Annotated in this window: 36 protein-coding genes; 19 read left to right on the top strand and 17 right to left on the bottom strand. The window is 62.2% G+C overall.

The window, feature by feature from the left end:
• Positions 1-154: 154 nt before the first annotated feature.
• From hsp20-GI to AC5P99_RS19780, 8 genes are all read right to left on the bottom strand, one after another.
• Positions 155-613, bottom strand: a complete 459-nt coding sequence (gene hsp20-GI / locus AC5P99_RS19815) for a small heat shock protein sHSP20-GI (protein ID WP_099527865.1) — start codon at positions 611-613, stop codon at positions 155-157.
• Positions 614-828: 215 nt separating this feature from the next.
• Positions 829-2,523, bottom strand: a complete 1,695-nt coding sequence (gene ftsH, locus AC5P99_RS19810) for an ATP-dependent zinc metalloprotease FtsH (protein ID WP_495213472.1) — start codon at positions 2,521-2,523, stop codon at positions 829-831.
• 187 nt (positions 2,524-2,710) lie between these two features.
• A complete protein-coding gene (gene cls / locus AC5P99_RS19805) occupies positions 2,711-4,141 on the bottom strand; it encodes a cardiolipin synthase (RefSeq protein ID WP_049441491.1) in 1,431 nt (476 codons plus the stop codon).
• 16 nt (positions 4,142-4,157) lie between these two features.
• Positions 4,158-7,007 (bottom strand): heat shock survival AAA family ATPase ClpK, encoded by a 2,850-nt coding sequence (gene clpK / locus AC5P99_RS19800; RefSeq protein ID WP_049420582.1) that lies wholly within the window; start codon positions 7,005-7,007, stop codon positions 4,158-4,160.
• A gap of 95 nt (positions 7,008-7,102) precedes the next feature.
• The gene (locus AC5P99_RS19795) at positions 7,103-7,672 is read right to left on the bottom strand and encodes an Hsp20/alpha crystallin family protein (RefSeq protein WP_049420580.1); all 570 of its coding nucleotides are present in this window, start codon (positions 7,670-7,672) and stop codon (positions 7,103-7,105) included.
• A 35-nt stretch (positions 7,673-7,707) separates the two neighbouring features.
• Positions 7,708-7,989 (bottom strand): helix-turn-helix domain-containing protein, encoded by a 282-nt coding sequence (locus AC5P99_RS19790; protein ID WP_049420578.1) that lies wholly within the window; start codon positions 7,987-7,989, stop codon positions 7,708-7,710.
• 132 nt (positions 7,990-8,121) lie between these two features.
• Entirely contained in the window at positions 8,122-8,580 is a 459-nt protein-coding gene (locus AC5P99_RS19785; RefSeq protein ID WP_229297630.1) for a hypothetical protein, read from the bottom strand.
• A complete protein-coding gene (locus AC5P99_RS19780) occupies positions 8,577-9,194 on the bottom strand; it encodes a cation efflux transmembrane domain-containing protein (protein ID WP_099527538.1) in 618 nt (205 codons plus the stop codon). Before AC5P99_RS19780 ends, AC5P99_RS19785 begins: the two co-directional genes overlap by 4 nt.
• Before the next feature lie 105 nt (positions 9,195-9,299).
• Between AC5P99_RS19780 and AC5P99_RS19775 the strand changes: the two genes are divergently transcribed.
• Genes AC5P99_RS19775 through AC5P99_RS19765 form a run of 3 tightly spaced genes read left to right on the top strand, consistent with a single transcriptional unit; the run spans position 9,300 to position 13,998 of the window.
• Entirely contained in the window at positions 9,300-9,713 is a 414-nt protein-coding gene (locus AC5P99_RS19775) for a MerR family transcriptional regulator (RefSeq protein ID WP_014159604.1), read from the top strand.
• On the top strand, positions 9,710-10,981 hold the full coding sequence (locus tag AC5P99_RS19770) for a site-specific integrase (protein ID WP_017355000.1): 1,272 nt from the start codon (positions 9,710-9,712) through the stop codon (positions 10,979-10,981). Before AC5P99_RS19775 ends, AC5P99_RS19770 begins: the two co-directional genes overlap by 4 nt.
• 23 nt (positions 10,982-11,004) lie before the next feature.
• The gene (locus AC5P99_RS19765; RefSeq protein WP_099539826.1) at positions 11,005-13,998 is read left to right on the top strand and encodes a Tn3 family transposase; all 2,994 of its coding nucleotides are present in this window, start codon (positions 11,005-11,007) and stop codon (positions 13,996-13,998) included.
• Positions 13,999-14,041: 43 nt separating this feature from the next.
• On the opposite strand, the gene AC5P99_RS19760 is transcribed toward AC5P99_RS19765, so the two are convergent.
• Genes AC5P99_RS19760 through AC5P99_RS19750 form a run of 3 tightly spaced genes read right to left on the bottom strand, consistent with a single transcriptional unit; the run spans position 14,042 to position 19,105 of the window.
• Entirely contained in the window at positions 14,042-16,408 is a 2,367-nt protein-coding gene (locus tag AC5P99_RS19760) for a PAS domain-containing protein (protein ID WP_495213471.1), read from the bottom strand.
• Positions 16,401-16,871, bottom strand: coding sequence for a response regulator (locus AC5P99_RS19755; protein WP_005409633.1), 471 nt, complete (start codon positions 16,869-16,871; stop codon positions 16,401-16,403). Before AC5P99_RS19755 ends, AC5P99_RS19760 begins: the two co-directional genes overlap by 8 nt.
• On the bottom strand, positions 16,868-19,105 hold the full coding sequence (locus AC5P99_RS19750; RefSeq protein WP_495213470.1) for an ATP-binding protein: 2,238 nt from the start codon (positions 19,103-19,105) through the stop codon (positions 16,868-16,870). The genes AC5P99_RS19755 and AC5P99_RS19750 overlap by 4 nt, the downstream gene beginning before the upstream one ends.
• 250 nt (positions 19,106-19,355) lie before the next feature.
• Between AC5P99_RS19750 and AC5P99_RS19745 the strand changes: the two genes are divergently transcribed.
• Positions 19,356-19,649 carry a hypothetical protein gene (locus tag AC5P99_RS19745; protein WP_033835164.1) on the top strand — a complete coding sequence of 98 codons (294 nt, stop codon included), beginning with the start codon at positions 19,356-19,358 and terminating at the stop codon, positions 19,647-19,649.
• Between the two features lie 10 nt (positions 19,650-19,659).
• Here AC5P99_RS19745 and AC5P99_RS19740 read toward each other — a convergent pair whose 3' ends face one another.
• Both AC5P99_RS19740 and AC5P99_RS19735 read right to left on the bottom strand, forming a co-directional pair.
• Positions 19,660-20,145 (bottom strand): TspO/MBR family protein, encoded by a 486-nt coding sequence (locus AC5P99_RS19740; protein WP_099605745.1) that lies wholly within the window; start codon positions 20,143-20,145, stop codon positions 19,660-19,662.
• A gap of 72 nt (positions 20,146-20,217) precedes the next feature.
• A complete protein-coding gene (locus AC5P99_RS19735; RefSeq protein ID WP_495213469.1) occupies positions 20,218-22,413 on the bottom strand; it encodes an AsmA family protein in 2,196 nt (731 codons plus the stop codon).
• A gap of 133 nt (positions 22,414-22,546) precedes the next feature.
• Here AC5P99_RS19735 and AC5P99_RS19730 point away from each other — a divergent pair, with 133 nt between their 5' ends.
• Positions 22,547-23,026, top strand: a complete 480-nt coding sequence (locus tag AC5P99_RS19730; RefSeq protein WP_495213468.1) for a GNAT family N-acetyltransferase — start codon at positions 22,547-22,549, stop codon at positions 23,024-23,026.
• A gap of 22 nt (positions 23,027-23,048) precedes the next feature.
• Here the strand turns inward: AC5P99_RS19730 and AC5P99_RS19725 are convergent, their stop codons facing one another.
• Positions 23,049-24,167 (bottom strand): ATP-binding protein, encoded by a 1,119-nt coding sequence (locus AC5P99_RS19725; RefSeq protein ID WP_495213467.1) that lies wholly within the window; start codon positions 24,165-24,167, stop codon positions 23,049-23,051.
• Between the two features lie 1,230 nt (positions 24,168-25,397).
• Here AC5P99_RS19725 and AC5P99_RS19720 point away from each other — a divergent pair.
• Both AC5P99_RS19720 and AC5P99_RS19715 read left to right on the top strand, forming a co-directional pair.
• Positions 25,398-25,727 carry a YegP family protein gene (locus AC5P99_RS19720; RefSeq protein WP_080376385.1) on the top strand — a complete coding sequence of 110 codons (330 nt, stop codon included), beginning with the start codon at positions 25,398-25,400 and terminating at the stop codon, positions 25,725-25,727.
• A gap of 202 nt (positions 25,728-25,929) precedes the next feature.
• Positions 25,930-26,391 (top strand): hypothetical protein, encoded by a 462-nt coding sequence (locus tag AC5P99_RS19715; RefSeq protein ID WP_241873926.1) that lies wholly within the window; start codon positions 25,930-25,932, stop codon positions 26,389-26,391.
• Positions 26,392-26,729: 338 nt separating this feature from the next.
• Here AC5P99_RS19715 and AC5P99_RS19710 read toward each other — a convergent pair whose 3' ends face one another.
• The gene (locus tag AC5P99_RS19710) at positions 26,730-27,647 is read right to left on the bottom strand and encodes a DNA-binding protein (RefSeq protein WP_241873927.1); all 918 of its coding nucleotides are present in this window, start codon (positions 27,645-27,647) and stop codon (positions 26,730-26,732) included.
• Positions 27,648-27,750: 103 nt separating this feature from the next.
• Between AC5P99_RS19710 and AC5P99_RS19705 the strand changes: the two genes are divergently transcribed.
• The 8 genes from AC5P99_RS19705 (at position 27,751) to AC5P99_RS19670 (ending at position 44,601) form a co-directional block, all read left to right on the top strand.
• Positions 27,751-28,833, top strand: coding sequence for a site-specific integrase (locus AC5P99_RS19705; RefSeq protein ID WP_241873928.1), 1,083 nt, complete (start codon positions 27,751-27,753; stop codon positions 28,831-28,833).
• A 28-nt stretch (positions 28,834-28,861) separates the two neighbouring features.
• Positions 28,862-31,261 carry an EcoAI/FtnUII family type I restriction enzme subunit R gene (hsdR, locus tag AC5P99_RS19700; protein WP_241873929.1) on the top strand — a complete coding sequence of 800 codons (2,400 nt, stop codon included), beginning with the start codon at positions 28,862-28,864 and terminating at the stop codon, positions 31,259-31,261.
• A gap of 14 nt (positions 31,262-31,275) precedes the next feature.
• On the top strand, positions 31,276-33,075 hold the full coding sequence (locus tag AC5P99_RS19695) for a class I SAM-dependent DNA methyltransferase (RefSeq protein WP_495213466.1): 1,800 nt from the start codon (positions 31,276-31,278) through the stop codon (positions 33,073-33,075).
• Positions 33,072-34,226 carry a restriction endonuclease subunit S gene (locus tag AC5P99_RS19690; protein WP_241873931.1) on the top strand — a complete coding sequence of 385 codons (1,155 nt, stop codon included), beginning with the start codon at positions 33,072-33,074 and terminating at the stop codon, positions 34,224-34,226. Before AC5P99_RS19695 ends, AC5P99_RS19690 begins: the two co-directional genes overlap by 4 nt.
• Complete coding sequence (dsr1, locus tag AC5P99_RS19685; protein ID WP_495213465.1) at positions 34,227-37,988, top strand: anti-phage defense-associated sirtuin Dsr1; 3,762 nt, start codon at positions 34,227-34,229, stop codon at positions 37,986-37,988.
• Positions 37,989-38,357: 369 nt separating this feature from the next.
• On the top strand, positions 38,358-39,680 hold the full coding sequence (locus AC5P99_RS19680) for a DUF6361 family protein (protein WP_241873933.1): 1,323 nt from the start codon (positions 38,358-38,360) through the stop codon (positions 39,678-39,680).
• Positions 39,680-41,473, top strand: a complete 1,794-nt coding sequence (locus tag AC5P99_RS19675; RefSeq protein WP_241873934.1) for a phospholipase D-like domain-containing protein — start codon at positions 39,680-39,682, stop codon at positions 41,471-41,473. The genes AC5P99_RS19680 and AC5P99_RS19675 overlap by 1 nt, the downstream gene beginning before the upstream one ends.
• A complete protein-coding gene (locus AC5P99_RS19670) occupies positions 41,470-44,601 on the top strand; it encodes a helicase-related protein (RefSeq protein WP_241873935.1) in 3,132 nt (1,043 codons plus the stop codon). Before AC5P99_RS19675 ends, AC5P99_RS19670 begins: the two co-directional genes overlap by 4 nt.
• Positions 44,602-44,999: 398 nt before the next feature.
• On the opposite strand, the gene AC5P99_RS19665 is transcribed toward AC5P99_RS19670, so the two are convergent.
• Complete coding sequence (locus AC5P99_RS19665) at positions 45,000-45,692, bottom strand: hypothetical protein (RefSeq protein ID WP_053495964.1); 693 nt, start codon at positions 45,690-45,692, stop codon at positions 45,000-45,002.
• 1,487 nt (positions 45,693-47,179) lie between these two features.
• Here AC5P99_RS19665 and AC5P99_RS19660 point away from each other — a divergent pair.
• The 3 genes from AC5P99_RS19660 to AC5P99_RS19650 are packed head-to-tail and all read left to right on the top strand — an operon-like array spanning position 47,180 to position 50,644.
• The gene (locus AC5P99_RS19660; protein ID WP_495213464.1) at positions 47,180-47,749 is read left to right on the top strand and encodes a hypothetical protein; all 570 of its coding nucleotides are present in this window, start codon (positions 47,180-47,182) and stop codon (positions 47,747-47,749) included.
• On the top strand, positions 47,742-49,592 hold the full coding sequence (locus AC5P99_RS19655) for a hypothetical protein (protein ID WP_053495962.1): 1,851 nt from the start codon (positions 47,742-47,744) through the stop codon (positions 49,590-49,592). The genes AC5P99_RS19660 and AC5P99_RS19655 overlap by 8 nt, the downstream gene beginning before the upstream one ends.
• Positions 49,593-49,648: 56 nt before the next feature.
• On the top strand, positions 49,649-50,644 hold the full coding sequence (locus AC5P99_RS19650) for an ATP-binding protein (RefSeq protein ID WP_495213463.1): 996 nt from the start codon (positions 49,649-49,651) through the stop codon (positions 50,642-50,644).
• 1,744 nt (positions 50,645-52,388) lie between these two features.
• Here the strand turns inward: AC5P99_RS19650 and AC5P99_RS19645 are convergent.
• The gene (locus AC5P99_RS19645; protein WP_206620941.1) at positions 52,389-54,434 is read right to left on the bottom strand and encodes a sigma factor-like helix-turn-helix DNA-binding protein; all 2,046 of its coding nucleotides are present in this window, start codon (positions 54,432-54,434) and stop codon (positions 52,389-52,391) included.
• 845 nt (positions 54,435-55,279) lie between these two features.
• On the opposite strand from AC5P99_RS19645, the gene AC5P99_RS19640 reads away from it, so the two are divergent.
• On the top strand, positions 55,280-55,356 hold a 77-nt coding region (locus AC5P99_RS19640), incomplete at its 3' end, for a transposase (RefSeq protein WP_308307029.1).

The raw sequence follows: 55,356 nt of genomic DNA, 5'->3' as shown, positions 1-55,356 counted from the left end.
GGTTGCGGCAGAGGGTGCTGCAGCACCTGGACTAGAACGTGCCGCCGATTGGGCCAGAGCCGGTCCGCTCAGTCCGACGACGACCGCCAGGGCAAGTGCGGAGAAGATGTATTGTGGCTGTTTGATATTCATGATCTTGGGTTCCTAGTTAAAGTTAGTTGACTGAGATATCAATCTGTTTCGGTTTGGCTTGCTCGGCCTTGACAAGCCGCACTTCCAGCGCGCCGTCTTTCATCGAAGCCGTCACCTTGGTCGGATCAACGTTGTCAGGCAAGACAAAGCTGCGCACAAAGCGGCCATACGCACGTTCGATGCGGTGGAACTTCTTGCCCTGCTCCTCTTTTTCCAGTTTGCGCTCGCCGCTGATGGTGAGCACACCGTTTTCCGCGCTGACGCGCACGGCATCCTTGGGGACCTCCGGCAGATCCAGCTTGAGGATGAATGCGTTCTCATCCTCGCTGATGTCCACCATTGGCGCCCAGTCCGCCGTGGTCATGGCTTCGTTGCTGGTACGGGCGCCCTGTCGCTGGGGTGTCCGTCCCAACATCGTCGCCAGGCGGTCTTGCAATTCATCCAGTTCCCGGAAGGGGTCCCACGGAGTCAATGCAGACATATCGGCTCTCCTTGAACAATGCCGGCGAATTGGATGACGCACCGAACAGAGCCGCCGGTTCACTCTGAATAGCGCCTACTACTTTTCGTTTCTAGTTTCTATTAAGGAAGGTCTGAACAACTCGCAGAGCCAACTGCGGGATGAGAATCTGGCTGCTTCCGCGCCTGATAAGTCATTGATTCCCCTTCCGCCAAACGTTGATTCCACCGAATCTCCTACTGTCGAGAGGCAGGGTCGGAGTTGTTCAGACCTTCCTTAAGAATAAGTCCTTGGGTCAATTGAAGGATGTCGTTCTCGTCGAGCGTTTCCCGCGCCAGCAGTCCGCGCGCGCACCGCTCCAGCACTTCTCGGTTGATTTCGAGAATTCGGTAGGCGCGCTCGAACACACCCATCACGATGTCACGGATGGCGTGGTCGATGCGTGTCTGAGTCGATTCGGCTACCCGGCAGCCGCCGTGGGCCAGTTCCGGTGTATCGAGAAAGCGTGGCCGCTGCGCCTCGAAGGCGATGTAGCCCAGTCCTTCGTCCATGCCAAAGCGGGTGATCATGTCGCGGGCAATGTCGGTGGCCCGTGCGAGATCGTCTGAAGCCCCTGTGGACAGCTCGCCAAACACGAGCTTCTCAGCCGCACGACCGCCCAGCAGCACGGCGATCTTGTGTTCCAGATCGGCGCGCGTCATCAGGAAGCGGTCTTCGGTGGGGCGTTGCAGCGTGTAGCCCAGCGCGCCGATGCCGCGCGGGATGATCGAGATCTTGTGCACGTGGTCGGTGCCGGGCAGCGCCAGCGCCACCAGCGCATGGCCCATCTCGTGATAGGCCACGGTTTCCCGCTCCTTGGGACTGAGCACGCGGTTCTTCTTCTCCAGGCCCGCCACGATGCGCTCGATGGCGGCGGTGAAATCCTGCAACTCCACGGCGGATGCTTTGCGCCGGGTCGCGGCCAGCGCGGCCTCGTTGACCAGGTTCGCGAGGTCTGCACCCGAAAAGCCCGTGGTCAGCGCCGCCACCTGTTCCAGATCTACACCGTGGGCCAGGGTGATCTTCTTGACATGGACCTTCAGGATATCCAGGCGACCTTTCTTGTCGGGACGGTCCACCAGCACCTGACGGTCGAAGCGACCGGCGCGAAGCAAGGCCTGATCGAGGATCTCCGGCCGGTTGGTGGCTGCAAGGATGATCAGCCCGACCGAGCTGTCGAAGCCATCCATTTCGGTGAGCAACTGGTTCAGCGTCTGCTCACGCGCGTCGTGTCCACCGATCGGTCCTCCGACACCGCGTGCGCGGCCCAAAGCATCCAGCTCATCGATGAAGATGATCGCCGGTGCCTGCGCACGCGCCTGTTCGAACAGATCGCGCACACGGGCCGCACCCACGCCGACGAACATCTCGACAAACTCTGATCCGGAGATGGAGAAGAAGGGCACCGCCGCCTCGCCGGCAACAGCCTTGGCCAGCAATGTCTTGCCGGTGCCCGGTGGGCCGACCAGCAACACGCCCTTGGGAATGCGCGCGCCGAGACGACCGTAGTCCTGCGGGTTCTCCAGGAAGTCGACGATTTCGGCCAGCTCGGCCTTGGCCTCATCGACGCCTGCGACATCGGCAAAGGTCACGCCAGTGTTCCTCTCCATGAACACCTTGGCGCGGCTCTTGCCGATGCTCAGGAACCCGCCCATGCCCTGCTTCTCGGCAAAGCGGCGGAACAGGAAGAACCAGACGCCGAAGAAGGCCACCCCCGGCAAGATCCAGGACAGGATGTCGCGCAGCCAAGTGCTTTCCACCACGCGGGCATAGGGCACGTCGTATTTCGACAGCCGCTCGGCGAGATCGGGCTCGACGCGCGTGGCCACGAGTGTGGCTTTGCCACGACTGTCCGGCGATTTCAGACGCCCGGTCACCGTGCGGTCCGACACCAGCACCTCGGCGCCGCCCCCCCCCGGCCAGCGCCTTTTCGAATTCGCTGTAGGGCACGGGCTCGACGGTCTGCGCCGCCTGCAAGTAGTTTTGCAGCGTCAAGAGCAACAGGCCGGCGACGATCCAGTAGCCGATGTTCCATTGATCTTTCTTTTCCAAGGGCCGTGTTCCGCGAAGGTCGTGTCGCTAAAGAACGGGGGTGAACAGACGGGCCGCGCCGTCACGCAAACGGATGGCCAGCGAGCGGGAGCGCAGTGCCACCACTGATACTTCGTCGGACTCATGAAGGGCGGCATCGAAGAGCGCCTCCAGCTGTGTGCACAGCGTGGCGTCGTAGACCTCGACATTGAACTCGAAGTTGAGGCGCAGGCTGCGCGCGTCCCAGTTGGCCGAACCCAGGCAACACCATCGGCCATCGACCAGCATCAGCTTGGTGTGATCGAAGGGGCCCTGCCGCTCGAAGATGCGTACACCGTGCTCCATCACCTGCCAGTAGTGGGCGCGCGCAGCCCACTGCACCGTAGGATGGTCGCAGCTCGCGGGTGTCAGCACCTCGACACGCACGCCGCGCATCGCGGCCGTGCTCAGCGCCGCGATCATCGGCTGATCGGGGACGAAGTAAGGTGTCCAGATGCGCACCGAATGCTTCGCGGCGCTCAAAGCGCCCATGAAGGTCCAGCGCATCCGGTCCAGGGCGTCATCGGGACCGGCCTCGATGCCGCGCGCCCAAGAGTTTCCTTGTTCATCAGCCGTTGCGGGCGATTCGCCCCAGAAACCCTCGCTGAGCCGCTCGCCCGTGGTATCGCACCAATCATCGGTGAAGCACCCCATCAGATGCGCAACCACTGGCCCGCGCAGACGAAAGTGCAAATCGTGACAGGCCTGGCCCGGCGCATCGGGCCGCCAATACGTGCTGCAGATGTTCATGCCACCGGTGAAACCTGTCTCGCCATCGATCACCAGCAGCTTGCGGTGATTGCGCAGATGCGCGGCATGCAGGCGCGCGGGAATCAACGTCGGGTTGAACGTCGCCGCCGGAACGCCGGCGCGTTGCAAGGCGCGGTAGGCGCTGCGGTGCGTCCAGCGGGCAGAGACGTCGTCGATCAGCACCCGCACTTGCACGCCGCGCTCATGAGCCCGGCGCAGCGCATCGACGAACTGCGCCCCGATGCCTTGGCTGTCGAAGATGTACGAGGCCAGGGCGACGCTGTACCGCGCCGATTCGATGGCGGCGAGCATGGCCGGGTAGGCCTGCTCGCCATCGACAAGCGGCTCGGTGCGGTTGCCGCCGGTCAGCGACTGGCCGGTGGCGCGTCCCACCAGGTGCGCCAGACCGGCAAGCGGCGCCGAAACAGCCTCGGGCATCGTGGGCGAGAGGCCTTGCCGAACAGCATGATCTGCTCCCGGAAAAAGCCGCCGCGCCCGCCGCTGGTAACGGTTGATGCCGAACAGCCCATACAGCAGCGAACCGCCCAGCGGCAACAAGGCGATCAGCAGTACCCACAGCGTGGCCGATCGCGGGTCACGCTTGTAGATGATCGCGTGCCCCGCTGTGGGGATAGCGACCGCCAGCGACACGAGGGTGGCTGCCAATGTCAGCCCGTTGGGGTCGGACACGACAGCCTCCCATCGCTCAAGATTCGCCGCCCGCTGACTTCTTCTTGCGCTTAGGCTTGCTCTCGCCGTTCGGCGGTGCCTCGGCCACGTTCGCGGCATCGGGCTTATCAGGCTCGGCCGGCTGCGCGGGTGGCTCCTTGCGCTCGAAGACGACGCGTTCGGCCTTGTCGTCCCAGCGGGCGCTGGCGTGATCGCCCTTGCCGATACCGCCACCCAGCATCTCGCGCGCCAATGCGGTCTCCAGTTCGCTGCGGATCAGCCGCTTGAGCTCGCGCGCTCCGAACTCGGGTTTGTAGCCTTCCTCTGCGAAGTGGTCGATCAAGGTCTGATCGAAGCTGAGCGTCACGCCCTGGCTGGCGGCGTTGCGGGCCACGCGATCGAGCTGCAGGCCGACGATATGGCGGATCTCCTCCTTGCCCAGCGCATGGAAGACGATGATCTCGTCGATACGGTTGAGAAACTCGGGCCGGAAGTGGCCGCGCAACACGTCCATCACCTCGGCCTTGGTCTTTTCGTACTCCTCGCCGGCCGCACCACGCGCCTTGAGACGACGCTGGATGATGTCCGAGCCCAGATTCGAGGTGGCGATGATGATGGTGTTGGTGAAATCCACCACCCGGCCCTTGCCGTCGGTGAGCCGGCCGTCGTCGAACACCTGCAGCAGGATGTTGTAGACGTCGGGGTGCGCCTTTTCGATCTCGTCGAGCAGCAGCACGCTGTAGGGCTTGCGGCGCACCTTCTCGGTGAGCTGGCCGCCCTCGTCGTAGCCCACATAACCCGGAGGCGCGCCCACCAGGCGTGCCACGCTATGGCGTTCACCGTACTCGGACATGTCGATGCGCAGCAGCGCACCCTCATCGCCATAGACGGACTCGGCCAGTGCCTTGGCGAGTTCGGTCTTGCCCACACCCGTCGGCCCGAGGAACAGGAAGGTGGCCACTGGCTTGCTGCCTTCGCGCAGGCCCGCGCGCGACAGCCGCACGGCATCGGCCACGGCACGTACTGCTTCGTCCTGTCCCACCAGGCGCTCATGCAGCCGCTGTTCCAGATGCAGCAGCTTCTCGCGTTCTTCCACCGTCAGCTCGTTGACCGGGATGCCGGTCAGCCGCGAGACGATCTGCGCCACGTGCTCTGCCTTGACCTCGGCGCTGCCCGAGGCGCGCTCGCGCTCCCAATCCTCGACGAGCTTCTTTAGTTCGGCCTCTTTGGCCTCGATGCGCTGGCCGAGCTCGGAAGCCTTCTCGTACTGCTTGCGCGAGGCCACGTAATCCTGTTCGCGCCGCAACTGATGCAGTTCGGCCTCCAGCTCTTGCACGGCCACCGGGCGGGCCGTGGCCGACAGCTTCACGCGTGCGGCCGCCTGGTCGAGCAGGTCGATGGCCTTGTCGGGCAAAAAGCGCGCGGTGATGTAGCGATCGGACAACTCGGCGGCGGCAATGATCGCGTCCTCGGTGATGCTGACCTTGTGGTGGGCCTCGAAGGTGTCGCGCAGGCCGCGCAAAATCATCATGGTCTGCGCTACCGTCGGCTCGGGCACCATCACCGGCTGGAAGCGACGCTCCAGCGCGGCATCCTTTTCGATGTACTTCTGATACTCGTTGAGCGTGGTGGCGCCGATCAGGTTCAGCTCGCCGCGCGCCATCATCGGCTTGAAGACGTTGGCCACGTCCAGCCCGCCTTCGCCGCCACCTTGGCCGGCACCGACGATGGTGTGCACCTCGTCGATGAAGAGAATCAGCTCCCCCTGGTGCTCGGTCACTTCCTTGAGCACCTTCTGCACGCGCTCCTCGAACTCGCCGCGGTACTTGGCGCCGGCCACCATGGCATTGATGTTGAGTTCGACCAGGCGCTTGTCACGCAGCGTTTCGGGCACTTCGCCTGCGACCATGCGCTGCGCCAGCCCTTCGACGATGGCGGTCTTGCCGACGCCGGGTTCGCCGATCAGCACCGGGTTGTTCTTCTTGCGCCGGGCCAGCACTTCGATGGTCGTCTCGATCTCCTGCGCGCGACCGATGACCGGATCGAGCTTGCCCTCGCGCGCCATCTTGGTGAGGTCGCGCGAATACTTGTCGAGTTCCGGCGTATTGGTCGGCGTCTCGGCACGGCCGTCCTCGGCCCCCTTGCCGACCACCTTGCTCACCTGCTGGCGCAGCGCCTGCGGCGTGAGCCCGTAGCGGCGCAGCAGGTTGGCTGCCAAGCCTTCGCCTTCTTCGGCCAGGCCGATCAGAAAGTGCTCTGGCCCCACATAGGAATGACTCAACTCGTTGGAGGCCACGAAGGCTCGGCTGAGCGCATCCTTGACACGTGGCGACACGCCGATCTCGCCTTCGAACGGCTTGTCGCCACGCTTGGCTTCGGATTCGATCTGCCGTTTGAGGTCATCGACCTTGATCTTGAACTGCCCTAAGATGGTATTGACCACGTCGCTGTCGGTCAGCGCCAGCAGCAGGTGTTCGGTATCGACTTCGGGCCGGCCGAACTCGGCAGCATGTTTGGCGGCTTCCTGCAACAGGGCCTCAGACTGTTCGCTGATACGGCTGGCCAGCCCACTGCCGCGGCGGCGCGCCGTGCCCGCCGTTGCGGGAGCGGATTCGCCGAAAGACGCATCGACCACTTCGTCGGCATCAGCCGCCACGGACGGTGCATCGTCACCGATGCGGAAGAAGTCGCTGCCGAGGAAGTCTTCGAACAAACCGCTGCGCGAGCCAAACAGAGCCTCCAGCGGCGAGACGGTGCGCTTTTGCTGGCGCGCCAGTTGGCGATAGTGATCGTCACACAACAGCATGGTGCTGTGGCGACCATTGAGATTGGCTTCCACCCGCACCGTGGCGGGTTGGCCGCAGACTTGGCATTGTTTTCTGGCCATGCTGATGCTCCTGAGAGGGTTAACTGGGCGAGGCACCGCAGATCAAGGCGCCTCGCCCTTCACTTGGTTTCTTGCAAAGGACTAGCCGGTGGGCGTCAGCCATTGATCGGGATCGAGCGCCCCTGCGTGGGCGTACTGGCCTCGCGCTTGTCCATCGTTATCGTGAGCACGCCGTTCTTGAAAGCGGCCTTGATCGTGTCCTGGTTGGCATCGGCCGGCAGGTTCAGAGCGCGCTGAAAGCTGCCGTAGGAGCGCTCCACCCGGTGGAAACCACCGTCTTTGGTTTCCTGCTCCTGACGCTTTTCACCGCGCACCAGCAACACATCGTTATCGAGCGTGATTCGAATGTCCTTTTCCTCGACGCCGGGTACTTCCAGGGCGATCGTGTACTGCTTGTCCGTTTCCTGGATGTCCAGCGCCGGCTTCAGCATGCCCGGCCACTCCGACGGCCAGCGTGGCATGGCCAGCGTCGGGAAACCGAATCCTCGAAACGCGTCGTCAAACAGGCGGTCGATCTCGCGATGCAATTGCAGAATGGGACTGACGGGCCCACCCGCCACCGACAGGTCATTGCGCTGCACCGGCAGCGAGGCAGTGCTCTGTTGTTCTTCCTGCTCCTTCTTGAACCAGTTCCAGGGAGCCAGTTTCTTTAAATCAATGTCCATGTCACACCTCAAGAAGAAAAATTGAAGACTCTCGCTCACTCCGTTTGCCTGCGGCGACGGACAGCGCGCCCAGACGACACGGAGTGTTCCGCTGACTTTGGCTGCTCATCTGTGCGTATCACCTCCTTCTTTCTGCCTGCTTGGATCTGATCATTGATCCATCGATCGATTTCACTTTGACGAAACCGCCACGTCCCGCCGACCTTGAAGGCCGGAATTTCCCCGTGCGCGGCGAGCCGGTAAAGCGTCCGCTTGCCGACTTTCAAGTAGGCAGCCAACTCGTCGAGTGTGAAGATCGCCTGCTGGCGCGCTGTCATACCACCCCCACAAGTTCCGTCGTCACGCGGCCTCGCCTGAGGAAGTTCTTGCAAGACTTTGCAAGATAGTGCGCCTAGAATGCCGAAAGTCAAGAGTCAACATCCAGCGATCTGCTGGCCGATTGATGTGACTCAAATCTTCAAGGACGGTATGCCAGGGCGGGCCGGTCCGGCGCAGGGGACGGTGGGTTGATCGGGACCTTGCGGGCGCCGCCCACGGCCGCAGATCAAACACCGATCCTCACGTTGTAACCGAGCGCCCGCAGCCCCTTGCTCGTGCGGATAGAGGCGCGTGTTGGCGTGCATCACCGGCAGATACCGGCCGATGTCCGCAACGGACAGCAGGATCTCAGGGGGCTGTGCGGCTTGGCTGCAGCACAGCGCCAGCTGGTGAAGCCGGTGCAAGGCGGCGCCGATGCCACGCTCAGGTGCTGGTGCGACCACTGCCGGCCCATGGGCGGCAATGGTCGGATGGATGTGAACGTGCAGTTCGCTCGCCAGACCCAAGACCGGCTGGACTAGCAAACCTACCGCCAGCTGCGCCAGCAGCAGCCAGCGGAGGCCCGTCCGCAGCCGGCCAATGGCGATCATGCAGGGGTCTTGCTCGCGTCGGCACGTGCCCGGCGGGCATCACCCAGGATCTCGAAGGCTTCCTTGATCACATACAGACCGATCAGGGCGCCGATCACGAAATCCGGGTACGGGCTAGCCAACCACCACACCAACAGGCCGGCCAGGATCACCCCAACATTGGCCACCACATCGGCGCGGGTGAACAACCAGGTCGCCCGCAGATGCACTTCGCCGGACTTCAGCGGCGCCAGCATGCGCAGCACCGTCACGTTGACCACCAGCGACAGCAGGGCGGTGCCAATCATCCAGCCGCTGACCGGCTCGGCACCGAACATTACGCGGCGGCCGACCTCGGCCAACACGCCCACACCCAGCACAAGCAGCACGCTGCCGCTGACCCACGCGGCATTGGCCTTGAAGCGCGCCGTGCGCCCGATAGCGACCAGGCCAATGGCATAGGCGGTGGCATCGGACAGCATGTCCAGAGCGTCGGCCAGTAGGCCAGTGGAATGGGCAATCCAGCCGGCGATGCCGCCGATCACGGCCATCGCCGCGTTCAATGCTAAGGCGATCCAAAGGACGCGCCGCTCCTGCGCATTCTTGGCCTCGTGGTGGCAGCCACAATCACTCATCGGAACATCTCCATTCGCAAGGAAGCCGGGCCCGGGCGGGACGCTGGCATGACACAGCCGGTGAGGGTAAAGTCCGTAGCTACTACGGAGTCAAGCGTACTACGAATGAAAATCAGTGAGGCTGCCGACGCCAGTGGATGCCACCTGGAGACGATCCGCTATTACGAGCGGATCGGCCTGTTGCCGCGCCCGGGGCGCTCGGGCAATGGCTACCGGGTCTATGGCCCGGCCGACATCGAGCGGCTGCGCTTCATTGCGCGCGGCCGGGACCTAGGCTTCAGCCTGGAGGAGGTCCGCAGCCTGCTGCAGCTGGCCGGCGATGAGGAGCTTTCGTGCGGGGACGTGGACCGGCTGGCACGCAGCCATCTGACCGACGTGCGGGCGCGCATGGCCGACCTGGAGCGCATGGCCACCGAGTTGGAACGGGTGATTGCCAGTTGCCACGGTGGGCAGCGGGCTGAATGCACCATCCTGTCGACCCTGCGGCAGCCGGTCGCTGTGGAGGCCACGCGCCAGTGACCGAACTGGACCGCTACCTCGATGCAGCCACGCGCCAGAACACGGTGCGCAGCTATGCGTCGGCGCTGCGGCACTTCGAGGTTGAATGGCAAGGCCACCTCCCAGCGACACCGGACAGCGTGGCGCGGTACCTGGCCGCGTATGCGCAGACCCTAGCCGCCAGCACGCTTCGCCACCGGCTGGCCGCCATTGCCTCTTGGCACCGCGACCACGGCTTTGTCGACCCGACCCGGTCGCCGCTGGTGCGCAAGGTGCTCAAAGGCATCCAGACCCTGCACCCGGGCCAGGTCAAGCAAGCCGCGCCGCTGCAGATTCGGCGGCTGGTCGAGCTCGATGACTGGTTGGCTGCCGCGATCGCGGCGGCGCATGCCCGGGGCGACGGAGCGGCGGCGCTGCGCCATCAACGCGACCGAGCGTTGGTGCTGCTCGGATTCTGGCGGGGCTTCCGTGGCGATGAACTGCTGCGTCTGGACGTGGCCCATCTCACGCTGGTGCCGGGACAGGGGATGACCTGTTTCCTGCCGCGCAGCAAGGGCGACCGCCAGGCCGCCGGCGTCACCTACAAGGTGCCGGCGTTGTCGCGGTTGTGCCCGGTGGAGGCGACCCAGGTGTGGCTGCAGGCGGCCGACCTGCACGAAGGGCCGGTGTTTCGGGCGGTTAACCAATGGGGCCAGGTGAGCGCCGAGGGCCTGCATCCCAACAGCTTGGTGCGCCTGCTACGCGAGTTGCTGACCAGTGCCGGCTTTGCCGATGCGGGGCTCCACAGCAGCCATTCGTTGCGCCGCGGCTTTGCCAGCTGGGCCAACGACCAAGGCTGGGACATGAAGGCGCTGATGGAGTACGTGGGCTGGCGCGATGTGCAGTCGGCCATGCGCTATCTGGACGGGCGTGACCCCTTTGCCCGTGACCGCATTGAAGCAAGCCTGCCCAGTCCAACCGCGCCGGTACCGGCGATGGCACTGCCGGCGCCCGAGGGCAAACCGGCCTTGCAGCTGCGCCTGCGCATGGTGCTGACCCCGTTTGCCCGCACGGGCCGCGGCGCGGCCAAGGCCCGAGGCCGGATCGAAGAGATCTGCTTGGCCCCGTTCCAGGCTGTGCGCCTGAACACTGCCAGCAGCGAGTACCAGTTGACTGTTCCCACCGATCCCGACCGGGATCTGGATGAAATCCTGGCCACGTTGCTCGATGACATGCACCGCATGGCCGATACGCACCAGTGTTTCCTGGAAGCGTCTCTCAATACAGACGACGGCCGGCACTGGGATTGATCCCCTCATAACCTCCGGATCCAATGGCTACCCTTCACGAGACCGCCTACCCGCGACTGAAGCCTGATCCCACCGCCAAGGAACTGGAGGAGATCTATACCCCCACCGCCGCTGAGATTGCATTCGCCAAGCAGCTGACCACCCAGCCGGGACCGCAGCTGGCGGTACTGATTCATCTCAAGCTCTTCCAGCGCCTGGGTTACTTCACGGTGTTAGCCGAAGTGCCCGAGCGGATCCGGAAGCACATCGCCAAGGCCGCCCGACTCGGGCGCGTATTGGACACCGACCAGCTCGAACGTTACGACGCTTCCGGTAGCCAGCGCCGCCATATGCCGCAGCTTCGGCAGTTCATCGGGGTACATCCCCTGGACAAATCAGGCTTGGCCTGGCTGGACACGGTGGCCACCGGAGCAGCCCAGACCAAGCACACCATCCCGGACATCGTGAACGTCCTGCTCGAAGAGCTGGTGCACCACCGCTACGAACTGCCAGGCTTCCGCACCCTGGAGCTGGCCGCCATCGGCGCACGTGAGCGGGTCAATCTGGGCTACTACCGCAGCATCAGTCACGCGCTGACGCCTGCCACGCGCACGCTCATTGACGAATTGCTGCGCGCACCGGAAGGCTCCAGATTTACTGGCTGGCAATCGCTCAAGCGCGAGCCTGGCCGACCGACCAACAAGGAGGTCCGGTTCTATCTGCAGCACATCCGCATGCTGCAGCAGTTGGCCGAGCAGCTGCCTCCCATCGATGTGCCGGTGCCCAAGCTCAAGCAATTCCGTGCAATGGCTCGCGCCTATGACGCCAGCGAGTTAGCCGAACTGGCTCCGGACAAGCGCTATGCGTTGGCCACCATCTTCATTCGCGCCCAGCATGCCAAGACGCTGGATGACGCAGCCGAGCTGTTCATCAAGCAGGTGCGCGGGCTGGAGAACACGGCCCAGCAAAAGCTGCTGGCCTACCAGCTCGAACATGCCAAGCGGGCCGACTTCCTGATCGGCCAGCTCAAGGAAATCCTGCAGGCCTATCAGCTCGACGGCAGCGATAGTCAGCGCGTGGATGCCATCGATAACAGTCTGGAAGCGGAAGTGTCGACCTTGTTGGCCGAATGCGAAGAACATATGGCATACGCAGGAAAGAACTATCTGCCTTTCATGCTGCAACCCTACGGCGCGGTCAGGCCGCTGCTGTTCAATGGGCTGGAGCTGATGAACTTGCGGGCAACCAGCCACGATGCCGGCATGGAGCCGTTGATTGCAGCGGTGCTGTCGCTGCGCAACCAACGCCGTGAGCTGATCGAGGTCGCATCCCTCGGCCTGGACCCGGAAAAGGACTTCGATTGGATGTCCAAGCTCTGGCGTCAGCACGTGTTTGGCAAGCGGGCCAGCGCGGCAGGCGCCGGCTGGATGCACCGTAAGTACTTCGAGCTGGCCGTGCTGGTGCAGGTCAAGGACGAACTGAAGTCGGGAGATCTCTTCATCCCGAGCAGCGAACGATTTGACGACTACCGCGAGCAGCTGGTCGATGAAGCCACCTTGGCCCAGGAACTGGAAGCCTATGGCCAGGTGTCAGGCTTGCCCACCGACGCTGCGACTTTCGTGGCCGGGTTGCGCGCACAACTGACCGACTTGGCCGACGAAGTTGACGAGCGTTTCCCCGAGAATGTTCATGCGGACATTCTGGAAGGACGCCTGGTACTGCGGAAGGGGCAACGCGCCGAGGTCTCAAGCGCCATTGCCACCGTGGACCGCCTCATCGCCGAACGGCTCCCGGAGTCCAGCATCGTCGATGTCCTGATCGACGCCAGCCAATGGCTGGATCTGCACCGATTCTTCCGTCCGATCGCCGGCACCGAGAGCCAGGTTGAAGATCTCCCTCGACGGGTGATCACCACGCTGTTTTGCTATGGCTGCAACTTGGGTCCGACGCAGACGGCGCGGTCGATCAAGGGCTTCAGCCGTCGCCAGGTCGCTTGGCTCAACCTCAAATACGTGACCGAAGATGTCCTTGAGAAGGCCATCGTGGAGGTCATCAATACCTACAACAAATTTGACCTGCCGGGCTATTGGGGCAGCGGCAAGAGCGCGTCAGCAGATGGCACCAAGTGGAGCGTGTACGAGGACAACCTGCTGTCGGAGTACCACATCCGCTACGGCGGCTACGGCGGCATCGGCTACTACCATGTGTCCGACAAATACGTGGCGCTGTTCAGCCACTTCATTCCCTGTGGCGTGCACGAGGGCATCTACATCCTCGATGGCCTGCTGGCCAACACGTCCGACATCCAGCCCGAGATCGTCCATGGCGACACGCAGGCCCAAAGCTATCCGGTCTTCGGTTTGGCCCACATGCTGGGCATCCAGCTGATGCCCAGGATACGAAACATCAAGGATCTCACATTCTTCCGGCCTGAACCTGGCAGGACCTATAAGAACATCCAGGCACTGTTCGGAGACAGCATCGACTGGCAACTGATCGCCACCCATCTCCACGACATGCTGCGGGTAGTGATCTCGATCCGATTGGGGAAGATCACCGCGTCCTCGATCCTGCGCCGGCTGGGCACCTACAGCCGGAAGAACAAGCTGTACTTCGCCTTCCGGGAACTTGGCAAGGCCGTCCGAACGCTGTTCTTGCTGCGCTACATCGATGACAACGAGATTCGGAAAACGATCCATGCTGCGACCAACAAGAGCGAGGAGTACAACGGCTTCGTAAAATGGGTGTTCTTTGGCAGCCAGGGGATCATTGCTGAGAACGTCCAACACGAGCAGCGCAAGATCATCAAGTACAGCCAGCTGGTCGCTAACATGATCATCCTCCACAACGTAGAAGGCATGAGCCGGACCTTGGCTGAGATGCGGAAGGAGGGAGTTGAACTGACGCCCGAGATCCTGGCCGGACTGTCGCCGTTTCGGACCAGCCACATCAACCGCTTCGGCGACTACCATCTCGACCTTGATAGGGAAGTGGCGCCGCTGAGCTATACAGCGAAAGTCCTTGAACAGGCCCCATAGACGGGGAGATACGCTATCGGGACAAGGCAATTATCATTGCGTTTCAATCGCTTAGGTGGTTTTTGGCCCTGTACGTAACGATTCCCTGCCGACCCTCTCCCTGGCTGCCCGCCTGATCGTGGTCACGTGGATAGCCCGACGTGAACAGGACGGCGACTTCCGGCCAGCGTTCGCGGACTTGACGGACCAGCTCCCAGCCCAACATGCCGGGCATCACCACGTCCGAGAACAGCAGGTCCACCCTGGTGTCGGGGCGCTCCAGCAACCGTAGCGCGGAGGGGCCATCGTGGGCTTCCAGCACGCGGTAGCCGAGCAGCCGCAGCGAATCCACCGTGTAGGCGCGGACATCGTCGTTGTCCTCGGCCACCAGAATGGTTTCCTCGCGCGGCGAGTAGCCGGCCAGGCCGGTCTGCGGGGTGCGTGTTTCGCGGGGCAGGGTCAGCGGCGAGCGCGGAAACATCATGGTAATGCTCGTGCCGCCGCCTTCCACCGAATCGATCAGCACGTGGCCGCCGGACTGCTTGACGAACCCATGCACCATCGACAGTCCCAGCCCGGTGCCGCGGCCGACCTGCTTGGTGGTGAAGAACGGTTCGAACACCCGGGCCAGGGTGGCCGCGTCCATGCCATGGCCGTTGTCGCGCACCCGCAACATCACGTACTGGCCTGGTGTTGCATCCGGGAACAGGGCGGCGTAGTCGTGGTCGAGGTGGCTGTTGTCGACCTCGATCACCAACCGCCCGCCGTGCGGCATCGCATCGCGGGCATTCACCGCCAGGTTCAGTACGGAGGCCTCCAGCTGGCTGATGTCGATCTCCACGCACCAGATGTCCTCGGCGCTGCGGATCTCCAGCTGCACCAGCTCACCCAGTGCACGCTGCAGCATGTCGTGCATGTCCAGAAGGCGCTCGTGGAGGTTGGCGGCCTGGCTGTGCAGCGGCTGGCGTCGGGCAAACGCCAGCAGGCGCTGGGTCAGGCTGGCGGCACGTCCGACACCCTTCAGCGCGTTGTCCAGCGCCCGGCTGACCATCGCGCCGGCTTCGCCCGCGCGCTCGTTCAGCAGCATGGCGTGCTCGACGTTGCCGGAGATGACCGTCAGGATGTTGTTGAAATCATGCGCGATGCCGCCGGTGAGCTGGCCGACCGCCTCGATCTTCTGTGATTGGCGCAGTGCATGTTCGGCCTGGAGGCGCGCCGTCGTTTCCACGGCCTCGGAGACCACGGCGGTGACCACGCCTTCGGCATCCAGCAGCGGGCGGAAAGAAAAATCGAAGCTGCGCGGCCCGGTCGGGAGTTCCAGCTCCAATGAATGCAGCGAACTCCGGCCCTGCACGGCTGCAGCGACGGCCCGATCGATCAGCGCGCCGATGCCATCGGTTGTGGCGAACCAGAGCGATTCACCGAAGCGTTGGCCAACCACGTCCTTCTTTTCCGCCAGCACTGCGGCCAGTGACGCGTCATTGGCATCCACCACGCGCCCGGACAGATCCAGCAGCATCTGATGCTGGAAGCTGGATTCGAAGATCGCCTGCAGGCGCCGTTTGCTGGCGCGCAACTCGGCCGTGCGCGCCTGCACCTGCTGCTCGAGCAGCTGATTGTCCTCGCGCAGGGCCAGCTCGGCCTGTTTCAGCTGCGAGACGTCGCTACCCAGGCAGATGTAGCCGGCCACGCTGCCGTCGGCCGCATGCTCAGGCACGCAGTCCATCTGCACGAATCGTGATTGGCCGCTGCGGTGCACCAGTTCGACCTGGAAGCTGGTGCGTTCGCCCTGCAGCACCCGTTCCAGGCTCGGCAGGGCGTGTTCGAAGGCGGAAATGCCGCTGACCTCGCGCGCTGTCCGGCCCAGCAACTCGGCCAGGCTGAATCCATGCCAGTCCAGGAACGCCTTGTTGGCGAACCGGTAGCGATGCGCGTTGTCGAGCTGGGCGATCAGCGCGGGTACGGCATCCGTCACCTGCTGCAGCTGCGCCTGGCTCTCATTCAGCGCAGCCTGCGCATGAAGCAGCTGGTTGCGCTCATGGGCTTCCTGGCGGGCGCGACGGATCGCATCCGGCAGGCGCTGCAGCCGCTGCTTGACTACATAATCGCGCGCGCCACGGGTCAGCGCCTGCACCGCCAGCTCTTCGGTCAGCGTGCCGGAGACGAAGATGAAAGGGGTCTGCGGAATCCGCTCGCGTGCCAGTGCGAGGGCCGCATCGCCATCGAATCCGGGCAGCACATGGTCGGCGAGGATCACGTCGAACGCACGGCTGTCGATGGCCTCGATGAACGCGTTGCGGGTCCACAGGCGCTCGGCCTCGAAATCGAGGCCGGCACGCTGCAGCTGTGCGGTGATCAGCTCCGCATCAAGCGCGCTGTCCTCCAGCATGAGGATGCGCAGGCGCTCGTTGCGGCGCGATCCATCACGCATTGTTGTGCTGCCCCGAGCCATTGGGCCGATGCGGTGGTGGCTGGTTGGTGATGCCCCAGAACATGCCCAGCCCCTGGATGGCGTCGAAGAATTCCTTGAAGTCGACCGGCTTGACCACGAAGGCATTCACGCCCAGTTCGTAACTGCGCACGAGATCCTGTTCTTCACGCGAGGAGGTCAACATCACCACCGGCGTGCTGCTCAGCTGCGGGTCGCCACGCACCTGTTCCAGCACCTCCAGGCCATTGACCTTGGGCAGCTTCAGGTCCAGCAGCACCACCACCGGGCCGCCGTGCATGGCGCCGGCGAACTTGCCTTCGCAGCGCAGGTAATCCAGCGCTTCGGCGCCGTCGCGTACATGGATGACATCGTTCAACAGCTGGCAGCGCGCAAGCGCGGCCATCGTCAGCTCTGCATCCTTGGGGCTGTCCTCTACCAAGAGGATCGGCCGCAGGTCCCTCATGGGTGTTCTCCTGTGAAGCGGGGTAGGGTGAAATGGATCGTGGCGCCCTTGCCGGGCTCGCCCTCGGCCCAGGTACGGCCGCCATGGCGGCCGATGATCCGGCGGACATTGGCCAGGCCGATGCCGGTGCCTTCGAACTCTTCGACGTGGTGCAGGCGCTGGAACACGCCGAACAGCTTGTCCACGTAGCGCATGTCGAAGCCGCAGCCGTTGTCGCGCACGAAGAAGTGGTCTTCGTCGTCGTTTCGCTCGTGACCAACCTCGATCACCGCGTGTTCGCGCTCGCGGGTGAACTTGATCGCGTTGGCCAGCAGGTTCTGCCATACCAGGCGCAGCATTGTGGGATCGGCCTCGACCTCCGGCAGCGGTGCGAGCGTCCACTGCACGTCGCGGCCGGCGTAGTCCAGGGCCAGGCTCCGGCGCACATCCTCGGCCAGCGCGGTCATGTCCAGCCGCACACGCCCCAGCGTGGAGCGCCCCATCTGCGAGAAGCTGAGCAGGTCATCCACCAGTGTTCCGGCGGACTTGGCCGATTCCACGATCGTGTCCAGGAATCGGCGCTCTGTATCGTTCAGGCGCTCGCCCGCCGAGCTGCCCAGCAGTTCGGAGTAACCGACAATGTGACGGAACGGAGCGCGCAGGTCGTGGCTGACCGAATAGGAGAAGGCTTCCAGTTCCTTGTTGCTGCGGAGCAGCTGCTCGTTCAGTTCGGCCATTTCCTCGGCCTTGCGCAACACGATATCGACGATGGCCGTGCGCATCTCGTGTGCCGCGTCGCAGTCAGCGTCGCTCCACGGCAGGCTGCGCTGCTGCACGGTCTCCTTCCAGGCCTCGAACGAGTTGCGCGGGGACAGCGCCACGCCCGGTGCTGCTTCCTTGCGGGGATCGCCACCCCATCGCACGGTGCGCACCACTTCCGGGCGGAACCACATCAGGTAACTGTCATGCAGCTGCGAAATGGACACCGCCAGCAGGCCGCTGGCGACGTCGGCCAGGTGCGCGGCAGGCGACCAGTCGGCTGCCAGGTGATCGGTGCAGTAGGTTTCCTGGCCGGCCTGCTGCGTGGCCAGCCAGTTCGCCAGGGCCAGCACGTCGCTGGAGGAAGGGCACTGGCCAACACGCAGGCAATCGCCCTTGTGCACGATCGCCGCGCCGGCCGCGCCGGTCAGCGACAGCAGGCTGGCCTCGTCCTGGCGCAGGGCTGCCATGAAGTCCTCGTCGCCGGCCATGCGACCCAGTAGCTTGACCAGTATGGAACGACGGGCAACGCGCTCTTCGATCGCACGCGCACGCTCCTTCAACGCAATCTGCAGCGACAGGATCTGGCCCATGAACTCGCAGGCAGTGCGCACGTGGTAGGGCAGGCGGCGTGGCTGCACGGTGTGGCAGGACACCAGGCCCCACAAGCGGCCTTCATGCACCAGCGATACCGACATCGACGCGCCGGTACCCATGTTGCGCATGTAGTGCAGGTGCACCGGCGAGACGCTGCGCAGCACCGCCATGCTCAGGTCGGTGGGCGGCGCGTCGCGTTGATCCTCGGCCCGCATCAGCGGGGCCGGGGTGTAGCTGTTGTCCGCGATCAGGCGTACCCGGTTGCGGCGGTAGAGTTCGCGCGCCTGTGCTGGAATATCCGATTCGGGGAAGCGCAGGTCCAGGTAGGACGGCAACAGGCCGTTGCCATCCTCGGCCACCACGATGCCGTTCCAGCCAGCGTCGAACTGGTAGACCAGGGTGCGGTCGAAGCCGGTGAGCCGGCGCATGTGCGCGGCAGCCAGCTGGCAGAGGTCTTCCACGGTGCTGGCCGACTCGATGCCGGCCATCAGCTCGCGGATGGCCGGATACAGCTCTTCCAGCGAGCCGGGCTGGCCCGGAACCGGTGCTTCCAGCTCGACCAGCAGATCGGTGGCGGAACGGTGCACCAGCAGCTGATGCCGGCCGTGGCCATCCAGATGCACGGCACCGACATGGGCACTGCTGCCGATCACGGCCTGCTGGAACAAGCCCTGGAACGGCGCCAGCACGCCGCCGAACACCTCACTGACGTGCCGCATCAACGGTTCGCCGAACTGCTGCAGCAGCCCGGGCGGGCTTATGGCGCGCTCGCGCACCTGCAGGGACTGCGGTTCAACGACCAGAAGCACACCATAGGGCTGGATCGCGCCGGGGGTGTGGATCGGTTCGCGCGCGCAACTGGACAAGGCAGTGTCGTGCGCGGTCTCAGCAGAAGGCATCAAGGGCGGGACTCATCATTCGTGGATGGCTGGAAGGCCCAGTGGTACATCCGGTACCCATCAATGGTGAAGCAAAATCGTGCATTCGCCTACCAGTGTATGCGTATGAAGCGTGCTTCTGTCCAAGCTGAATTCTTCATGTAGGGACGAGGTCGAGCACTTGAGGTTTTCGCGAAGAATACATCTACGCTGCACATCAGCTCGACAGATCATTGCCTAGAGTGGATCCACTTCCCTGAGCGACCGCCCCGTGAACCTGCAGCCCGCGCCCCTGTCCCCGTACCGCATGCTGGCTGACAGCTGCCAATTTGAACTGCTGGATGTGGACGCGCTGCAGGACCCGGCCAGTGGCCGGCTGCTGCACCTGTATTCGCTGGTTGCCCGCTGCCTGTCCTGCGAGACGATCTTCAAGGCCGAAGAAGGGCAGGGCCTGGTCAGCCATACTGCGGCGCGGGTGGTGCGATGCCCTACCGGCTGCGGGCAGCAGGCGTTCAAGCCGGCCCTGCTGCGGACCTGGCGCCCGCAGGCCGTTGCCCAGGCGTAAGCGGCGGAGATCACAGCAGCCCGGGATTGGCTCGCCATACCGGGAAGTTGAGCGCCGAGGCGAACGAGATCCAGGCCAGATAGGGAAGCAGCAGCGCCGCCGCAGTCGGACGGATGCGCGCAAACGCGACGATCGCTGCGCAAACCAGCGCAATCAATACAAGAATGTCAACGAAGGCCAGGGCGCCCAGCTTCCAGCCGAAGAACAGCCAGCTCCACAGCGCATTGACGGCAAGCTGCACCAGGTAGAGCATCAGCGCGGGTCGTGCCCCGCGCCAGCCGCGTTCGCGCCACACCAGCCACGCGGCAATCGCCATCATGGCGTAGAGCAGGGTCCACACCGGACCAAAGACACTGGCCGGTGGTGCCCACGGGGGAAGATCGAGGGTGGCGTAGAAGCTGGCTGCGGATGTCGACGCCCACGCGCCCAGGGCGGCCGCGACGAAGGTGATCGCCACCCATCCCAGCAGCCCGAAAACCTGCGAACTCCGCTTCATACCGTACAGCTCCCTGATGCGCATGATCCGGTATACGCGCAGAGGCCGCGAATGGATGCAGGTCGCGGGCCTTCAGTCTGAAGATCCGGCGGCAGACGATCCCTGACCTGCTGGCAGCAGGGAAGGCCGTTGATCAAACCACTCGCGCGCCTTGGCCAGATGCCATTGGCGCTGATCGCCGTCCAGCTCGATGCCCGCACCCAGCAGCCCCCACCGGAGATAGAGATCACCGCGTTTGCGCTGTTCCAGCAGATCCAGCCGCGCGCGTACCGACAGCCGATCGTTCTCGGCCTGCAGGCCATCGATGACCAGATGGCCAGGGCGCCAGCGCAGCGTCGCCTGTGCCTGTACCTGTCCGGAATCCAGCAGCGACAAGGTCCAGCGCGGGTAGTCGGTGCGTTCTGCGAACAGCGCCAGCAACGGTCGCGCATCGCTGAGATCCAGGTCCGTGGTGGCATCCACCTGGAACGGAGACTGCGCATCGATACGGCCACGCTTGAAGGCGACGCGGCCTTTCCATGCCGTCGAGCCCTGCGTGTCCGCCACCTGCACGTTGCGCAGCTCGACCGTGGTGCCGGACAGATCGAAATGACGCTGGTTGAAGTCACCGCGGCGCAGCGTTGCGTTCACGTCGATATCGCCGCCCATGTCCAACCCTGCCACCTTTGCACTGGCGTTGCGCCCCAACAGCCGGGCCATGCCATGGCCGACGCGCCCGTCGGTATCGAGGGTCGCATCACCGCTGACGGTGCCAGTGCCACGCAGCAGCCGCACCTGCGGTGAGCCGAGGTAGCGGTTGTAGGCGGTCAGATCAGGGATGGTGGCTTCACTGAAGCGCAGCTGCGCGCGGACGCCTTTGCGCAGTTCCTGCAGGCGGCCATCGCCGGTCAGGTCCAGGGCCAGATCCCGGCCGTCGAACAGGCGCACGTCCCTGGCATCGGTTGGCCGCGCAGTGAATCGCGGCAGCCGGACGGACAGCTGGGCCTGGCTGGGGCTGCCGGTCTTCAACTCGCCATGGGCGCTGGCCGTGCCCGCCAGGCGTACGCCGGCGACTTCGGCCACGGCCTCGGCAGCCGGGATGTCCACGGTGCTGCCTTCGATCAGTTCACCATTGCGCAGGTGCAGATCGGCTTTCAGCGTGCCGCCGCCGTCCAGCTGCAGCCACGGCTTGCGGACGAACAGAGCAGGGATCCAGTTGAGCGAGGTGAACGTCCATTCGCCGCGCACTGTGCCAGAGCTGCGTTCCAGCAGCTGGGCGGGCTGCTGGAAGGGAATGTCCCGGCCACTGATATGCAGATCGGCATCCACCTCGCTACCTGAACCGGGCTTTGGCGGCAGGCGCGCCTGCAGGCGCAGGTCCTTGGCCACATTGAGCTGCAGTGCCAGCATGCCGCGATCGGGGGCGCCATCGCCCAGATGGAGCGGCACCTGCCACAGCGCGTGGTCGCCGGGCTGCAGCTGGCTATCGATCAGGTGGAGCGCCAGCTGCAGGCGCCCGGGCACGGGCGCGCTGGAGATCTTCGGCGTTGTGGCATCGGTGTCCATGCGCAGGCCCTGGCTGCGGGCATCCACCTCGAGCTGGGCATGCAGCAGCTTCAACTTGGCCAGGCCGGGCGCCTGGTCCCGATAATGGCGCGGATAGCTGAATCGCGCGGTGAGATCCATGTCGCCCAACAGCTGCACGCCATCATAGCTGGTGTCTGCCTTGCTGAACGAGACTTCGGAATCGAACAGTTCGGATGGGCCGCCACGCAGCTGCTTCAGGAACCCCACAGTACCTTGGCCCTTGCCGATGATCAGCAGCTTGCCGAAGCGTGCGCTGCGGATGCTGTCGCTGTGGATGGCGTCGAAACGCAAGGTCCAGCCCTGGTCGCTGCGCGGCGGTGAAGGGATGGCTTCTTCGACGCGGCTGATCTCGGCGGAAACTCCGGTGGCCTGCAGCCCTGGCACCCGCACCTCGCGCTGGAACAGGGGCAGCACCGCCAATCGGGCGCTGGCGCGGTCTGCATGCAACACGTAGACGGTGTGGTTCACGTGGCCGCGCATGTGCACGTTCCAGGCGATCACGTGGCCGGGCAACAGCGTAATGGCCGGCCCAGTGGTCATTACGAACTTGTGCGGCTTGCGGTTGGTGACCTGGTCGAACAGGGGCGTGTTGAGGAAGATGTTGCCGGCCAGCAGATACAGCAGGTAGATGCCCAGCAGGACGTAGGCCGGAACGCGCCATCGACGAAGCCGGTGCGGGATGTGCGCGGAAACAGGGGGCATCTACTGCTCAAAAGGTTGGAATTTCCTCAACTATTACGGAGCGGATGGCGGTGGCGCGTGAAGCAGCTACGGGGCCGGAGCTCGATTCTGGTAGTGTGCGGCCTGGTCATGACCACAGATCTGCAGGAGACGCATGGAGATCCGGCCCGCCCGCGCAGGCGATTTCGACGTGATGTGGGGCATGTTCAAGACGGCCATTGCGACGCAGGATGCGCTGCCCTTTGCCGGCTCTTTCGCCGTCGAGACGTTTCGCGCGCATTGGTTCCAGGCCCAGGCGCCTCATGTAGCTGTGCTGGAGGGCCGGGTGGTGGGCATGTACAAGATGGGCCCGAACTTCCCTGATCTGGGGGCGCATGTGGCCAGCGCCACGTATGTCGTGGATGCGCCGGCACAAGGGCAAGGCGTGGGCCGGGCGCTGGTGGAACACACCCTGGAGCGGGCGAGGGCGGAAGGATTCCTGGCCATGCAGTTCAATTACGTGGTCAGTACCAACGGCCCGGCGGTGGCGCTGTACCGGAAGCTGGGGTTCGACGTGGTCGGGACGTTACCGAAGGCGTTCCGGCACGGTCAGTTGGGGTTGGTCGATGTCTTCGTGATGCACAGGTTCCTGTAGTGCCGTCGCCGGGCCGGTCGCCTCAATCAGCGTTCTTTGGGAGCGTGATGACGAATGAAGTGCGACCATTCCGCCATCGTCCATGGACCGTGCCGCGGTGCGCGTGGCAGATTTCCCGCACCAGGAACAGGCCGAGGCCCAAGCTCGCGTGTTCGCCTTGTGACGGGTTGTGCGAGCCTCTGCGCAAGGGATCGAACAGACTGTTGAACGCTTCGTCCGACAGTTCGGCGCCGGTGTTGCTCACCGTGATCATGATCTGGTCGACGAGGCCCTCAAGGCTGATCCGCACATCGGTGCCGTGTTCGCCGTACTTTGCAGCGTTGGTCGTGAGGTTGTGAACCGCCTCGCGCAACGAAGAGGCATCGAAGCAACCGCGGGCATCGCCTTCAGCCTCATACGTGATGGGGACGTTGGGCAGGGCAGCGCGAAGCAATTCGACTTCCTCGCCAAGCGATTGGGCAAGATCGCAGTCCACCGGATGAATGGCCATGCCATCGCCCAGCTTGCTGCGGCTGTAAGCCAGCAGGTCGTCGAGCAGCTTGTTCATGCGCATGCTGCCATTGATGATCCGCTCGGCCTGCCTGGACAATGCCGGATCCTGCAGCCCACTGGCCAGAGTGTCCGCCGAGAACATGACCGCTGCCAAAGGGCCTCGGAGATCATGCCCGAGCGCTGCCAGGAAGATCTGCCGCCAGGATTCGACCTCGGCAGAGAACTGAGCAAGGGATTCGGCGACCGCTTGGTCGATGGCCTCATTGAAACGAAGGATGTCATCGATCGATGAAGTGATCAGCTGCTGGTCGGATGCCCATCGCCGAAGTACCGAGGCCCGGAGTGCTCGATACTCGGCCACCATCTGGTTGAGACCGAAGCCGGCGATGGCGCGGGTTCGGCCATGATAGGACGCGGCGGACTCGGGGCCGGGTTTCAACGGTGCAAGCCCGTGGGACTTTGCGACCTGCTGGGAGGCTGTCTGCGGCGATCTGAGATCGTCTACGACCGCCTGAAGAATCTGGGGAAGATGATTCCGAAGTTGCTTTGCGCTGAACTCGACGGTATCGGGCGCCTGCGTTTCGGCGAATGCCACCGCGTCTTCGAGGATTTCCCGCGCATTCCGTTCGATAAAATCAGCCAGGCGCATCGCCAAACCCGTCCTTAAGTGGTGCGTCGAGCCTACACCGGCGGGCCTGCATGCCGGGTGAGAAGTTGGCGCCGTGGAGCCAGGTTCTGCGGGCGTTGGGGCGGTTACTTGAAGGGGAGCAGCATGCGGCCAGGACTGGAATGACTGGGGTTCGTATGGGTAGACCTCTTGGTAACATAATATACATTATGCGAAATGCTCTATCGGTCGTAGCCGGGTTCGTGGGCTCCGCATGGCAATTGATTGACGTTGAACGGCCGCCCCCGCTGCAGCAGACATTCGCCCCGATTGCTACGAAAGTTCGCCCCCCAATTACTGGCTTGCCCAAAGAGACGCCCCCGAGACTTCTGCGCGAACAAGAATTCGCCCCTTGCTCCGCTGAAAATTGTGGTACCCGCGCCTTCTGCTTCACCAATTCGGTAGCTTCGACACGCGCGGCGACGGTCTGCCTCAAATCTGACGGCCTAAACTGCCGAGTTCTCGACAAATTTCAAGGCTGCCTCCCCGTAGCGTTGATGGGCCTGCTGCTGCATGCATTGCATTCTAAGGACATGACCGTAGTCATGATTCCACAATTGCTCCATGCACCAAAACACGATCAGGGTGAGGAACCTGGCGCCTAGTGCTGACGTCCTTCGCATGCAGCCATACTGCCCGCAACTGGCCTTTGCCACGACCAGAAATTTGCGAAATAGCGATGAATGCAGCTGCCGTGTCCGCACTCAACCTGGGCTTCGTCAGATACCATGTGATCTGCACCAGGTGCAGCTGCGGAGTACTCCCCAATGAACGAAACTGATCGGTCGATCATGATCATCGCCTTGGTCATCGCCGTCTGGGCCTGTTCGTTTGCAGGCTGGGCGATCTGGCTGGCAAATAGAGCGCGTCGTAGAAAGCTCCTTCGAAGTGAATGAGCTCAGGAGGCGTCGCGCCGCGATCGCTGGTTGGCGCGCCCCCCAGAGGTGATCATCCCGGGCCGTGTCTGTACTGCGGTCACTTGCTTCGTGCATCGACCCTAGAGTAGTGTTGGGACAACAAAGCTTTCTGAATCAATACGTTACTTCGCATAACGTATCTTATGTTTGTCAGGGCGATGTAAATGTCGATATGGCTTCGGTTTTTGCCGGATGCTGCCGATCTTTCGTCGAGGTGCGGCTTTCCCTGATAGGCACTCAGGATTTCCTCTGACAGATTCGCTTGGCCAATCCAGGCGCAGCTAGGGGAACTTGCATGGCAGCTCGATATGTTCTGAGTCGTTCGGGAACGCAGTACCGCTTTGTCCTTAAGGCCGGCAATAACGAGATCATCCTCACCAGTGAATTGTATGCCTCCAAGCAGGGGGCACTGACTGGAATTGCTTCAGTCAAGGTGAACTCTCCTGACGATTCGCGCTATGAGCGCAAGAACGCGGCAAACGGCCAGCCTATGTTCAACCTCAAGGCCGCTAATGGCGAGCGCATTGGTACCAGTGAGACCTACTCTTCCACCCAAGCCCGCGAGGCAGGAATTCAGGCTGTTAAGAACAACGGGCCAACTGCGCCAGTTGACGACCAGGCTTGAATTCCAAATGGGGAGCATGCCGCTCCCCATTCTCGGCTACCCCGCCCTGCCCTCGGTGCCTGCCACACCCACCGGCCAAAAATACAGATCCGCGGGCGTGTCCTATTCGCGAGGCTTGGGACGTTTTCCCCACAGATCGCCCACAATCTTCCGACTTGCTAGACTCGTGTCCTGTCTGGTCTCCATAGTGCGAGGCGGCTGAATGCACTTCGACACCTTTACGCCCGCTCAACGGATCCTCCGAGATGCGGCTGACGCGCGCCAAGCACTTGCTGAGCAATGGCTCACTGCAGCACAGGTCAGTCAGGGGCTTGGCTCTCATGCTCCGAACGGTGGCCGCCTGGTCAGCCAGTTGCGCCGCGCTGGCAAGTTGCTCGGGGTCTACGTCACCAATCCGTCGCCCAGTTACCGCTACCCGACCTGGCAGTTCCTGCCGAGCGGCAAGCCTGTGGACCACCTGGCCGAGATTCTGGCTGTGCTGCGTGAGTTCGGTCCTTTTGAGCATGAGCCAAGCGGACTGCGGCGAAGCACCTATTGGGGAGAAGTCGAGTGGTTTCTGTCGCCGCACGCGATGCTCGATGGTGGAACCCCATCCAAAATGCTGGCGTCGGACCCCTGCCGCGTTCTGAACGCCGCATGTGTGGAGTTTCAGGGCGAATCCTGACTATGCCGTTACTGCACTGGAGAGCGTTCAGCGCTGATGTCGGGCAATTGCTCGGTCGGTCTGGGTAGTCATGATTCGCCATATCCCAAAGATCGGCGAGAAGAATCCGGCGGGCGTTTCTCTTGCGCCTTGGACGAACGCGCGGAGCATTTCTTGCAAGAGGTTCATGGTCGTCTACTGGGGTAATTTTCTTGTAGTTCAACTATAGCGGCGGAGCTCGGCACGCCCAAGACGGTCCAGCTTCCTGTACGGAAACGAAAGCCGCTATCTGTTCGACAGATCTGAGACGTTTCCCCCACACGCTAGGGCTTCCCTGAGGGCGCCTGTTAGCCATATTTTCACTGTTTCGAGCGTTTTCGTTTGGGCTGAACATCAGTAGCTATGCGAGCTTCTTCGGATCGTTTGAGTGCCGCCTCTAGCTGCGTCGGCAGATCTCGAAGGCTCGAAATTTGCCCCTCGAGAGCGTCACATCTGCCGCGCAGGATGTCCGCAGACTGGGTGGCCGTAGCTGCCGCCGACTGGGCGGCCTGGATATCCTGGCGTAGCTGGTTTTCAAGGGCCCTGTGGTGTTCGGAGGCCTTGCTTAGCTGCGCTTGGAGTTCCTTGACCTCCTGACGTGCTCGATCGACGTCGCTCAGTGTCCGATTCTCGACAGATCTGACGTACTCGGTCCAGTCTTCCCGCTCAGATTTCGCCGTCTCTAGGGCTTCATGAAGCCGGACGTCAAGTTGCTGTCTCGCTTCCTCAGTTCGATCGGCTCTTCTAAGCTCGAGGTCTCGCTGCTCTGCGAGTTCTGAGATCTGCAGACGGAGCTGGTCAACCAGCTGCTGCAGCTCTGCAGCTTGTGTCGATGCGATCCTCTCGCCAGTGATTGCAGCGTCACGCTCTGAACGGACTTGCGTCAGCTCGTCAGCTATAAGCTGGGATTTTGCCTCCTGTGCATCACGCTGGGCGGCCAACGACTGCTTAGCCTCTGCAAGCTCTCGATGGGCGACCTCCCGTGCATGCTTCAACGCCAACTCCCACCATTGCCCGGCGAGTTCCGCCAACACCGCTGGCGCATCGTCCAGGTCCAGCCGCGCTGGCTGCAGGCGCGTACCGAGTTGGTTCCACCACGTTTCCAGCCAGCGAGTCACGGTGTTCGGCGAGCCGGTCCCCAGGTGAGCCCGGATCCGCTCGACGGTCGGGCGCTCGCCCTTGGCCACCAGCTCGTCGGCGGCGGTGTGGACGTCGGATTCGGTGATGCCGCGGGCCATGCGAAGTCTCCAGTACTGACGCCCTAGTCTGCTGGTAACGTACTCGCGATAAGTGATGATTATCGTGGGTGCGCGCCCTTATTCGTAGTGTACATTACATACTATGAAAGATACTTCCACTAGTGGCGCCCTCGCCCAGACGGTCCAGCACCTGGTGCTGCCCGAGCAGTTGGCGCAACAGGCGGCGGATGCGGTGCGAGAGCTGCTGGCCGAGGCGGCCGCCGCCAACACCACCCGCAGCTACACCAGTGCCCTGCGCTACTGGGCCGGCTGGTATGCGGCGCGCTACGGCATCGAGCTCGCCTTGCCGGTACCCGAAGCCACGGTGCTGCAGTTTGTGGTCGACCATGTCCAGCGCCGCTCCGCCGACGGCGAGCTGGTCTGGGAGCTGCCGCCGGCGGTCGATCAGGCGCTGGTGGCCGCGGGTCTGAAAGCCAAGCCTGGGCCGTGGACGCTGGCCACGGTCCGGCACCGGGTCGCGGTACTGTCGACCGCGCACCGGCTCAAACAGGTAGCCAATCCCTGTGAGCAGCCGGCGATCCGCACGGTGCTGAGCCGGGCCGCCCGGGCCGCGGTCAAACGCGGCGAGCGTCCGCGCAAGAAGACGGCGATCACCCTTCCCGAGCTGGAGGCGATGCTGGTCACCTGTGACGACAGCCTGGAAGGGATCCGCGACCGCGCCCTGCTCTGCTTCGGGTTTGCCAGCGGCGGGCGCCGGCGCAGCGAGATCGCCGCCGCCGACCTGCGCGACCTGCGGCGGATCGGCGACAAGGGCTACCTCTATCGGCTCGAGCACAGCAAGACCCAGCAGGCCGGCGTCACCGCGACCTCGACCCCGGACAAGCCGGTGCTCGATCGGGCCGCCATCGCCCTGCAGGACTGGCTGGACGCGGCCGGGATCACCGAAGGGGCGATTTTCCGGCGGCTCTGGAAACGGCGCGTCGGCCCTGCCCTGTCCCCCGCTGCGGTGGGTGAGATCGTGCAGCGGCGGGCACGCCTGGCGGGGCTGGATGGGGATTTTGGGGGGCACAGTCTCAGGTCAGGATTTGTGACCGAGGCCAGCCGCCAAGGGGTGGCACTGCCGGCGATCATGCAGCTGACCGAGCATAGGTCGGTGTCGAGTGTGATTGGGTACTTTCAATCGGGTGCCTGCGACCAGAATCCAGCAGCCTGGTTGCTCGAGTAAAATTCAATTGGGTTCCAGGGGGGCACTGATGACAATCAGCGAAATCATGACCGAGGCCGACACCTGTCGGGAACTGGTCACACCAAAACTCGTCGCGGCCGGATGGGGCAATGCGCCGCACGCGATCGGCGAGCAGCACACTTTCACCAATGGTCGCATCATTGTTACCGGTGGCCGGGTGCGCCGTGCCAAGCAGAAGCGTGCTGACTACCTGCTTTACTACCGACGCGACTATCCGTTGGCCGTCGTGGAGGCGAAAGAGCTGGGGCTGCCGGCGGAAACCGGGGTGCAGCAGGTCAAAGAGTACGCCGAGATTCTCGGCCTGAATTTCGCCTATGCCACCAACGGCCATCGCATCATCGAAATCGACTACACCACCGGCACCGAGCGTGAGGTGGATCGCTTCGCCACGCCCGCCGAACTCTGGCAGCGACTGACCGCTGCTGCCGCGCTGCCCGATCCGGCTACACCCCACCTGCTCGAACCCTTCAACCTGGTCTCGGGCAAGGTGCCGCGCTACTACCAGCAGATCGCGATCAACCGGGTGATCGAGGCCATCCTGCTTGGCCAGAAGCGCGTGCTCGCCACGCTGGCCACCGGCACCGGCAAGACCTGCGTGGCGTTTCAGCTGTGCTGGAAGTTGTGGAACAGCCGCTGGAACCGCACCGGCGAATACCGGCGACCAAAGATCCTGTTCCTGGCCGATCGCAATATCCTGGTCGATGACCCGATGGCCAAGATGTTCGCGCCCTTTGGCGATGCCCGCCACAAGATCGCCGGGGGCGACGTGAGCCAGAGCCGGGACATGTACTTCGGTATCTATCAGGCGCTATCCACCGCCAGCGAAGACGTGTTCCGCCAGTACCGGCCGGACTTCTTCGATCTGATCGTCATCGACGAATGCCACCGCGGCTCCAGCCGGAACGACAGCAACTGGCGTGCGGTACTCGAATACTTCGCGCCTGCCGTGCAGTTCGGCATGACGGCCACGCCACTGCGTGAGGAGTCGCGCGACAGCTACGAATACTTCGGCAACCCGGTCTACACCTACAGCCTGCGCCAAGGCATCGAGGATGGCTTTCTCGCGCCTTATCGTGTGCATCGCGTGATCACCACGGTCGATGCCGCCGGCTGGCGTCCGTCCAAGGACGAACTCGACCGTTTCGGCCGCCCGGTGCCGGACGACGAGTACCAGACAAAGGATTTCGAGCGCGTCATCGCGTTGCGTGCGCGCACCAAGGCCATTGCCCAACACCTTGCCGACTTCCTCAAGGGCACCAACCGCTTCGCCAAGACCATCGTGTTCTGCGTCGACCAGGAGCACGCTGCCGAAATGCGCCAGGAGCTGGTTAACCTCAACAGCGATCTGGTCAAGCAATACCCGGACTACGTCTGCCGCGTCACCGCCGACGAAGGTGCCATTGGCCTCACCCACCTCGCGAACTTTCAGGATGTGGACAAGCCCACGCCGGTGATCTTGACCACCTCGCAATTGCTGACCACCGGCGTCGACGCCGAGATGGTCAAGAACGTGGTACTGGCGCGCGTGGTTGGCTCCCGCTCCGAGTTCAAGCAGATCATCGGGCGCGGCACACGGCTGAAGGTCGACTACGGCAAGGAATACTTCAACATCATCGACTTCACCGGCACCGCCACCCGGCATTTCGCCGATCCGGATTTCGATGGTGATCCCGCGCGTATCGAGGAAGTGACCATCGATGATGCCGGCGAGACCATCGAGTCGGTTATCGAACCGCCATCTGGCGACGAAGAGCCGTTGGTCGACTACACCCTAGACACCACAGACACTGACGCAGACCAGAGCGAGATCCTCACCGAACCGCCAGAAGAGCCGCGCAAGTTCTACGTGGACGGTGGCGACGTCGAGGTCATCGGCCATCTGGTCTACGACCTCGACACCGACGGCAAAAAGCTACAAGTGGTCAAGTACACCGAATATTCGGGGCGCACCGTTCGGACGCTGTACCCGACCCGCGATGCGCTGCAATCAGCCTGGGCCAACCCCGACGCCCGTACTGAGGTTCTGCGTGAGCTGACCGAGCGCGGCATCAGTTTCGAGGAGCTGTCGGCTAGTGCCGATCAGCCCGACGCAGACCCCTTCGATCTGCTGTGTCATCTGGCCTGGAACGCGCCGCTGCTCACCCGCCGCGAACGCGCGGAAAAGGCCAGCAATGCAGCGCAGGATCTGTTCGGCCAGTACGGCGATTCGGCCCGCGAAATCCTCACGTTGCTCCTCGACAAGTACATCGAGCGCGGCATCCTCCAGTTCAACGCCCTGTCCGAGCTGATGAAGGTGCAACCCTTCGACCGCTTCGGCAGCCCTTCCGAAATCGCCACCCGGCATTTCGGCGGTATCGCACCCTTCAAGGAAGCCGTCTCCCGCCTGCAGACGGCCCTTTACCAATGACGAGAAGTTCCTGAATGGCCGCAATCGAAAAGAAAGCCAGAACCAAACGTGCCAAGGCACCACTAACCACGCGCGACAACCTGTCGGCGCTAATCGGCAGCGCCCGTAAGATCCTACGCAAGGACAAGGGCCTGAATGGCGATGTGGACCGTCTGCCGCTGCTTACCTGGGTGATGTTCCTGAAGTTCCTCGACGACCTCGAAGTGGTGAACGAGGAAGAGGCCGAGCTCGACGGCAAGCCCTACCACCCCATCATCGAATCCCCCTACCGCTGGCGCGACTGGGCTGCGCGCGAGGATGGTCTCACTGGCGACGAACTGCTGGCCTTCATCAACCAGGACGAATGTCACCGCGCCGACGGCTCACGCGGCGCGGGCCTGTTCGCCTACCTACGCGGCCTGGCTGGCAGCGGCGAGAAAGGCAGCCAGCGCGAGGTCATCGCCAACGTGTTTCGTGGCGTGCAGAACCGCATGGTCAGTGGCTACCTGCTGCGCGACATCATCAACAAGATCAACGGCATTCAATTCAGTAGTAGCGAGGAGATCCACACCCTCTCGCATCTCTACGAATCCATGCTGCGTGAGATGCGCGACGCCGCTGGCGACTCTGGCGAGTTCTACACCCCGCGCCCGGTGGTGCGCTTCATGGTGCAGGTCACCGACCCGCGCCTAGGCGAGACCATGCTCGACCCGGCCTGCGGCACCGGCGGCTTTCTGGTGGAGGCCTACGACCACATCGCTCAGCAGGTGACCAACCCGGACCAGCGCCGCACCCTGCAACGGGACACCCTGTTCGGCCAGGAGGCCAAGCCGCTGCCCTACATGCTGGCGCAGATGAACCTGCTGCTGCACGGGCTGGAAGCGCCTCAGATCGCCTACGGCAACACTCTGGAGCGGCGCATCACCGAGATCGGCCACAGCGAGCGGGTGGACGTGATCCTCACCAACCCGCCCTTCGGTGGCGAGGAAGAAGCCGGCATCAAAGCCAACTTCCCGGCCAACATGCAGACGGCCGAAACCGCACTACTATTGCTGCAGTACATCATGCGCAAGCTGCGCTATGCCGGGCATGGCGCCGAGCAGGGAGGCCGCGCCGCTGTGGTGGTGCCCAACGGCACCCTGTTTGGCGATGGCGTGTGCGCCGTCATCAAGGAGGAGATGCTCAAGGAATTCAATCTCCACACCATCGTGCGTCTGCCGCAAGGCGTGTTCGCGCCCTACACCGACATACCCGCCAACCTGCTGTTCTTCCAGCGCGGCGGGCCGACTGACGAGATTTGGTACTACGAACTGCCCCTGCCCGAGGGCCGAAAGAAGTACAGCAAGACCGCACCACTGCCGTTCGAGGCCTTTCAGCCAGTGCTCGACTGGTGGAGCGCCCGCGAGGAAGGACCGCAGGCCTGGCGGGTGGACTTCGCCGCCAAGCGCACCGCCGCCATCGACGCTGCCACACCGCACTGGCAACGGGCCGAAACCGAGCGCGCCAGTGCGCTCGCCCTGGGCAAGCCGATCCGCGAACTGGATCAGACCATCAGCAATGCCGCCAATGGCGACAAGGCCGGGCTGCAAGTGCAGCTGCGCGAGTTGAAGGCGCAGCAGCAGGCCCATGAGGCCGCTGCCAAGGCGGCACAGGCCGAGGGCGACGCGCTCTACTGGCCGATCTACAACCTGGACCTGAAGAACCCGCACGCCGCCGAAGGGCTGGAGCACGCCGACCCGAAGGATCTGGTCGCCGCCATGCGGGCGGGCGAGGAAAATGTGCTGCGACTTCTCGGCGAGATCGAAGCGCTGGTGGCCGAGGTGGGCGGCGAATGAAGGCGTGGCCAAAACTCCGTCTTGCAGATATCGCGCCGATTGTCCGTAGACCGGCAGAGATTCGCCACGAACAGGCGTATCCGGAACTTGGAATCCGATCTTTCGGTCGCGGGACGTTCCACAAGCCTGCACTTTCTGGTGCCGATGTCGGCACGAAGCGGCTGTTTCGAATCGAGCCCGGTGATCTGGTTTTCTCGAACGTATTCGCCTGGGAAGGCGCAATCGCTGTAGCGTCGCCTGCGGATGCTGGACGCTTTGGATCCCATCGCTTCATCACCTGCATCGTTGACCCAGATAAAGCCAACGCCGTCTACCTCAAGCTGTATCTAACCGTATCGCCAGAAGGACGCGCACAGGTACTGCAAGCATCGCCTGGCGGTGCCGGGCGAAACCGGACCTTGGGCGTTGAAAAAATGGGTCAGATTCAAGTTCCTCTGCCGCCACTGGCCGAACAGAAAGCCGTCATCAGCCGCCTCGACACGCTGGCCGACAAGGTGCGGCAGCTAAACGAGCACCTCGACGCCATCGAGCGCGACGCCGACCGGCTACTCGCCGTGCGCTTTCGTGACGCGATTGCCGATGCGCCCGTGTCGCCGATGGCCGAGGTAGCGCCACTGGTGCGTCGGGAAATCGCCATCGAGCTTGAAGGCAGCTATCCGGAGTTGGGCATCCGCTCTTTTGGCAAAGGCACGTTCCACAAGCCGCCACTCTCCGGCGCCGACGTGGGTACCAAACGACTGTTCAGCATCGAACCCGGTGACTTGCTCTTCTCCAACGTGTTCGCTTGGGAAGGTGCCATCGCCGTTGCTCAGCCGGAGGATGCGGGCCGCTTCGGCTCTCATCGCTTCATCACCTGTCGCGTTGATCCCGAAGTCACTTCGCCAGAGTTCCTGCGCTACTACTTCCTCACCGATGCCGGTCTGGAAAAGATTGGCGAGGCATCGCCTGGCGGAGCGGGCAGAAACCGGACACTGGGTCTCGAAAAGCTGATGGCGATTCAGGTTCCGATCCCATCCCTCTCCACGCAGCGAACTTTCGTAGCCTTACAAGCCAAAGTGGTAGAACTGAAAGCCCGGCACGCCACCATTCGCCAAGCCAACGATGCGCTGATTCCGGCGATGCTGGAACGCGTGTTTTCCGGAAGCCACTGAATGCAGTTCGTCCGCCACGGCCCCGATATCCCCGAACGCCTGCTGCAGGCACACGAGGACGGACGCGTGGTGTTCTTCTGCGGCGCGGGCATTTCCTACCCGGCGCGCCTGCCGGGCTTCGCCGGGCTGGTGGCGAAGGTGTATGAAGCGCTGGCCGCCACACCCAACGCAGTGCAGCAGGCGGCGATCAAGGCCGGGCAGTTCGATACCGCCATCGGGCTGCTGGAGGCGGACATCGTCGGTGGCCGCGAGACGGTGCGCCGGGCGCTGGCCGGCATCCTGACACCCGATCTCAGCGCCCCGAACGCGACCGTAACCCACGAAGCCTTGCTGACGCTTGGCAAGTGCCGCAATGGCCATACACGCCTCATCACCACCAACTTCGATCGCCTGTTCGAGGAGGTGATTGCGGCGAAGTCCCTGCCCGTCGAGCTGTTTCAGGCGCCACTGCTGCCGGTGCCGAAGAACCGCTGGGATGGCCTGGTGTATCTGCATGGCCTGCTCAGCGCCACACCGACCGCGAGCGAACTGGATCGACTGGTCGTCTCCAGCGGCGATTTCGGCCTGGCCTATCTCACCGAGCGCTGGGCGGCGCGTTTCGTCAGCGAGTTGTTCCGCAACTACACCGTGTGCTTCGTCGGCTACAGCATCAACGACCCGGTGCTGCGCTACATGATGGATGCGCTGGCTGCCGACCGTCTGCTGGGCGAGTCGCCGCCGGAGATGTTCGCGTTCGGCAGTTTCTCCAAAGGCAAAGAGGAGGAACGGGCCAACGAATGGCGGGCCAAGAACGTCACACCCATCCTCTACCGCGAGCACAATCGGCACGCCTATCTGCACAAGACACTGCGTGCCTGGGCCGAAACCTATCGCGACGGGGTGCGCGGCAAGGAGCGCATCGTGGTCGAGTGCGCCATGGCCCGCCCCTTGGCAAGCACCCGGCAGGACGACTTCGTCGGCCGTCTGTTGTGGGCGCTTAGCGATCCGGGCGGCGTGCCCGCCAGGCGCTTTGCCGATCTGGACCCGGTGCCGTCACTGGATTGGCTGGAGCCGCTGAGCGAGGAACGCTACCGGCATGGCGACCTGGGGCGCTTTGGCGTGCCGCCCAGAACGACCGTAGATGACAAGCTCACCTTCAGCCTGACCCGCCGACCTTCGCCGTATCCGCTCGCACCGTCGATGTGTATCGTCGATGCCGGTGCGCGCGGCAGCCACTGGGACGAAGTGATGCGGCAACTGGCGCGCTGGCTGATCCGTCATCTGGACGACCCGGGTCTGTTGCTGTGGCTGGTCAAGCGCGGCGGGCAGCTGCAAGACGATCTGGTCTGGTGGATCGAACATCGTCTGGACGAACTGGCCAAACTGGAACGCGACGGCAATACCGCCGAGTTGACGCGCATTCGTGAGGGGGCACCCAACGCGATTCCCAGCCCCCAGATGCGCACCCTGTGGCGGCTGCTGTTGACCGGGCGCGTGAAATCGTGGCTGCGCGACTTCGACCTGTACCGCTGGCGCGACCGCTTCAAGCGCGATGGACTCACCGCTACCCTGCGTCTGGAATTGCGCGAGATGCTGACGCCGCGCGTATCGTTGCGCGAGCCGCTCCGCTGGGCCGCCGAGGACGGCGGAGCCCGCGAGCCGGCGCGCATCAAGGACCTCGTGGAATGGGAGATCGTGCTGTCGACGGATCACGTCCATTCCAGTGTGCGCGATCTGCCCAGCGACGAGCGCTGGAACGGCGCATTGCCGGAGCTCCTGTCCGATGTCAGTGCCCTGTTGCGCGACGCGCTTGATCTGATGCGCGAGCTTGGCAGTGCCGAGGACAGGAGCGACCTGTCCTACATGCATCAACCCTCGATCAGTGAACACCCTCAGAACCAGGGCTTCCAGGACTGGACCGCATTGATCGACCTGACCCGGGATGCGTGGCTCGCTACTGCTGCGCATTCGCCAGCGCGGGCGGCGCTCACGGCGCTGGCCTGGTGGCACACGCCCTATCCGCTGTTCCGACGCCTCGCCTTCTTTGCTGCCGCACAGGACAACGTGATCCCTCATCGCCAAGCACTCGACTGGCTGCTGGCGGACGATCACTGGTGGCTGTGGTCGGTCGAAACCGAACGCGAAGCCATGCGCCTGCTGGTAGCGATGGCGCCACACCTCGATGAGCTGATGCTGCGGGAACTGGAACAGGCTGTGCTCGCCGGTCCTCCGCGCGACATGTTCAAGGACGACCTCGAGCCGGAGCGCTGGACCCGTATCACCGACCGTGAAATCTGGCTGCGGCTGGCAAAGATCGCCGAGGCAGGCGCAGTCTTGGGTGCGGACAGCAACGCGCGGCTACAGGGGCTTTCGGCACAGTATCCGGAGTGGGCCCTGGCCGCGGATCAGCGCGACGAGTTTCCTTACTGGATGGGCGATGGCGACGAGTGGCGTAAGTTCGTCGTTACACCGCGTCGTCGCCGTGAATTGATCGAATGGCTCAGGCAGCAACCCGGCACAGATCATTGGCAGGAGGATGACTGGCGACAGCGCTGCCGCGACAATTTTTCGACAACCGCTTGTGCCTTGTACGCCTTGGCCAGTGAAGGCGTTTGGCCGACAGAGCGCTGGCGCGAGGCCTTGCAGGCCTGGTCTGATGAGAAGCTACTGCGGCGCTCCTGGCGTTATATGGCCCCTATCCTGGCCACCGCACCTGACGAGGTGCTGCAGCCGCTCGTTCGCAGTGTCAGCTGGTGGCTACAGGCCATTGCCAAGACTTTCGAAGACCACGAAGCACTCTTCTTCGTGCTCGCTCGCCGTGTCCTGGCACAGGACCATCAGGACGGCGTCGATACCGATGACCCCGTCCAGCGAGCCATCAATCATCCCGTGGGTCTCGTCACCGAGGCGCTGCTTCGCTGGTGGTATCGACGCTCGCTGGAGGATGGGCAAGGCCTGCCGGAAGAGATCAAGCCCACGTTGACTGAGCTTTGCGATACCCAGATCGACAACTATCGGCATGGCCGTGTGTTGTTGGCGGCCCATGTCATCGCCTTGTTCCGCGTCGACGGGGATTGGGCGAGGCAACATCTGTTGCCGCTTTTCGACTGGCAGCGCTCGGAAGCCGAAGCACGGGCAGCGTGGGAAGGATTTCTGTGGTCACCACGCCTGTACCGTCCTCTGATGGAAATTCTCAAACCAGCCTTCCTCGATACCGCGCGGCACTATGCGGCGTTGGGCAAGCACGACGGGCAGTACGCATCTCTGCTGACATTCGCCGCCCTCGATCCGGGTGAAACCTTCACGACCGCCGAGCTGGCGGCCGCCACTCGCGCACTGCCACCGGATGGTTTGCACGATGCTGCACAGGCATTGGTGAGAGCGCTCGAGGGTGCGGGTGAGCAACGGGCCGACTATTGGACGAACCGGGTTGCCCCGTACCTGCATGCCATCTGGCCCAAGACGCGAGACAACGTGTCACCCGCCATCGCCGAAAGTCTCGGCCGCCTTTGCATAGCGGCACAGGATGCGTTCCCGGAGGCATTGGCGCTGCTACGCGCCTGGCTGCAACCGCCGGCCCACCCGGATTACCTAGTGCATCGTCTACACGAATCACGTCTTTGCGGCAGGTTCCCCGAACAGGCACTGGACTTCCTGAGTCTCGTGATAGGGCATCAAACCCAATGGCCGCCCGGTGACCTTGGCAACTGCCTCGAAGAGATACGCTTGAGTGCGCCTGACCTCGATAACGACCCACGTTTTCAACAGCTTGTCATGGACTGAAGACAGCGTGGGCGAAGACTAGATCTGAGCTCATAGCCTCGATAAACATCCCTTATCTTCCTGCTGGCTTGGCACGGGCGCGAATTCGAAAAGGTATGGGCCAGAAGAGCTTTCTACCGAATCTAACTGTCAATGTTGATGTACCTCATACACCGCATACCCAAGACGAGCCTCGCATCCCTGCCCCAGCATCTGCGCTCGGCAGGCTTTATCCGCACACTACCTAGCGCAGCATAGAGAAGCTTCCCGTGCCCCCGAAGGGAGACAGCGCGCCGTCCTGATAGCGAAGAAAGGGAGGCACCGCAGATTCCCTGAGCTCATGGATGACGATTCACGTAAACTTCCGTTCAAGAACGCATGGGGGGAGCTGTGGTCAGCCAAATCGCGTGGTTGAGCTTCGATCAGACGCAGCAGCAACGAACACAGCTGTTCCTTAACGCGCTCTCCCAGCAGGGTACGGTTGACGAACTTGGCACCGGAAATATCCGCGATCTGATCTCGGACGCGCTGTTTCCAGGCCACACCGTGCTGCACACTCGGGCGAAGTACCTCCTGTTCCTGCCGCGTGACCTATCGCGACTGGCATCGAAGACCGTCGATGCTCTGGCCGAGGAAGGAAGAAGGGCCGAAGGACAGCGCATCAAATCCCTGCGCCAGCGCTACAAAGACGATGGTCTTCGCAGTCGGGGCATCATCGGCTACACCACCGGCTCGGAAACCAAGCAGCTTCCGAGCAGCAGCTACTGGGGCTTACTGCGCCAACTGGATATCTACCGCGGCACCGGTTCGCTCTGGGACTACTACCGTGCGCTGGCGACATACAACGCCGCGCACGCCCAGAAGTCGATCCTCCACTCAGAAGAGGATGCCGAGCAGCAAGCGATGTCCGGACTATGGGCCGAGTACCCCGCCGAGTCACCCAAGCACGATGGATTCACGCTGAGTCCGGATGAAGCCGAGTGGCTGAGGGAGCGGTTCCTGGCATCCGACAAAGCCCCACGCGACGAGCGATCGCTCACCAGCTGGCTGCTGGACAAGGGCGGACCCGATTCCGACAGGCCCTGGGTATCGGGTCTGGCGTATGCGTGGAATCACCCGCTGGCGGATCAGTTCCCTGCACGTACCGCCGAAGCGATGTGGTTGGGTCGCGATGTTGACCAGCTGTTGTTCGGGGCGCGCATTCTCTACAACTACCTGTGTGCGCACCATCGCCCGGACATGGGAGCGGATCGCGACACGTTGTTGGACAAGTACCGGACTGCAATGGGTCAGTGGCGTGCACAGATCGAGATGGAACCGCCGAGAGCCAATCTCCTGCATGAACTGGATGCCTGGGCGCAAAGACGATTCGCGGCAATCGAGGCAGCGCCCGCCGCGCGGTTGCGGTGGCGTTCCACACTGAAGTTCGCGCAGCGATGGCAGCAACTCGTGACAACTTCTTCGGACCTTCTGACTGACGACCAAGCACACGCGCACATCGCCGAACGCGAACGAACGATCAAGCCAGGACGCGCCCGGCTGCTGGAACCCTACGAGCGATTGCGGGGCTGGGGCGGCGGCTCGGGCTACTTCCGGTTCAAGTACAACTGGTCCCCGGCAGCTCAAATCCTCTGCGACATCCATTCAGGGCTGGGCACCCCGCGTACCAAGATCATTGAAGAAGCCAATACCGCGACGAAGGAAGCTGACTGATGCTGCGCCTGAACGAGACTGCTCTTCTCCTCAACGCGCTTCAACCGCCGCAGGGGATGTCGATAGATGCTGCCCTCGGCACCTCCTTCACGCTCGATCTCACTGCGCTGTTGTCGATCCCGATCGCGGCAAGCTTCGAACGCCAGGATGCGCACGAGCCTGCCGACCTGCTCGAGACCGTCCGTCGCTATGCCGATCGGACAATCCTGTTCTGTCAGGCCGGTGCCATCAGCGTGCCGGCCCGGTACCGAGCCGCCCACACGCTCATCGAAGACACCGTGGTCGAGGTCCGCCGGCCCGAGGGCGGCCTGTTTCATCCAAAGCTGTGGGTCATTCGCTTCAAGAAGGGCGACAGCTATCTGCATCGCGTGCTCGTGATGAGTCGGAACCTGACCTTTGACCGCGCATGGGACGTCCTGGTCAGGCTTGATGAGGACCCTGATGCCGACGGGGCTGTAGACACGAGCGGACTGCTCGAACTGCTTGGAGAATTGCGCGGAATGGCCGTGCGCTCGATGACGAGCGCGCAGGAGAAGCTTCTCACCTCGATGTTGTCGAGTGTCGGCACTGCCTCGCTTGCGTTACCGGCCCCGTTCGCAAGTGGCAAGTTTGTCCCCTTCCTTCCCGGTGCCCGGTCTTGGCCATTCCGGTCCAGGTACGACGCTGCCCTGGCCGTTTCGCCGTTTCTCACCGGTGGCGCTGCAGCGCGCTTCTTCAAGCCTGGCGCAAAGCGGAAGGTGATCGCGTCGCGACAGGGTGCGCTGGATGCGCAGGCCACGGCCCTGGCATCGGTTCACGAGGTATACCGACTCAAGGATGCACTGCTGAGCGCGCAGGACGACCTTGAAGCACTGGACGGCGGTCCCGGCGCGTCCGACGACACCGGCGTCGAGGCGCCATCGCTGAAGGGGTTGCATGCCAAGTTCTACGTGCAGGATCACGGTGCTCGGGCAACCGTTTGGCTAGGGTCAGCCAACCTTACCGACGCCGCGTTCAGTACCAACGTCGATCTGCTCGTCGAGCTGACCGGCTCTGTCCAGGACGTGGGTGTCGAGTGCGTTCTCGCACAGAAGGGGCGCAAGGATGACCTCAGCTGGTTGGTTGAACCTCATGAGCTGCCTGACGATGGTGGCGAGGTTGATCCTGAGGAGGGTATCGACTCAATGGCACAACATGCCTACGACCTCGCCTCTTCGTCGTTTGACATCCGCTGTGAGGAACACCCAGGTGGCTGGACGGCGCAGCTGACCATCACCGGCTTCAATCCTGCGTCCATGGTCAACGTATCGGCCCGGCTGCTGAGTCTCCCGAAGGCGCGCGCAATGCCGGTGCAGAACGGACCGGCCGCATGGACCAGTCTCGCAGTCGAGGACCTCACCCCATTTGTTGTCATGAACTTGTCGAGCGAAGGTGCCAGCCGCACGGTGTTGGTCAGGGCCAACATCCACGGTGATCCGGAGGATCGCCGCAAGTCAGTGCTCGCAAGAGCCATTCGCTCACGGGAAGACTTCATGCGATATCTCGCAGCGCTGCTCGGCTACGACACGGGCGGCTTCACGCGAACGGCGGGGAGCGAGCACGATCCGGGCGAATCCTGGCTCCCAGGTATTGGTGTCGACCGGATATTGGAGGATCTGCTCACCACCGCCTCCCGCAATCCAGAGCAACTCACATCACTTGGACAGACACTTGATGTTCTCGGCCGCGATCCGCAGTTCGACGCGATCGTCCCTGCCGACTTCAAACTCCTGTGGGATGCGGTCTATGCGTCCCGCAAGCGTGTGATCGCATGAGTCGTCGCGGCGCCCTTCCGGCTGAGGTGCTGAATCAAGCCACCGAGGGCCTCAAACAGTTTCAGCTCGATACCGCCGCAGCGGTGATTGACGCGATGTACGAGCGCAACCAGCGACGCTTCCTCGTCGCCGACGAAGTGGGCCTTGGCAAGACCAAGATCGCCCGGGCAACCGTCGCTGAGACGATCCGACGCCTCTGGGACGACAGGTCCGTCAAGCGCATCGACGTGATCTATATCTGCTCAAACAGCCAGATCGCCCGGCAGAATCTTCGGGACTTGAACGTACTCACGACCGAAGAGGAGCCCATCCGCACCGCCGACCGGCTGACGATGTTGCCCACCACCCTGGCCAACCTGGGGAAGGTCAATGTGGTCGCCTTTACGCCTGGCACATCCTTCCAACTCGGAGACAGTGCAGGCCGGGTCGGTGAGCGCGCAATGTTGTGGACGCTTGTCAAGGACCATGCGGTGGGCTGGGCTAAGCTGCTCGCACGCGACCGAGCGCTGCAGATCTTCAGGGGGCGCGCGTCGGAAAGTCGCTTTCGGAACGAGCTCGATGCGCTTGCCGAGTTCGATCCGCCCCGTTCGGTGGTTACGAAGTTCGGCCAAAAAATACGCGCAAACAAGCTTGGGAAAGAGTTCACATTCATCTCGGATGGACGCCGAGCATACGACGACACGCGCGGGCGAAAACTGCTTGCTGACTTGCGTCGTCTGCTCGCTGAGGTCTGCATCGACCAACTGAGCCCGGACCTGGTCATCCTCGATGAGTTCCAACGCTTCAGCCATCTATTGGACGGCAAAGGCGAGGATGCCGAGCTGGCCAGCCAGCTGCTCAAGCATCCCACGGCACGCGTGCTTCTGCTGTCTGCAACCCCGTACAAGATGCTGACCAACCCCGAGGATGACGAAAGTCACTTCGAGGGATTCGGCCGCACGGTGAAGTTTCTGCTTGGCGAAGGGCGCGAGCCGGAACTGACGGAACTACGTCGCTCCTTGGGTGCGTTGCGGACAGGAATACTCGGGCATCGCGATCCAGAGCGCCTTTCATCAGCCCGCGACAAGGCCCAGTCGATACTCCGCAGCGTGATGGTCCGCACAGAGCGTTTGGCCGCAACACCGGATCGTGACGGAATGCTTGACATCAGCCCGCCCGACATCCCCTGCACCGTTACACCTGCTGATGTGGATTCTTTTGTAGCGGTCGACAAGGCAGCTCAGGCACTGGCCGACATCCCGTCGATGATTGAGTACTGGAAGTCGGCCCCGTATCTGTTTAACTTCATGGATGAGTACGCTGCAAAAAGACGCTTGCAGCAACAGCTTCCACAGTGCACAGAACTGCAAGGCGCGCTCCGGGGAAAGCACATGTTGACGTACAAGGATGTCAACCAATTCCGGCACATCGATCCTCGCAACGGGCGGCTCCGCTGGCTGCTTGAAGACCTGGACGCGGCTTCCGCATTCGATGTGCTGTGGGTGCCGCCCGCGCTGCCGCAGACGCAGCTGGGCGGACGGTACGCAACGGGCGCTGCCCTTACAAAGCGATTGATTTTCTCAAGTTGGAGCGTGGTGCCGAAATCCGTTGCCGCCCTCACCTCCTATGAGTTCGAGCGCAGACACGGACGTGTTGCGTCGGGCCAGACCGAACGCCCGTCATACAACAAGGTGCGCGAAGGCTCACGCCCGTTCGACCTCACAACGCTGCGCGGAACAGCGATGGATAACTTCACCGGCTGGTTCGCCCTGCTCCTGCCATGCAAGTACCTCGCTGATGTCGGAGACCCGCTCGCCGTCGCGAGTGCCCTCGGCGAAACAGTGCCACTCTCGCTCGCTGCGTTGCGCAGACACGTCACCGAGGTTCTAGAGACGCGACTTGCGCCGCTGCTTTCGATGGCACCGCCATCGGGCGCCGGGCGCAGCATCTGGTACTCCGCCGCACAGCTTTGGCTTGACCCCGACCTGGCCGAGCTCACCGCCGAGCACTGGATCGGCACCGAAAGGGACTCCCAGGCATTTCGAGAGCATTGGGCGCGTCTGGTCGAGGTTGCGGGATCGCCCGACACATGGGGCCCTTGGCCAAGCGATCTCGTGCGTTGGCTCACCGACCTGGCAATCGCAGGCCCTGCCATCTGTGCACTTCGAGCGATAAGGCGGCAACGCAGCCGGTTCGACACCGATCTCACCGCTCACGCCCTGCGGGCTTCCACGGCTTCCATTGCCTGGGCGTTCACCAGCTTCTTCAACGCTGCCGAAGCGCAGGCGATTGTCGAGTCAAGCGTTCCAGTAAGGTGCGACCACTGGAAGAAGCTCCTGGTCCACTGTGCCGAAGGCGGGCTTGGCAGCGTGCTTGACGAGTGGTTCCACCTCATCCCCGACCAATGTCGGCTTAACAAGGCGTCGGACACGCCGTTAGAAGATATGGCTGCATTGGCATCGGAAGTGTTGCGCCTCAACGATGGGCGAAGCTTCAGCGACTTCTATGATCGAATCAGCCGTACGGGAGAGGCCAGGTCACACGCGCTTCGATCACACTTCGCCATGCGTTACGGCCAAGCGCGTGGGGCCACTGCCGAGGGAGAGAACCCGGTTGCGGTGCGCAACGCGTTCAACTCTCCATTCCGCCCATTCGTACTGGTGTCGACCTCGGTTGGACAAGAAGGGCTGGACTTCCACTACTACGCCCACGCGATCGTCCATTGGAACCTTCCCGGCAATCCGGTCGATCTCGAACAACGCGAAGGGCGCGTCCATCGTTACAAGAACCACGCCGTGCGGAAGAACGTTGCTGCGCGCTTTGCGCACGACCCTGCGATCTTGACCTCAACCGATCCTTGGGAAGGCCTCTTTGCGTTGGCGACCGATAAAAAGAGCAGCGATGGCGGCCTACGACCCCACTGGATCTATGACGGTGAGGCACAAATCAAGCGCCTCGTTCCGATGCTCCCATTCAGCCGCGAGGTCGGGAAGCTGCAGCAGCTCGTGGAAGCTACGAGCTTGTACCGTATGACGATCGGCCAGCCGCGGCAAGCCGAGTTGATGGAAGTACTCGCTGGACTCAGCAAAGAAGAGCAAGACACACTCCGTGCGGCTGTCTCGATTGATCTCAAGCCCGGTAAAAGCTGATCTATTTGCTCCCTCCACATGACCAGAACCTGGCTAGCTGGCGAGCCACAATTCAGCCAAGAGACTACGCGCTGCAACCAGCAAGACAACATCTGCTCTCAATGCTATACCTGCGTCAATAGGGGTTCGAAGCGAAGGCTATTCACCCCCGATAACGCGCCCTTATCGACAGGTTGAAGGTGGCCGCACGCCCAGAATGCGCATCCGCCTTGGCATCGTGGAACACCCGCGGCCATGAAGTCCCCTCTTCTAGGCAAACAAAGTTGGATCAACGCTGCACTTGTTCAGTCAGGTGGGCATGGATGATAGGGCGGGGTCGCTGGTACCGGGCGGGATTGGGAGGGAGTCTCATCAGACAATGGCCAATATTCAAGCCTTCTTGAGCTGCGAGCTGCATCCTAGAATCCGGGGCTTGGGGTGTCGTGCTCGTCGTCAGTCTCTTGTGCCGACGTTCCCTGCTCATTGGCGTAGGTGGTGGCGTCTCGTTCCAGCAATGCGTCGAGCGAAGGCGCAGCAAGAAGCTGGAACTGTCCATCAACTGCGGACACTGTTAGCCAAGTCGCCGCGTGGCCTCCGCTCCCATCACTGTCGCCTACTCGGAAGGTTCGGATGTGTTCCAAGTAGGTGAGCAGAACCTGTGGCGGCACTCCCCACGAGGGCCCTTTGTCAGGTGAAATTTCTCGGGTTAAAAGCTTGATCAGATCAGACGCTGAGAATGAATCCGCCTTACCGTCAAGCTCGAATGCGCTGAGATACTGTGCGAAATGCAGGTCAACTCGTGTAGCCGCATGCTCACCAAAGCAGATGAAGTGGCCTAGTAGCGACGTATTCCGCCAATCGGAGATATCCATCAGTGCCTCTGGGAAGCCAGACTTCCACTTCTTCCGCTCACCGCGCATGTCTGCCTGTCGGCGCTTGAACTCAATGGCCATACATCGCTGACCACCAAGCACAACGTCACCGAGACTTCTATCCAGCGGAGTCTGCTGGAACAGATTGACCGCCAGGGTCCGCCCCTGCCGCCCGCCTTCATATCCGAGCGCATAGATGAACGCGCCTAAGAGTTGATTTTCGTAAGCGATGGAAACCATGTCCCTGGTACTTGCTTGGTACATCAAGGAATAGCGGCCGCGCCATCCCCATCTGTAGTCACAAATGGGCGGTGCAGCGATCGCCTATGCCAGGAGCGCCGCGAGCGGTAGATGCGCTAGGCGCCGGGAACCCGATTCCTATGAGGCGTCCCGCTCCGATCGGGCACGCTCGATCACCTTTTTCTGTCGACCAACGAATCGGTCGGGAACACCTCAAGTTCCGATATACCCGTCGAGCTAAGGCGGCATTGGAGATGCTGATCAACGACTCGCTCGGAATGGGTCACACGCCTGTGTACGTAATGCTGTACTAGAGGTAGACAAGCTCCGGCTCCCCGGCTTCGACTCAACCACGATTCATGTCGATCTGACGGTCGAATTCACCTTCGGAGCTCGATTGAACCTGCAACGAACATAGGAACCCCGGTTTGCAGTTCACGCTACTGACTGCCAAAGGGGCGGGCTGCAGGGTGCAGCCCTTCCTTCTTGATCAGGACTGTCTGTGATCGCAGCGGCTTGCCGCAGCCCGCAGGTCGAGCCTTCTCGATGACGGTGTGAGGCCTCCACTGCGCTGCGATCTGCATATCTATCCAACCGCGCAAAGCTCAATCAATGAATCCATTGAGCTGCGCAGGTGATTTGATTCGGCAGGCCTTGCAATAACATTGATCCCAACCACCTTGATACCCTTCGAATAAGGGGCAAATGTTCTGCTGAATCAAAGTCTTGCGAACACTCTGGCAGGTCGCTAGAGTCGTGGAGCTGTCGTGGTTCTGGAAGTGCCCGTGACTTCAGCTGATTGCTTGGAGATCATCCATCTCCGCACCTGCGTTGCACTCCTGGCGATACCACCGACGCGACCAGCACTTGGGCGCGGGAGCCCCACGCGAAGCTTGACCAGGTGCGGCCATGCAGCGTCGCTGTACATCGTCAGGGCCTTATCAAGAACACCGCAGGAATCGCTGCCTGAATGCACGGGGCACGCCTATCGCGTTCGACGTGACGGTTCGTACCCCCTTCTTCAAACCCTGCCCCGCTTCTTACTTGAGACGTTAGCGCATGACCGAGTAGCCAATACTCTCCGACCTTTAGAAATGGAAATGCCCCCGTTCGAGCGGGGGCATTTGCCTCTCGTCGGAGCGGGAGGGCGTGAAGCATAGAACTCATGCGAGGCCTAGGCTCCCCCATTTCTCCAATCAAGTCAAGCAGCCTGTCTGACGGGCCGGACTCGTATTGCCATTCCCAGGCGCCATTCGCGTGCGCCGAGGGGGGATGCTGCCCGCGATCCGGCTACCGCCCTACAGGCAGCGCGCCCGTTCGCCTTGTTCGGAGATCCCATGCCTGCTGGAGCCACCTACCGTGGTGACGACTCACACGCGAGCCATCACGTTGACCCCGCCCTGCCCTACGCCCCCCGACCGCTTTCACGAGGAAAGCGAGATCGACGCGAGGTGTTTGTCTACTACTCTCCACGTAATCAACGCGTGGTGACCGTCGCCGACGCCGTAACGTTTGCCGCAGCGCTTCAGCTGGAATTCGATTCGACAATCGCCCTCTACATCGAACGCCCACGCCGGCTGCAGATTTTTGAGAAGTTCGTGATCGATGTTTCCTTCCTGGCGATTACTCGCTCAGGGGAGCAGCGCTTCATTCTGGTATTGCCCAATGGGCGAAAAACGAGAAGCACCGGTAGTGCTGCTGGCCTTCCGGATGCGCTTGAGCTTGATGAGATCGCCAAGCGAAACGGCATCTATCTGAGCTATGTAACTGAAGATCATCTCTTGTCACAGCTGCCCGCATTGGGTGAGGCCTTTGACCTCCTACCGCTGGTATGGTCCAGCGAGAGGCTCGCAAATCGCGCCAGCCTTGCCCAGCAAATACTGAACATCCTCGGGCGCGTTGAGCGATTCAGGTTATCCGATCTGATCGGTGCCTCTTCAGCCACTACGCACGAGGTCCGGGCAACAGTGGCATGGCTGATTCATAGTGGCAAACTTCGTCTCATTGACTATGCGCAAGGCGCACCGGATGCCATTTTGGAGCGGTGCCATGCATGATCATCATTCGATCTACGATCGTGAAACCTTGCTCCAGTGGTACCGCCCTGACGAATGCGACCTGAAGGAAGAGGTACGTTTTCGTTTCCGGCAAGCCTGCGCGGCATTGACTGAAGTACTGACTGGCGAGCTGCAGATCACCAAGGCGGCCAAAGCTTACGGGCTCTGTAGGAAGCGCCTGCGCCGAATGATTCTTACCGCGCCCATGATGGCCAGTGATGGGCGTCCCCACGGCTTCAGGGTCTGCGTTCCCAACGGGGTCTACATCCGAAGCGAAACAGCCTCTATTGATGTGGAGGTTCCTCGCTCGGGGCGCCCAAGCGCAATGGGTCAGCTTCTACAGGCCATTCCTCAGATCAAGCTCTGGGTGGACGAGTTCAATCGCCCGCTCCCCCCAGGTCGCGCGCCGAAGGCGTTCAATCGGCTGCATGGTCGAATCTGCGCCGAGCTGCGCAGACGCGACCTCGCTGACCACTATCCGCTAAACACCACGGATAAGGGGCGCCGAGCGTTGCTCGACTACATGAGGCGCAGGCGGATCCAAGAGAGCGGGAGTGGGACGTGGGAGTTTGATGTCGATGCGCCCGAGGGCATCGAGCAGGTCCTTAGGCAGCATCTTTACGGGCGCACCGAATTTGATGCCCATCAGATCGATATCGAGGCAACCTTGGCAGTCGACGTGCCGGGAGGTGGGCAGGTCAATCGACGCATCACTACAATCTGGCTTCTGATAGAAATTGAGGTGCGTTCACGTGCGATCGTGTCCTGGTCGTTGAGGGTTGGACGTGCCTACACGAACTTAGATGTCGCCCTGTGTCTGGCTGTGGGACTGCGCCCCTGGGAGCGGCGTGAGCTGACAATTCCTGGGCTGTCCTATGCCCCGGGTGCGGGGATGCCAACAGGCCTTGCGGGTGACTTGGGGGCCCGGCGCTCAAGATCCATCGCCCTGGACAATGCACTGGCGCACTCTGCCCATGACCTCGAAGCAGCGTTCTGTCGCTCGCGAGGTGGCGTGCTGATCTTTGGCAAGGCACGCCAGCCTCGTTCCAGGCCTGTGGTAGAGCAGCTCTTCTCACGGCTGGAGCGCGGAGCGCTTCGCCAGATCCCTGGAGGATTTGAGCCGGCTGTCAAGCTGGGCGAGAAAAGGATTCGTATCAGTAACTTCTCGCCGGATGACCACCCCATACAGATGCAGCTCTTTGAGGAGCTACTGGACGTGATCATTGCCAACTACAACGCGACGTCACATGTGGCACTGGGTGATCTTTCGCCGCTGCAGTTCCTCCGGGCAAAGGGAAGTGGAGCGTTTGATCTCAGTCCCGATTCGGCGCGTGAGGATGCAGATGACATGTGCACGATCGTCGTTCTGCTAACCGTCCATGGGGACCGCGCAAAAGGCGTTGTTCCGCACGTCAACTATATGTACGTCAAGTATCGAGCCCCCAGCCTGGACGGTCGCTGGGAGATGATCGGCACGAAGGTCATGGCAAGAATCAATCGCAACGATCTGCGAACCATCCTGCTGATGAGGTCTGCCACAACCCCATTGGGTGCTGCCCGCGCGGCCGCCCCGTGGAGTCTTAGGGCACACGATGAAACCACCCGCAAGCTCATCATGCGGTGGATCAAGAATAGAACTGGATTCAGCATTCTGGGCACCGACTGCGCCATTGAGGCCTATGTTGCCTTCCTCAAGACTCAGGCAGCCAGTGACCAATCCGCGGTAGATCAGCTGGCGAGAATGGGTCACGTAGGCCACGACAAGGCTCCGCCTGCCGTAGGCGACATCTACAAGCAGCCTCTCCGCATTGCGCCAGATGGATGGATCAGCTTGGATGAATGACTTCTACGACCACTACAGGCACCGCTGCAGCCTCTGCACACCCACGTGGGATCACCATGAACGCTACTGATCACCCGATCTTCATTCCTGACGGCTACCAGATCAACACTCACCCCACTGAAGAGCTGGCCAACTTCATTCGCATGAGTATCAGCGAGGGAAGGCACGGCTGTTCGGCGTATGGCGGTGGAGGTGTTGGCAAGACCTCCGCCTTGAAGTACTTGTCAGATAACAGTTCCAAATGGCTCAAGGACTCTCGGGGACAACCCATGGGCGTAGCCATGCGGATGGTGATGGCTAGCGGCATTCGCCGCAGTGATGGTGCGTTCTGGTCTGCGATCAACAACCGGATCGGCATATCCAACGCAAAGGTGATCAAGGCCAGCGTCGGAATGGACCGGGTACTCAACCTGATTCGTAGCCGTTGTGGTCAAGCCAAGGTCCGACGCCTGGTGCTGTTCATTGACAATGCCCAGCGCATCACTGAAAGCGAGTACGAGTATCTTGAGGATCTCGACAGCCAGGTGCTCGATGACAACCTGAGTCTTTACTTGGTTCTGATGCGTCAAAGCGACGCTGAAGGCGTCGATGTCGGCGACGATTGGTCAGATCGAGCCTCGCACACGGTACGCAGGTGGTTCATCGACACGATGCGCTACCGTCCCATCACCGGAGCGGCCGAGGTCACCCATGCGCTTTCGCGCTTTGATTCTCAGGCTTCATGGCCAACACCGGAGATGCCCTTTAGCCGATTCTTCGCAGCATCTGCCTTTGATGCGGGTTGGCGGCTGGCAGACCAAGCGCCGATGATCCTGCAGGAGCTGGCCGCACTTCGTAAGGCCGGAAAGCTTCCCGAGAGCGAAGCACGGCCGATGGCCACCTTCACTCTCACAGTTCGGCACTTGCTCACGGAGATCGCCTGGAAGCATGAGGGCTTTCGAGAGTTCAGTCGTGAACAGGTTCGAGACGCTCTGCTGAGGAGTGGCTATCTGCGCTTGGAGTACGTTCGAGCCAAGATGCGGCTTCCTGACTATGGTCAGGGCGCGGCGTAGGAGCTGAGCGTTCATGCCTTGGTCTGACTACCTGCCCGCCCGGGCCTCGACTGCGCCCATGATTGGGGCAGAGCTCACCTGCTACCCCTACATTTCCGGATTCGGTTTGGCGCAACGGATCGTTACCCTTGCCCTGCCTTCTCCGTCGGACATGGTTCGCCTCGGTTTCAGAAACCGGGCAAGCATGGATGTGCTTCTGGCAACTCAATCGAGAAGCAAGACACGATTTTCTCTCCTTTGGGAACTAGGGCTTGGCCATACGACTATCGCTGACTTCTGGAGCCCGAGTGCATGGAGCCCGGTTCAGTGCGGGCGTCTGTTCGAGCGGCATGTGCGGCCGGTTAGGCAATGCCCAGAGTGTGTACGCCATGGCTATCACAATGCCGCATTTCAGTTGCCCTCGCTTGATGCCTGTCCCTGGCACCGCGAGCGGCTCCGCAGTACCTGCGAGCACTGCGGGCGGATTGTATTTGCCCAATTCCAGGATGGTGATCGTCTTGGAGTTTGCTCGTGCGGTATCAGCTTCATCGACCCTCGACTAGCACTGACAGAGATGCATTCGTTTCCAACGGACGAGGCATCTGCATGGCTGGAGGAGTTCAGGGAATGGAGTTGCGCACAACGGGTGATGCGGTGGATCCAGGTGCCCGAGCAAGCAACTGACTGGGATGCGGCGTTCTGCGCTATCGCCGGGGTGGCACAATCAGGGATGGGTGCCGGGGAAGGAAGTGGGGCCAGTGGGCCGGCACCCATGCAGGTCTTCGACGGTGCAACTGAGGATCCCCCTGAGGGGGCGCTATGGGGATGGTGTCACCTAGGCGGTAGCCAGACGCTAAGATGCGCGCCCTTGCCAGCTTCGGTCTTTGTACTCCTGCAGGCAGTCACGCGGGCTGTTGTCCAAAAGGTGTCCGTAGACGGAATTTCATGTCTTGAGCCGTGGGTCCACGACGGCCTCACGCCGGGTCCTGCTGAGCTCGGAGGCGCCACCAATGGAGGAAGCGGACAGGGTTGGCTTGCGCCCTATGGCCGATCGGCAGCAGGTCAGGTCTGGCTGAACCTCTCCGTGGTCGACCGTTAGGTCACTGCTGCCTGTGGCGCACTTCTAGAATTGGTGGCATGCGAGCTGGCGGACCTGCCCCTTGTTAGTGATGTCTCTCCTCAGCATGCCATCTCATGTGCCCTGGACCAAGTTCAAGGGCGCAGCCTGCTCATCGCAGCATTGCTTGCGTGCTTGGAACGTGCGTTCAGCCAAGGCCTGACATCTGTTCTGAGGGGCTTCTGGGGCAATGGGCAGCCGCGATCATGTATTGAGGCGCCCTGCTTTGGGATTGTCGGTGCACCAGGGCACTTGCAGAGTATGCAGCTCGTCTGGGTACCCATCGCTCTCTTGCCCCCGACGGGACCGAAGTCGGGGGCTTCAGATGATAAGGCCGTACGGCCGGCCAAGGCATCAGGAAAGAGGAAGTTGGAAGCCGTGAAAAGGCGCGGGATCAAGGCGCCGCGCATACTGAAGTGATCATCAAGAGCCATGCAATGGCCAGTGAATTCAGCCGGCGAGCTGTGCGGCTTCCCTGTCGGCTTGACTCTTAGAGCAGCGACCACTCCAAGCTCTGCGATCCATCAGCATACTTCTTCGAGGCTTGGTCAATACACCATCTGCAGACTGAATGGTGCGGTTCTCACATACGGCGTGACGCTGATTCCCAAGGCGATTGACAATATCTAATCTCCATGGCGCCTAACCTCAGTCGCCATCCTCAAGTTCATCCCCGGCTGACCCGATGATCTCTACGAGCGCCTTTCTGGTCCGGCTATTGGCGGTCACCCTGTAAGTTGTCCCTGCGTCGCCTCCTTGCGAAACGACATGCTTGATCAAACCGATCATACGATTCTCAGTCAGTGTGAGAATTGCGCCTTCGGCGTCATACTCGCCCGCATCCAGATGCAAGAAGGCCTTACTGGGCACGCCTGCGTAGAGGTTGGTCAGCGAGCTCTTGCTAACCGTGTTCACCCAGCTGACGTCTCCGGAGCTAGTGACGCTAATCTCCCGGTAGTTGACCAGCGGCCCACTGCTGGTTCCTACGCGACTCTGCGCCTCGGTCAGGCGCGCAGCATTGATCGGCCAACCTCGAATTGCAAAGATGCCGCGATCGACTTGACGCAACAGCGGTGAATAAGCCAAGGCAACAGAGAATGAGACAGCGTTGATCCCAAGGCCTGTAACAAGGACCTCATGCAGCTCACTGCGAGAGGCCAATCCACCTCGAAGCTTGAGTTCCTCAACGATTGAGTGTGCAACTCCCTTCTTGCCTTCCTGAGCTGCGTCAGGGCTGGCCAGCCGGAAATCATCCCCTTGCTGACAAATCAAGGCAGGCGTCTTGGCTAGAACCCACTGCACGACCTCCATCGGCGGCCAGATGCCGGCATCCTCTGCGACGTCCGAAGAAGCGATACGGGAGTGTCGTGTCACTCCGCTGTAGATGACCTCAATGTCCAGAGCACCCTTGGCATTGGACAGAATGTCGATGGCTCGGTTCACGACTCGGTTCGCACTTCCGTCGATACCGAACCAGTACCAAGCTTGATCTTCATCTATCCACTCGAACCCTGGAGCATGAGCGATAATAGAACGGAACTCTTCAGGCGCGATCCAGTCACCGTGCTGGCGCATGGTCAAAGCCCAGACGAGATTGACCTGGGCAGCCCCGCAGTGCCTGATCGCCGCCTTGGACTGGCTAATTCCGTCCATGAACCAATCCGGCAGCTGCCCAGCAAGCACGACAGGTTCTCCCTTCTTTATACGGATGATCTGTACTGGAAGAGATCGCCCAAGCACTTCACGTCCATAGTCAATCGCACCCTGCAGGCTCAGTGTTCCGCCCAAGAGACTGCGCAGTCGCTCCTCGGCTTCGGGAACTGCAGCTCCCCCTAGACCCTGACAGGCGTCAACCAGCGCATCAAACTGCGCTGTCAGTACCGCGGTTGTTGGAAGGAAGGACAGCTGTTTGTCCACAATCTGGCGAATTCGCTCGCGGGTGATCCCATGAATCTCCCCGATGGCCTGCAGCGTGCTCTCGGCATCTCCTTGCCCGCCGTAGCGGGCCCTGAAAACCAATGCATTTCGCTCCGCATGGGAAGGGGCATGCGCGCGCCGGCTCAGTAGGCGACCATTAAACAGAATCTCCTCGTACAGATCCGTCGGAGGACCCATCGACGCAATGACCTCGGCCTCAATAGCCCGCCCCTGACGCACGTCGAAATCTGGGCCGGGTGGCTCGACGCCACATGCCTCGGCGATCGCACAGATATCCTTGTACTTGGGGATTCTGCTGATTGCGGCGTTCTCCCACGCTGCCACCGACATGTGGGACCTTCCTATCCGTTCGGCAAGCTCCATCTGCGTAAGGCGACCTCTAGGATTGTCTCGACGTGCAGAGCGAAGCCAGAGCTTCAACGCATTGCGCGAAGCCCGGGAAGGCGCAACCGATCCTTCTGGTGCATTGATGTCCAAGACGGCAGGGGAAAGATATTCAGCGGCCCGTACTACAAGATCGTGGGCCGGATAGCCGGTAGCAGCGGAGATCCTACTGATCTCCTCTGGTAGAGGAGTCTCTTGGCAATGCGAGCTGAAGAGCTTGACGAGGCGCTTCCTCAGGATTCCCGTCTTCGCATGAATATCCGAGATCCCTTCGGATCGTTGCAGCGAGAGCGACATCCAGTTCTTGATGATCTCTACAGCGGACTCGCCTGAGAGCTCTTCAACTTCGGTACCGATCCATCCGTCGAGCACAGCCCCTCCCTCGCCGCCCATGCCTGCGCCACACCCTGGCGCCCCGCAGATGACTATGGCGCGCCGTCTGCGGACTGTCCACCTCTGCGCCTAGATGCGAGAACTTAGGCGCCTATGGTGCCCTCGAGCGCAATGAAGCGCGCTAATCAGCCCCCCCCTTCTGTCGGTTGGCCGTTGCCAGGCGCAGTTCAGCCCTTGGAGCCAGAGCGCGATTGTGGGTCGCCCCAGTAGTTGAGTTGGATATGCGCCACTGAATTTGGGGCATCCTGTCCTTGAGTCGGACAGAAACGGGGGGGGACTATCCGCAGCTCATCGACGATGAGGCGCCTTGTCCGGCGTACGCGGAACTCGGGGAGCATTGTCCGTAGTTCGAGCGACGGACATTCCGCCCGATTCGCGCCACCAACTACGGATATTCAATGGCTTGCGAGTGAGGCGAATGTTCCCCGTCAATCAGCAATGGTTGCGGCTCTGGCTCGGCTCTTGCCTGCCTGCTCGTTCCCCCGACAAGGATGAGCTTGCAGCATGATCGAGATCGATCCCCGCGACATCTACCTTGCCGAAGTGCTCAGAACTCGCCGAGAGCGGCGGCTCGGCAATGGTGACCCCGGTTCTGGCGCCGCAACGTCAAATATTGCCTACATGAGCCGTGGGCCGAGGCCCCGCCAGCGCGTGCGAGGCGCTACCGTAGGGGCGTCGCCCCTACACCCCTGCCCATCGAGCGATTCTGGCTCTAGCCGCCCTTTCCTCGCTCATCACGTCGAATTCGCGCCAAGCGAATTCGGGTTCACCCCCGTTTTCACGGACACTTACGAGAAGGCCGATCAAGGCCATGAGGAGTGTTCATGTCGAAGCGAAGGAAGTTCAGCACCGAGTTCAAGCGCGGTGCGGTTGAGCAGGCCAGCCAGCCGGGCGTCAGCTG

Source organism: Stenotrophomonas sp. YJH_SMC_80 (assembly GCF_059372495.1).
This window is presented reverse-complemented; position numbering and strand designations above follow the sequence as displayed.

Bases quoted from the DNA above. Each gene is read 5' to 3' on its own strand.
- hsp20-GI (WP_099527865.1), bottom strand. From the start codon at position 613: ATGTCTGCATTGACTCCGTGGGACCCCTTCCGGGAACTGGATGAATTG.
- clpK (WP_049420582.1), bottom strand. From the start codon at position 7,007: ATGGCCAGAAAACAATGCCAAGTCTGCGGCCAACCCGCCACGGTGCGG.
- AC5P99_RS19795 (WP_049420580.1), bottom strand. From the start codon at position 7,672: ATGGACATTGATTTAAAGAAACTGGCTCCCTGGAACTGGTTCAAGAAG.
- AC5P99_RS19790 (WP_049420578.1), bottom strand. From the start codon at position 7,989: ATGACAGCGCGCCAGCAGGCGATCTTCACACTCGACGAGTTGGCTGCC.
- AC5P99_RS19785 (WP_229297630.1), bottom strand. From the start codon at position 8,580: ATGATCGCCATTGGCCGGCTGCGGACGGGCCTCCGCTGGCTGCTGCTG.
- AC5P99_RS19780 (WP_099527538.1), bottom strand. From the start codon at position 9,194: ATGAGTGATTGTGGCTGCCACCACGAGGCCAAGAATGCGCAGGAGCGG.
- AC5P99_RS19775 (WP_014159604.1), top strand. From the start codon at position 9,300: ATGAAAATCAGTGAGGCTGCCGACGCCAGTGGATGCCACCTGGAGACG.
- AC5P99_RS19765 (WP_099539826.1), top strand. From the start codon at position 11,005: ATGGCTACCCTTCACGAGACCGCCTACCCGCGACTGAAGCCTGATCCC.
- AC5P99_RS19760 (WP_495213471.1), bottom strand. From the start codon at position 16,408: ATGCGTGATGGATCGCGCCGCAACGAGCGCCTGCGCATCCTCATGCTG.
- AC5P99_RS19755 (WP_005409633.1), bottom strand. From the start codon at position 16,871: ATGAGGGACCTGCGGCCGATCCTCTTGGTAGAGGACAGCCCCAAGGAT.
- AC5P99_RS19750 (WP_495213470.1), bottom strand. From the start codon at position 19,105: ATGCCTTCTGCTGAGACCGCGCACGACACTGCCTTGTCCAGTTGCGCG.
- AC5P99_RS19740 (WP_099605745.1), bottom strand. From the start codon at position 20,145: ATGAAGCGGAGTTCGCAGGTTTTCGGGCTGCTGGGATGGGTGGCGATC.
- AC5P99_RS19735 (WP_495213469.1), bottom strand. From the start codon at position 22,413: ATGCCCCCTGTTTCCGCGCACATCCCGCACCGGCTTCGTCGATGGCGC.
- AC5P99_RS19730 (WP_495213468.1), top strand. From the start codon at position 22,547: ATGGAGATCCGGCCCGCCCGCGCAGGCGATTTCGACGTGATGTGGGGC.
- AC5P99_RS19725 (WP_495213467.1), bottom strand. From the start codon at position 24,167: ATGCGCCTGGCTGATTTTATCGAACGGAATGCGCGGGAAATCCTCGAA.
- AC5P99_RS19720 (WP_080376385.1), top strand. From the start codon at position 25,398: ATGGCAGCTCGATATGTTCTGAGTCGTTCGGGAACGCAGTACCGCTTT.
- AC5P99_RS19715 (WP_241873926.1), top strand. From the start codon at position 25,930: ATGCACTTCGACACCTTTACGCCCGCTCAACGGATCCTCCGAGATGCG.
- AC5P99_RS19710 (WP_241873927.1), bottom strand. From the start codon at position 27,647: ATGGCCCGCGGCATCACCGAATCCGACGTCCACACCGCCGCCGACGAG.
- AC5P99_RS19705 (WP_241873928.1), top strand. From the start codon at position 27,751: ATGAAAGATACTTCCACTAGTGGCGCCCTCGCCCAGACGGTCCAGCAC.
- hsdR (WP_241873929.1), top strand. From the start codon at position 28,862: ATGACAATCAGCGAAATCATGACCGAGGCCGACACCTGTCGGGAACTG.
- AC5P99_RS19695 (WP_495213466.1), top strand. From the start codon at position 31,276: ATGGCCGCAATCGAAAAGAAAGCCAGAACCAAACGTGCCAAGGCACCA.
- AC5P99_RS19690 (WP_241873931.1), top strand. From the start codon at position 33,072: ATGAAGGCGTGGCCAAAACTCCGTCTTGCAGATATCGCGCCGATTGTC.
- dsr1 (WP_495213465.1), top strand. From the start codon at position 34,227: ATGCAGTTCGTCCGCCACGGCCCCGATATCCCCGAACGCCTGCTGCAG.
- AC5P99_RS19675 (WP_241873934.1), top strand. From the start codon at position 39,680: ATGCTGCGCCTGAACGAGACTGCTCTTCTCCTCAACGCGCTTCAACCG.
- AC5P99_RS19670 (WP_241873935.1), top strand. From the start codon at position 41,470: ATGAGTCGTCGCGGCGCCCTTCCGGCTGAGGTGCTGAATCAAGCCACC.
- AC5P99_RS19665 (WP_053495964.1), bottom strand. From the start codon at position 45,692: ATGGTTTCCATCGCTTACGAAAATCAACTCTTAGGCGCGTTCATCTAT.
- AC5P99_RS19655 (WP_053495962.1), top strand. From the start codon at position 47,742: ATGCATGATCATCATTCGATCTACGATCGTGAAACCTTGCTCCAGTGG.
- AC5P99_RS19650 (WP_495213463.1), top strand. From the start codon at position 49,649: ATGAACGCTACTGATCACCCGATCTTCATTCCTGACGGCTACCAGATC.